General features: G+C 70.1%; 50 protein-coding genes and 7 pseudogenes. 35 read left to right on the top strand and 22 right to left on the bottom strand.

Going from position 1 to position 50,018, the window contains the following annotated elements; all coding sequences use genetic code 11:
* The 6 genes and pseudogenes from IE277_RS41535 to IE277_RS41510 all read left to right on the top strand — a co-directional run.
* Window positions 1-340 (top strand): annotated as a pseudogene (locus tag IE277_RS41535) (hypothetical protein); the annotation flags it as partial.
* 8 nt (window positions 341-348) lie between these two features.
* Window positions 349-2,124, top strand: a complete 1,776-nt coding sequence (locus IE277_RS41530; protein WP_189958905.1) for an FHA domain-containing protein — start codon at window positions 349-351, stop codon at window positions 2,122-2,124.
* Entirely contained in the window at window positions 2,121-3,725 is a 1,605-nt protein-coding gene (locus IE277_RS41525; protein WP_189958904.1) for a serine/threonine-protein kinase, read from the top strand. The genes IE277_RS41530 and IE277_RS41525 overlap by 4 nt, the downstream gene beginning before the upstream one ends.
* 127 nt (window positions 3,726-3,852) lie before the next feature.
* On the top strand, window positions 3,853-5,514 hold the full coding sequence (locus IE277_RS41520) for a hypothetical protein (protein WP_189958903.1): 1,662 nt from the start codon (window positions 3,853-3,855) through the stop codon (window positions 5,512-5,514).
* Between the two features lie 109 nt (window positions 5,515-5,623).
* On the top strand, window positions 5,624-6,196 hold the full coding sequence (locus IE277_RS41515) for a PadR family transcriptional regulator (RefSeq protein WP_189958902.1): 573 nt from the start codon (window positions 5,624-5,626) through the stop codon (window positions 6,194-6,196).
* Window positions 6,197-6,367: 171 nt separating this feature from the next.
* On the top strand, window positions 6,368-8,092 hold the full coding sequence (locus tag IE277_RS41510; protein ID WP_189958901.1) for an acyl-CoA dehydrogenase family protein: 1,725 nt from the start codon (window positions 6,368-6,370) through the stop codon (window positions 8,090-8,092).
* A 170-nt stretch (window positions 8,093-8,262) separates the two neighbouring features.
* On the opposite strand, the pseudogene IE277_RS41505 reads toward IE277_RS41510, so the two are convergent.
* Window positions 8,263-8,978, bottom strand: a pseudogene (locus tag IE277_RS41505) (SDR family NAD(P)-dependent oxidoreductase); the annotation flags it as partial.
* A 228-nt stretch (window positions 8,979-9,206) separates the two neighbouring features.
* Here IE277_RS41505 and IE277_RS41500 point away from each other — a divergent pair.
* The 3 genes from IE277_RS41500 (at window position 9,207) to IE277_RS41490 (ending at window position 11,838) form a co-directional block, all read left to right on the top strand.
* Window positions 9,207-10,412, top strand: a complete 1,206-nt coding sequence (locus tag IE277_RS41500; RefSeq protein WP_189958900.1) for a cytochrome P450 family protein — start codon at window positions 9,207-9,209, stop codon at window positions 10,410-10,412.
* Between the two features lie 130 nt (window positions 10,413-10,542).
* A complete protein-coding gene (locus tag IE277_RS41495) occupies window positions 10,543-11,199 on the top strand; it encodes a TetR/AcrR family transcriptional regulator (protein WP_189958899.1) in 657 nt (218 codons plus the stop codon).
* A 228-nt stretch (window positions 11,200-11,427) separates the two neighbouring features.
* Window positions 11,428-11,838 carry a hypothetical protein gene (locus tag IE277_RS41490; protein WP_189958898.1) on the top strand — a complete coding sequence of 137 codons (411 nt, stop codon included), beginning with the start codon at window positions 11,428-11,430 and terminating at the stop codon, window positions 11,836-11,838.
* 3 nt (window positions 11,839-11,841) lie between these two features.
* Here IE277_RS41490 and IE277_RS41485 read toward each other — a convergent pair.
* Window positions 11,842-12,513 (bottom strand): annotated as a pseudogene (locus IE277_RS41485) (polyprenyl synthetase family protein); the annotation flags it as partial.
* Between the two features lie 243 nt (window positions 12,514-12,756).
* Here IE277_RS41485 and IE277_RS41480 point away from each other — a divergent pair.
* A complete protein-coding gene (locus tag IE277_RS41480) occupies window positions 12,757-13,497 on the top strand; it encodes a class I SAM-dependent DNA methyltransferase (protein ID WP_189958897.1) in 741 nt (246 codons plus the stop codon).
* Window positions 13,498-13,830: 333 nt separating this feature from the next.
* On the opposite strand, the pseudogene IE277_RS49910 reads toward IE277_RS41480, so the two are convergent.
* Window positions 13,831-13,896: pseudogene (locus IE277_RS49910) on the bottom strand (hypothetical protein); the annotation flags it as partial.
* Complete coding sequence (sigJ, locus tag IE277_RS41470; protein WP_189958896.1) at window positions 13,883-14,869, bottom strand: RNA polymerase sigma factor SigJ; 987 nt, start codon at window positions 14,867-14,869, stop codon at window positions 13,883-13,885. The pseudogene IE277_RS49910 and the gene sigJ, both read right to left, overlap by 14 nt.
* Before the next feature lie 238 nt (window positions 14,870-15,107).
* Between sigJ and IE277_RS41465 the strand changes: the two genes are divergently transcribed.
* The 4 genes from IE277_RS41465 (at window position 15,108) to IE277_RS41450 (ending at window position 17,885) form a co-directional block, all read left to right on the top strand.
* Entirely contained in the window at window positions 15,108-15,488 is a 381-nt protein-coding gene (locus IE277_RS41465) for a nuclear transport factor 2 family protein (protein WP_229882394.1), read from the top strand.
* A gap of 62 nt (window positions 15,489-15,550) precedes the next feature.
* Window positions 15,551-16,096, top strand: a complete 546-nt coding sequence (locus tag IE277_RS41460) for a YceI family protein (protein WP_189958895.1) — start codon at window positions 15,551-15,553, stop codon at window positions 16,094-16,096.
* A 76-nt stretch (window positions 16,097-16,172) separates the two neighbouring features.
* Window positions 16,173-17,024 carry a menaquinone biosynthetic enzyme MqnA/MqnD family protein gene (locus IE277_RS41455; RefSeq protein ID WP_229882393.1) on the top strand — a complete coding sequence of 284 codons (852 nt, stop codon included), beginning with the start codon at window positions 16,173-16,175 and terminating at the stop codon, window positions 17,022-17,024.
* 408 nt (window positions 17,025-17,432) lie between these two features.
* Entirely contained in the window at window positions 17,433-17,885 is a 453-nt protein-coding gene (locus IE277_RS41450) for a hypothetical protein (protein WP_189958893.1), read from the top strand.
* 428 nt (window positions 17,886-18,313) lie between these two features.
* Here IE277_RS41450 and IE277_RS48255 read toward each other — a convergent pair whose 3' ends face one another.
* The 5 genes and pseudogenes from IE277_RS48255 to IE277_RS41425 form a co-directional block, all read right to left on the bottom strand.
* A complete protein-coding gene (locus tag IE277_RS48255) occupies window positions 18,314-18,994 on the bottom strand; it encodes an aminotransferase class I/II-fold pyridoxal phosphate-dependent enzyme (protein WP_229882392.1) in 681 nt (226 codons plus the stop codon).
* A gap of 270 nt (window positions 18,995-19,264) precedes the next feature.
* Complete coding sequence (locus tag IE277_RS41440) at window positions 19,265-19,468, bottom strand: hypothetical protein (protein WP_189958892.1); 204 nt, start codon at window positions 19,466-19,468, stop codon at window positions 19,265-19,267.
* The gene (locus IE277_RS41435) at window positions 19,455-19,736 is read right to left on the bottom strand and encodes an AMP-binding protein (protein WP_189958891.1); all 282 of its coding nucleotides are present in this window, start codon (window positions 19,734-19,736) and stop codon (window positions 19,455-19,457) included. Before IE277_RS41435 ends, IE277_RS41440 begins: the two co-directional genes overlap by 14 nt.
* A 22-nt stretch (window positions 19,737-19,758) precedes the next feature.
* Window positions 19,759-19,923, bottom strand: a pseudogene (locus tag IE277_RS48250) (glycine--tRNA ligase subunit beta); the annotation flags it as partial.
* 81 nt (window positions 19,924-20,004) lie between these two features.
* Complete coding sequence (locus tag IE277_RS41425; RefSeq protein WP_189958890.1) at window positions 20,005-20,697, bottom strand: haloacid dehalogenase type II; 693 nt, start codon at window positions 20,695-20,697, stop codon at window positions 20,005-20,007.
* 269 nt (window positions 20,698-20,966) lie between these two features.
* On the opposite strand from IE277_RS41425, the gene IE277_RS41420 reads away from it, so the two are divergent.
* Both IE277_RS41420 and infA read left to right on the top strand, forming a co-directional pair.
* Window positions 20,967-21,758, top strand: a complete 792-nt coding sequence (locus tag IE277_RS41420; RefSeq protein ID WP_189958889.1) for a GNAT family N-acetyltransferase — start codon at window positions 20,967-20,969, stop codon at window positions 21,756-21,758.
* Window positions 21,755-21,979, top strand: a complete 225-nt coding sequence (infA, locus tag IE277_RS41415; protein WP_189958888.1) for a translation initiation factor IF-1 — start codon at window positions 21,755-21,757, stop codon at window positions 21,977-21,979. The genes IE277_RS41420 and infA overlap by 4 nt, the downstream gene beginning before the upstream one ends.
* Window positions 21,980-22,021: 42 nt before the next feature.
* On the opposite strand, the gene IE277_RS41410 is transcribed toward infA, so the two are convergent.
* Entirely contained in the window at window positions 22,022-23,242 is a 1,221-nt protein-coding gene (locus IE277_RS41410) for an MFS transporter (RefSeq protein WP_189958887.1), read from the bottom strand.
* A 47-nt stretch (window positions 23,243-23,289) separates the two neighbouring features.
* Here IE277_RS41410 and pdxR point away from each other — a divergent pair, with 47 nt between their 5' ends.
* The 4 genes from pdxR (at window position 23,290) to IE277_RS41390 (ending at window position 27,529) form a co-directional block, all read left to right on the top strand.
* The gene (gene pdxR, locus IE277_RS41405) at window positions 23,290-24,699 is read left to right on the top strand and encodes a MocR-like pyridoxine biosynthesis transcription factor PdxR (protein ID WP_189958886.1); all 1,410 of its coding nucleotides are present in this window, start codon (window positions 23,290-23,292) and stop codon (window positions 24,697-24,699) included.
* A 240-nt stretch (window positions 24,700-24,939) separates the two neighbouring features.
* Window positions 24,940-26,196, top strand: a complete 1,257-nt coding sequence (locus IE277_RS41400; protein ID WP_229882391.1) for a serine hydrolase domain-containing protein — start codon at window positions 24,940-24,942, stop codon at window positions 26,194-26,196.
* Between the two features lie 4 nt (window positions 26,197-26,200).
* The gene (locus IE277_RS41395) at window positions 26,201-27,013 is read left to right on the top strand and encodes a MerR family transcriptional regulator (protein WP_189958885.1); all 813 of its coding nucleotides are present in this window, start codon (window positions 26,201-26,203) and stop codon (window positions 27,011-27,013) included.
* 15 nt (window positions 27,014-27,028) lie between these two features.
* Complete coding sequence (locus tag IE277_RS41390) at window positions 27,029-27,529, top strand: GNAT family N-acetyltransferase (RefSeq protein ID WP_189958884.1); 501 nt, start codon at window positions 27,029-27,031, stop codon at window positions 27,527-27,529.
* A 122-nt stretch (window positions 27,530-27,651) separates the two neighbouring features.
* On the opposite strand, the gene IE277_RS41385 is transcribed toward IE277_RS41390, so the two are convergent.
* Window positions 27,652-28,071, bottom strand: coding sequence for a winged helix-turn-helix transcriptional regulator (locus IE277_RS41385; protein ID WP_189958883.1), 420 nt, complete (start codon window positions 28,069-28,071; stop codon window positions 27,652-27,654).
* A gap of 87 nt (window positions 28,072-28,158) precedes the next feature.
* Here IE277_RS41385 and IE277_RS41380 point away from each other — a divergent pair, with 87 nt between their 5' ends.
* Window positions 28,159-28,980 (top strand): NAD(P)H-binding protein, encoded by an 822-nt coding sequence (locus IE277_RS41380; RefSeq protein ID WP_189958882.1) that lies wholly within the window; start codon window positions 28,159-28,161, stop codon window positions 28,978-28,980.
* A 9-nt stretch (window positions 28,981-28,989) separates the two neighbouring features.
* On the opposite strand, the gene IE277_RS41375 is transcribed toward IE277_RS41380, so the two are convergent.
* The 3 genes from IE277_RS41375 to IE277_RS41365 all read right to left on the bottom strand — a co-directional run bounded on the left by IE277_RS41375 (window position 28,990) and on the right by IE277_RS41365 (window position 31,018).
* The gene (locus IE277_RS41375; RefSeq protein WP_189958881.1) at window positions 28,990-29,982 is read right to left on the bottom strand and encodes a ligand-gated ion channel; all 993 of its coding nucleotides are present in this window, start codon (window positions 29,980-29,982) and stop codon (window positions 28,990-28,992) included.
* 181 nt (window positions 29,983-30,163) lie between these two features.
* Entirely contained in the window at window positions 30,164-30,382 is a 219-nt protein-coding gene (locus tag IE277_RS41370; protein ID WP_189958880.1) for a hypothetical protein, read from the bottom strand.
* A gap of 141 nt (window positions 30,383-30,523) precedes the next feature.
* Window positions 30,524-31,018, bottom strand: coding sequence for a hypothetical protein (locus IE277_RS41365; RefSeq protein WP_189958879.1), 495 nt, complete (start codon window positions 31,016-31,018; stop codon window positions 30,524-30,526).
* Window positions 31,019-31,148: 130 nt separating this feature from the next.
* On the opposite strand from IE277_RS41365, the gene IE277_RS41360 reads away from it, so the two are divergent.
* The 3 genes from IE277_RS41360 to IE277_RS41350 all read left to right on the top strand — a co-directional run bounded on the left by IE277_RS41360 (window position 31,149) and on the right by IE277_RS41350 (window position 34,646).
* The gene (locus IE277_RS41360; RefSeq protein ID WP_189958878.1) at window positions 31,149-32,576 is read left to right on the top strand and encodes an FtsW/RodA/SpoVE family cell cycle protein; all 1,428 of its coding nucleotides are present in this window, start codon (window positions 31,149-31,151) and stop codon (window positions 32,574-32,576) included.
* Window positions 32,577-32,900: 324 nt separating this feature from the next.
* On the top strand, window positions 32,901-33,749 hold the full coding sequence (locus IE277_RS41355) for a trypsin-like serine peptidase (protein ID WP_189958877.1): 849 nt from the start codon (window positions 32,901-32,903) through the stop codon (window positions 33,747-33,749).
* Between the two features lie 486 nt (window positions 33,750-34,235).
* On the top strand, window positions 34,236-34,646 hold the full coding sequence (locus IE277_RS41350) for a transposase (RefSeq protein ID WP_189958876.1): 411 nt from the start codon (window positions 34,236-34,238) through the stop codon (window positions 34,644-34,646).
* A gap of 47 nt (window positions 34,647-34,693) precedes the next feature.
* On the opposite strand, the gene IE277_RS41345 is transcribed toward IE277_RS41350, so the two are convergent.
* Window positions 34,694-35,188: a hypothetical protein gene (locus IE277_RS41345; protein ID WP_189958875.1), complete on the bottom strand. Its 495-nt coding sequence runs from the start codon at window positions 35,186-35,188 to the stop codon at window positions 34,694-34,696.
* Between the two features lie 50 nt (window positions 35,189-35,238).
* A complete protein-coding gene (locus tag IE277_RS41340; RefSeq protein ID WP_189958874.1) occupies window positions 35,239-35,382 on the bottom strand; it encodes a hypothetical protein in 144 nt (47 codons plus the stop codon).
* A gap of 211 nt (window positions 35,383-35,593) precedes the next feature.
* Between IE277_RS41340 and IE277_RS41335 the strand changes: the two are divergent.
* A pseudogene (locus IE277_RS41335) lies at window positions 35,594-35,952 on the top strand (transposase); the annotation flags it as partial.
* 104 nt (window positions 35,953-36,056) lie between these two features.
* On the opposite strand, the gene IE277_RS41330 reads toward IE277_RS41335, so the two are convergent.
* Both IE277_RS41330 and IE277_RS41325 read right to left on the bottom strand, forming a co-directional pair.
* Window positions 36,057-36,809, bottom strand: coding sequence for a phosphotransferase family protein (locus tag IE277_RS41330; RefSeq protein WP_189958872.1), 753 nt, complete (start codon window positions 36,807-36,809; stop codon window positions 36,057-36,059).
* Between the two features lie 165 nt (window positions 36,810-36,974).
* Window positions 36,975-37,904, bottom strand: coding sequence for an alpha/beta hydrolase (locus IE277_RS41325; protein WP_189958871.1), 930 nt, complete (start codon window positions 37,902-37,904; stop codon window positions 36,975-36,977).
* 108 nt (window positions 37,905-38,012) lie between these two features.
* Between IE277_RS41325 and IE277_RS41320 the strand changes: the two genes are divergently transcribed.
* Window positions 38,013-38,459, top strand: a complete 447-nt coding sequence (locus IE277_RS41320; RefSeq protein ID WP_189958870.1) for a MarR family winged helix-turn-helix transcriptional regulator — start codon at window positions 38,013-38,015, stop codon at window positions 38,457-38,459.
* Between the two features lie 122 nt (window positions 38,460-38,581).
* On the top strand, window positions 38,582-39,409 hold the full coding sequence (locus tag IE277_RS41315) for a nucleotidyltransferase domain-containing protein (protein ID WP_229882390.1): 828 nt from the start codon (window positions 38,582-38,584) through the stop codon (window positions 39,407-39,409).
* A 115-nt stretch (window positions 39,410-39,524) separates the two neighbouring features.
* Here IE277_RS41315 and IE277_RS41310 read toward each other — a convergent pair whose 3' ends face one another.
* Together IE277_RS41310 and IE277_RS41305 are read right to left on the bottom strand one after the other, a co-directional pair.
* A complete protein-coding gene (locus IE277_RS41310; protein WP_189958868.1) occupies window positions 39,525-39,965 on the bottom strand; it encodes a VOC family protein in 441 nt (146 codons plus the stop codon).
* Window positions 39,966-40,189: 224 nt separating this feature from the next.
* Complete coding sequence (locus tag IE277_RS41305; RefSeq protein WP_189958867.1) at window positions 40,190-40,642, bottom strand: MerR family transcriptional regulator; 453 nt, start codon at window positions 40,640-40,642, stop codon at window positions 40,190-40,192.
* Between the two features lie 28 nt (window positions 40,643-40,670).
* On the opposite strand from IE277_RS41305, the gene IE277_RS41300 reads away from it, so the two are divergent.
* The 6 genes from IE277_RS41300 (at window position 40,671) to IE277_RS41275 (ending at window position 46,642) form a co-directional block, all read left to right on the top strand.
* Window positions 40,671-41,441 carry a methyltransferase domain-containing protein gene (locus IE277_RS41300; RefSeq protein WP_189958866.1) on the top strand — a complete coding sequence of 257 codons (771 nt, stop codon included), beginning with the start codon at window positions 40,671-40,673 and terminating at the stop codon, window positions 41,439-41,441.
* Window positions 41,442-42,029: 588 nt separating this feature from the next.
* Complete coding sequence (locus IE277_RS41295) at window positions 42,030-43,955, top strand: RiPP maturation radical SAM C-methyltransferase (RefSeq protein ID WP_189958865.1); 1,926 nt, start codon at window positions 42,030-42,032, stop codon at window positions 43,953-43,955.
* Window positions 43,937-44,527, top strand: coding sequence for a DUF5825 family protein (locus tag IE277_RS41290; protein WP_189958864.1), 591 nt, complete (start codon window positions 43,937-43,939; stop codon window positions 44,525-44,527). Before IE277_RS41295 ends, IE277_RS41290 begins: the two co-directional genes overlap by 19 nt.
* Before the next feature lie 63 nt (window positions 44,528-44,590).
* A complete protein-coding gene (locus IE277_RS41285) occupies window positions 44,591-44,932 on the top strand; it encodes a hypothetical protein (protein ID WP_189958863.1) in 342 nt (113 codons plus the stop codon).
* The gene (locus IE277_RS41280; protein WP_189958862.1) at window positions 44,925-45,872 is read left to right on the top strand and encodes an HTTM domain-containing protein; all 948 of its coding nucleotides are present in this window, start codon (window positions 44,925-44,927) and stop codon (window positions 45,870-45,872) included. Before IE277_RS41285 ends, IE277_RS41280 begins: the two co-directional genes overlap by 8 nt.
* Window positions 45,869-46,642, top strand: a complete 774-nt coding sequence (locus tag IE277_RS41275; protein WP_189958861.1) for a class I SAM-dependent methyltransferase — start codon at window positions 45,869-45,871, stop codon at window positions 46,640-46,642. The genes IE277_RS41280 and IE277_RS41275 overlap by 4 nt, the downstream gene beginning before the upstream one ends.
* Before the next feature lie 27 nt (window positions 46,643-46,669).
* On the opposite strand, the gene IE277_RS41270 is transcribed toward IE277_RS41275, so the two are convergent.
* Window positions 46,670-47,983: an MFS transporter gene (locus IE277_RS41270; protein ID WP_189958860.1), complete on the bottom strand. Its 1,314-nt coding sequence runs from the start codon at window positions 47,981-47,983 to the stop codon at window positions 46,670-46,672.
* Window positions 47,984-48,161: 178 nt separating this feature from the next.
* Window positions 48,162-48,904 (bottom strand): annotated as a pseudogene (locus tag IE277_RS41265) (AraC family transcriptional regulator).
* A gap of 384 nt (window positions 48,905-49,288) precedes the next feature.
* Between IE277_RS41265 and IE277_RS41255 the strand changes: the two are divergent.
* Window positions 49,289-49,510, top strand: coding sequence for a hypothetical protein (locus IE277_RS41255; protein WP_189958906.1), 222 nt, complete (start codon window positions 49,289-49,291; stop codon window positions 49,508-49,510).
* Between the two features lie 53 nt (window positions 49,511-49,563).
* A partial coding sequence (locus IE277_RS41250; protein WP_189958859.1) for an IS701 family transposase occupies window positions 49,564-50,018 on the top strand: 455 nt, incomplete at its 3' end.

Raw genomic sequence — 50,018 nt, 5'->3', positions numbered from 1 at the left:
TGAGGGCGGTGGCGACCCGGAGAACACGGATCGCCCCAGCGGTGGTGGTGGTCATGGTGGCGGTGAAGGAGGCGGCGACGGCGGCGGCGGTGGCGGTGACCCGGAGAACAGCAATCGCCCCAGCGGCGGCGGTGAGGGTGGCGGCGACCCGGAGAACGGTAACCGCCCCAGCGGCGGCGGTGGCCGCGAAGGCACCCTCGGCCGTGCCGGGACGACCGTACGCGGCGGCATCGACGCACCCGGCATCGGTGACATCGCCACGCACCTGTCGCCCTCCGCGCCCGAGACGGACGGTGGCTTCAACGCCGGTACGTTCCTCAGCGGTTCCGGTGGAGGCTGAGCCACCGCATGCTCTGCCATGTCTGCCGCGTCCACGTGCGGCGCGACTTCCCGTACTGCCTGCACTGCGGCACCCCGCGCCGGGGTGCCGCACCGACCTCGTTCGCCGCACCCCAGCTGCGCGGCCTCGACGAACCCACGCTGCTCGTCGCGCTGACCGGCCCGGTCACCACGCTGGGCCGGGGCGAGGACAACGACGTAGTCCTGTCCGACACCAGCGTCTCGCGCCGCCACGCCCGCATCGTCCGCACCGCTGAGGGCTTCCGGATCGAGGACCTGGACTCCTTCAACGGCACCGCTGTCGGCGGCGTCGACCTGCACGGCGGCGCGGCCGGCCTCGCCGACGGCACCGAGCTGTCCGTCGGCGACGTACGCCTGGTGTTTGAGCAGCCCCGCGATATCCGGATCGGCTCGCGTACGATGGTCGTCGGCACCCAGCTGACCCAGCTGCCCACCGCCGGACAGGCCGAACAAGCCGGGCAGGAGGAGGCCCCCGAGGCGAACGGCCCGCTCACCGCGCGCCCCCGTCGCCGTTCCGGCTGGGCCCTCAAGCAGATCCCCTCCGAACGCGGCACACCCCGCTGGGTGCTCAGCAGCACCCGGACCGGCCGCTATCTGGAACTGGACGAGCGCCAGGTGTTCCTGTGGCACGCCGTCGACGGCGAGAACACCGTACGGGACCTGCTGTTCGCCTACGCCGACCGCTACGGCGAACTCGCCCTGCCCCGCATCGAGTCCGCGCTCGCCGCGTTCGCGGACGCCGGACTGCTGCGCGGTCTGCCCGGGCGGCCGGACGAGGAGCGGCCGAAGGGCTGGCGGCGGGTGGCGCGTGCCGTGTACCGGGCGCTGCTGAAGCTGGAGGTGTCCGTCCCCGGCCTCGACCGGCTGGTGACCCGCCTCTACCAAGCTTTCGGCTGGCGGCTGTTCACCCGGACCGGGATGCTGCTCGCCTGGCTGTCGGTGGCCGGCGGCCTTGTCGCGTTCTTCGCCGCGCAGGGCCGGCACCGTCTGCTGGACTTCGGCGGGGTGGACGTGTGGGGCCCGGTCCTGCTGGCCGCCGGATATGTGACGGCGCTGCTCGTTCACGAACTCACGCACGCGCTGGCCGTGAAGTCGTACGGCCGCAAGGTCAGGCGCGGCGGGTTCCTGCTGATGATGGGTATGCCGTTCGCGTTCGTGGACACCAGCGACATGTGGTTCGGCTCCCGCTGGTCACGGGTTGTGGTGGCCCTGTCCGGGCCGCTGTCCACGGCGGCGCTGGCCGGCTGGTGCGCCACGGGCACGGCCCTGCTGCCCGCGGGAGCCGCCTCGGCCGTCCTCTACCACCTGGCCTTCGGTCTCTACCTGAACACCCTCTACAACTTCAACCCGCTGATGCCGTTGGACGGTTACCAGGCGCTGACCGACGCCCTGCGAGTGCCCCGGCTGCGCGAGGAGGCGAGCGCCTACTTCCGTACGGGCCTGTGGCGGGACCTGCGCGCGGGCAACCGGCCCGGCCCCCGTCAGGCCGGCCTGGCCGCCTACGGCCTCGCGGTCGTCGTGGGCACCTACGGTTTCTTCGGCCTCGCCCTGCTGGCCTGGCGCTCCCGCATCGGCGACCTGCTAGAGGGCCGGCTACCCGAGCCGTGGACCACGGTGATCGAGGCGGCCGTGGTCGCCCTGGTCGCCTTCCCGGTGTGGTCCGCGCCCGTGCGCTGGCTGCTGCGCCGGGTACGGCGCCGGCGGGACGCGAAGGACGTACCGCAGGGCGCAGGGCTCCCCGCGCCGGTGGAGGGGACCGCATGACCCAGGACACGCACACCCCCGACGGCGGCTGGGCCGTCCCCGGCTACGCGGCCGTCCGCACGCTCGGAGAGGGAGCCGGCGGCCGGGTCGTCCTCGCCCGGCACACCGCGACCGGCGTACCCGTCGCCGTCAAGTATCTGAGCGAACGCCTGCGCGCGGACCGGGAGTTCCTGGCCCGCTTCCGCGCCGAGGCCCGGCTGCTCGGCGAGCTCCGGCACCCCTGCGTGGTGCGGCTGTACGAGTACGTCGAGGCACGCGCCGGTGCCGCGATCGTGATGGAGGCGGTGGACGGCATCAGCCTGCGCCAACTGCTGCGCCGGCACGGGGCGACCGGCCCCGAGGCCGCGCTCGTCCTGCTCAAGGGCTCCCTTCTGGGGCTGGGCGCGGCCCACACGGCCGGAGTGGTACACCGCGACTACAAACCGGAGAACGTCCTGGTCCTCGCCGACGGCACCAGCACGCTCGCCGACTTCGGCATCGCGGTGCGCAGCGGCCGGGAGACCGACGCCACGGGCACGCCCGCCTATATGGCGCCGGAGCAGTGGAACGGCGAGCCCGCCGGCCCGGCGGCCGACGTCTACGCGGCGTCCGTGGTGTTCTTCGAGTGCCTGACCGGCCGGCGGCCGTTCCCCGGCGACGACGTGACCGCGCTGCGCCTGCAGCACCTGCGCGCACCGGCCCCGCTGGACGACGTACCCGCGCCGGTGCGTGCGCTGCTGCGCGCGGGCCTGGCGAAAGACCCGGTGGACCGGCCCGGCATCGAGACGTTCCTCGCCGAGCTGGAACGGTCCGCCACGGAGGGCTACGGCGCCGGCTGGGAGGAGCGTGGCCGTCGCCGGCTGGCCGAACTCGCCGCGCTGCTCGCCCTGCTGTTCCCGTTCACCACGACCGCGACCCTTGAGGGCTCGGCCAGTGCGCTGACCCTGCTGGGCCGGCTGAAACGCGGGGGATGGAAGGTGGCGACCGGTGGGGTGGCCGCGCTGGTGGTCGTCGCGGGCGGAGCGACGTACGCGTCGGGCCGCCCGCACGAGACATCGACGACGGTGGCGAGTTCCACCCCTTCGCCGGTCAACTCGCCTACGGGGTCGGGCAGTTCACCGTCCGCATCCACCTCGCCGACCGTCGCCCCGTCGCCCACGGCCGACGTGCCGCCCTCCGTCACGCCCTCCGGCAGCCCGTCTTCCTCGCCGCCACCCCCGACCTCGCCGAGCCCGTCCACGGCGAGCCCGTCCGCAGCGACGACCCCGACTGCCGAGCCGCCGGCCACCGCGTCCCCGAGCGCGGCCACCCCCGGCACGGTCACCCTCACCATCGGCTCCTGGCAGCGTGGACAGAGACCCGGCACGCTCATCGCGGCGGTGACGGTCGAGACGACGGGCACCGGTCCGCTGACCGTCACCGCGAACTACTACGTCGACACACCCGCCGACGCGTACGGCTCCCAGTCCCAGCCCCTGTCCGGGAGCACGCGGTACGACCTGACCTTCGAGGCCGATTTCTCCAACCACCCGTGCCGGGGGACCTGGGACGTCACACTCAGCAGCGACCCGGCGGCAGCGAACGGTCCCCAGACGGCCTCCGTGGACGCACCGCCGTGCTGACCACGCTCCCGAGAGACCCGAGAGACCCGAGAGACCCGAGAGACCCGAGAGACCCGAGAGACCCGAGAGACCCGAGGGGCCTGAGGGACCCGAGAGCCACTCCCCGCCGCGACGAGAACGGATCGACATGACGACAGCCACCACAGTGGCCGGCCGGCCCCTGTCCGGCTGGTCACGGCACACACGCCACGGCACCTGGCACGCCCTGCTCCCCGCGCGGTCCGGCGAGCGCACCCTCGGCGCGCTGCGCGTCGACCGAGCCCTGCTGGCGCCCGAGGGCACACGCGAGCGCCTGGCGGCCGTGGTGCTCGCCACGGCGCGGCTCAGGCTGCCCGGACTGCTCGGCACGGTCGACCTCGTGGCCGAGACCGGTGAGGTGTGGCTGCTCACGGCCCGGCCACCGGCCCCCACCCTGGCCGACGTGCTGTCGTCGGCGAACGGTCCTCGCCCGGACGCGGGCAGCGTGGCCAGCATCCTCAACGAGACCGCGCAGACCCTCCTCGCCCTGCACACAGCAGGCCTGACCCACGGCTCACTCGGCCCCGACACCGTCGTGATCGCCCCGGACGGGGTCGCCCTACTGGCCGAGGCGGAGCTGGGCATGGTGCTGGGCGACGCGGCCGCCGTACCGGTGCCGGGCGACACGCCGCACGCCGACCGCCAGGCAGTCGCCACCACTGCCTGGGCCGCCCTGGCCCGCACCCTCGGCGCCGCCTGGACACAGCCCGGAACCCCCGCGGCGGACCTGTTCGCCCGCTGCTCCGACACCGCCGAGTCGGAGGGGCTGGCGGCGGCCCGAGCAGAACTGGTGGCCGGACGCGCGGCGCTTCCGGCGGACTTCCTGCGCCGCACGGCGCTCCGCGCGGCGACGGCCGCGGTGACCCCGGAGTTCGCGCCGCCGAAGACACCGCAACCGTCCGCCGCAGTGGCCCCCGGTCGCCAGGCTCCACGGACAGATTCTCACCAGGCGCTGACCACAACCGACCCTGCCCCACGCCCCACCGCCCCCGAAGACCCTGCTGCCGCACCCGACCGCTCGTCCCGGCCTTCAGCCACCGCCGGCCAACCCGCCACGGTGGCCCACGCCCACCGCTCCGCAGGCCCGGACCCACAAGCCCTCCTGGTCGCCCCCGGACCTCACCCACCAGCCATCGCCGACCAGCTCACCACGGTCGGCCGCGCTCGCCGTTCCACCGCCCCGGACACCCAGGCGACCGTCCTCGGCAAGCGCAACCGAGTCACCTTGCCGCCGGTGGCGGCAGGGGAGGACTCCGGCGGGATCCTGCTCCGGTTCGGGCCCGGGGTCCCTGTGGAGGAGCAGGACGTCCTGCGTGCCCGATGGCGGACCGAGGCATCGGTTCCCGCCTCCCCCCGCTCGCGGCGTGGACGACGGGGCTGGATCGTCACCACGGCCGTCACCACGGCCATCGTCGCGATCGCCGTCGTCCTGCTCTGGCTGCTGCTGCGCCCGGCCCCCGCTCCCGCGGTCGTCGCTGTCCGTGTCCAGGCCCCCGCCGGGCCGTTGCACTGCGGTCAGACGGCCGACCTGATCGGTGTCATCACCACCGACGGACACGGCGGCCCCGTCACCTACCGGTGGCTGCGCGCGGACGGTCAGGACTCGGGCGAGCTGGTCCGCACCGCCCACCGCGGTGAACGCCGGGTCAGGGTGCATCTGCGCTGGACGGTCCGCGGGCCGGGCCGCTTCCGGGGTACCGCCCGCCTGAGGATCGCGCACCGGCCGGCCCCGATGGAGGCGGAGGCAAGCTTCACCTACGTCTGTCCTTGAAGCGTCTGTCTTTCAGGCGTCCGCCCTTGGGATGGTGTCGGGGTGAGCCGCGTCGCATCGGAGCGGGCCAGGCTTGCTATGCAACGAGTTGCATAGCAGGATCGGCGGCATGGCGCTCGAACACGCGATCCTGGTGTCGCTTTTGGAGAAGCCGGGATCCGGCTACGAGCTGGCCCGGCGCTTCGAGCGGTCCATCGGCTACTTCTGGACCGCCACCCACCAGCAGATCTACCGCGTGCTCAAGCGCATGGAGAACGACGGTTGGGTCGTCGTCAGGGACGTCCCGCAGCAGGGGCGGCCGGACAAGAAGGAGTACTCCGTCGCCGACCTCGGCCGGGCCGCGCTGTCCTCCTGGCTGCAGGATCCGATCGAACCGGAGAGCGTCCGCCACGACCTGGCCGTGAAGATCCGCGGCGCCGCCTTCGACGACCCGGCCGCCCTGATCCGCGAGGTGGAGCGGCACCGCCAGGCGCACCGGGACCGGCTGGCGCACTATCTCGCAGGAGAGGCGCGCGACTTCATGGCACCCGGAGCGGACACGGCCGGTCCGAAGACGCCGCTCGACGCGGAGCGAGAGCTCCAGCACGTCGTCCTGCGCGGCGGCATCGCGTACGAGCGGATGATGATCGGCTGGCTGGACGACGTGCTCGCCACGCTGGCCCGGTTCGGTCCGGGCCGCTGATCGCCGCCGCATCCGCCGCCGGTCCGCACGATCCGGGCGTCCAGCCGTCAAGCCGCCCAGCTGTCAGGCCGTCCAGCCGTCCAGCTGTCAGGCCGTCCAGCCGTCCAGCCGTCCAGCTGTCAGGCCGGCCTCCCGTTTCCCACCCGCCCACCAGCCGAAAGGCGTCATCCCATGGCCGACCAGCTGCTGTTCAACCCGCGCACCTACGACCCCGCGCACTTCGACCACGAGACACGCCGCCTGCTGCGTGCCACCGTCGACTGGTTCGAGGAGCGCGGGAAGCGCCGGCTGATCGAGGACTACCGCACCCGCGCCTGGCTCGGCGACTTCCTCGCCTTCGCGGCCAAGGAGAACCTGTTCGCCACCTTCCTGACGCCGTCGTCCGCCGAGGGCGAGGGCGAACCGGACAAGCGGTGGGACACCGCCCGGATCGCCGCACTCAACGAGATCCTGGGCTTCTACGGCCTCGACTACTGGTACGCCTGGCAGGTCACCATCCTCGGCCTCGGCCCGGTCTGGCAGAGCGACAACGCCGCCGCCCGCGCCCGCGCCGCCGAACTCCTCACCCAGGGAGAGGTGTTCGCGTTCGGCCTCTCCGAGAAGACCCACGGCGCCGACATCTACTCCACCGACATGCTGCTCGAACCGGACGGCAACGGCGGCTTCCGCGCCACCGGCTCCAAGTACTACATCGGCAACGGCAACGCCGCCGGACTCGTCTCCGTCTTCGGCCGCCGCAGCGACGTCGAGGGCCCCGACGGCTACGTGTTCTTCGCCGCCGACAGCCGTCACCCGGCCTATCACCTGGTCAAGAACGTCGTCGACTCCTCGAAGTTCGTCAGCGAGTTCCGGCTTGAGGACTACCCCGTAGCGGCCGAGGACGTCCTGCACACCGGCCGCGCCGCCTTCGACGCCGCCCTCAACACCGTCAACGTCGGCAAGTTCAACCTGTGCACCGCCTCGATCGGCATCTGCGAGCACGCGATGTACGAGGCCGTCACCCACGCCCACAACCGCATCCTCTACGGCCGCCCCGTCACCGCCTTCCCGCACGTGCGGCGCGAGCTGACCGACGCGTACGTCAGGCTCGTCGGCATGAAGTCGTTCAGCGACCGCGCTGTGGACTACTTCCGCTCCGCCGGCCCGGACGACCGCCGCTACCTGCTCTTCAACCCGATGACGAAGATGAAGGTGACCACGGAGGGCGAGAAGGTCATCGACCTGATGTGGGACGTCATCGCCGCCAAGGGCTTCGAGAAGGACAACTACTTCGCCCAGGCGGCCGTGGAGATCCGTGGCCTGCCGAAGCTGGAGGGCACGGTCCACGTCAACCTGGCGCTGATCCTGAAGTTCATGCGCAGCCACCTCCTCGACCCGGCCGAGTACCCCGCCGTGCCGACCCGCCTCGACGCGGCCGACGACGACTTCCTGTTCCGGCAGGGGCCGGCCCGCGGCCTCGGCTCGGTGCGCTTCCACGACTGGCGACCCGCCTACGACGCGTACGCGCACCTTCCCAACGTGACCCGCTTCCGCGAACAGGCCGACGCACTCTGTGAGTTCGTCGCCACGGCCGCTCCCGACGCGGAGCAGAGCCGTGACCTCGACCTGGTCCTCGCGGTCGGTCAGCTCTTCGCCCTGGTCGTGCACGGGCAGCTCGTCCTGGAGCAGGCCGCCCTGACCGGCCTCGACGAGGACGTGCTGGACGAACTCTTCGCCGTCCTCGTGCGGGACTTCTCCGCGCACGCCGTCGAACTGCACGGCAAGGACTCGGCGACCGAACAGCAGCAGGAGTGGGCGCTGGGTTCGATCCGGCGGCCGGTCGTCGACGAGGCACGCACGGAGCGGGTCTGGCAGCTGGTCCAGTCGCTGTCCGGCGCGTACGAGATGGCCCCGTAGACGCGTCGTACGCATCACCGGTGGCCGGGCCGCGCGGGCACGGCCACCGGTCGGCAAGGGGTCAGCCCCGTGTGCCCCACGTGCCGCGACGGGTGTCGCCGGGTGTGCGGCGACGGCACGGCCGAGCATCTGAGAGGTGGAGTCGACGCTTCTGGGTGCGCCTTCCGCGCCTATCGGAAGCCGAGGTGCGGATCGGTGTCGATCAGCTCACCGCTGGCGGCCCAAAGTCGAGCGGCGACGGCCGGATCGGTCATATGAGAGCGGACGGGCTCGCGTCGTGGTGTGCCACGCAGACCCAAGACCCTCGGTCCCGACAGGCGCCCTCCCTGTACCTCCGGGCGGAGGGCGGCACGGACGGCGGGCCATGCTCCGGCGTCCTTGCCCTGCACCAAGAGCCCGGCGGGCTAGGGCGTGTTGCCGCTCGCTGCGGGTTGGCACGCGCTCCGGCGGGTGGGACGGGGTGAGGGAGTCCAGTGCGCCGCCGGGGTGGGCCACCACACTGACCACCGTGCTGCCGACCGCCCGCAGTTGGCGATCGAGTTCGAAGCCGAAGCACATCTGCGCCAGCTTCGATCGGCCGTAGGCGCGCTTGGGCCGGTAGTCCAGGGTGGACTGTGGATCCTCCAGGTCCAGTCGCTCGGACCGGACCGTGCCGCGAAGCTTCCCACTGTCACGATGCGGCCGGCCGGCGCCACGGACAGCAGAGGGGCAGCCACCGGGTGAGCGCGAAGTGGCCGAGGTGGTTGGTGCCGAACACCAGCTCGTGGCCGTCCCCGGTCTCCCGACGCGGCGGGTCGTCGAGCGCGACCCCTGCGTTGTAGACCACCGCGTCGAGATGATCGAGATCCAACCTGTCTACGGCGGTCCTCAGGGACGACAGGCCGGCAGCCCTCCGTGCCGGTGATCCGGTGGACGCCCCAGTCGGCCGCAGCCAACCGCGAGCGAGATGCGGGTCGGCTCCTGCGGGCGGGGCGGCGGGGTCGCACGGGTCGTTCGGCATCTGGGAGGGAGATTGCTCTCGAAGACCAAAACGAGGACCGTTCCCCGGTTCGTGTTAGGGTCACTCCCGACATCTAAACGGGGAACCGTCCCCACTTTTGTCCGGGAGTCGCCGATGCGCACACAGCACCCCACCGTCCAACTCGCCGACCTCACTGACGACTTCACCGCCGATCCCTACTCCGCCTTCACCGCGCTGCGCTCGCGCGGGCCTGTCCACTACGTGCGATTCCCCACCGGGGACGAGTCGTGGCTGGTGGTCGGGCACGAGGAGGTGCGCGCCGCGTTCGCCGACCCCAGGCTGCGCAATGACGTGCGGCACTCCGCCGACTTCGAGGACGACGGGCTGTACGCCGTGGGCCGCAACATGCTCCAGGTCGATCCGCCCGATCACACCCGCCTGCGGACACTGGTGGCGCGCGAGTTCACCGCGCGCCGCGTCCAGGCGCTGCGTCCCCGTGTCGAGGAGGCGGCCGGGGCACTCCTGGACGCCGTGGTCGCCGACGGCCGTGCCGATCTTGTGACCGCGTACGCCTATCCGCTGCCGCTCACGATCATCTGCGAGCTGCTCGGCGTGCCAGAGGCGGACCGGGCTGCCTTCCGAGCGTGGTCCACGAAGGTGGTCGTCCTCGACGACCCGGAGCAGTCCACCCGCGCCATGCAGGAGATGGCCGCGTACCTCGCCGGGTTGGCGGAGGAGAAACGGCGACTGCGGGACGCGGCGGAGAGCGATCTGCTGCATGCCCTGGTCCGCACCCACGACGGGGACGGCGCCGACCGGCTCACCCCGGAGGAACTGCTCGGCATGGCCTTCCTGCTGCTCGTCGCAGGGCACGAGACCACCGTCAACCTCATCGCCAACGCCGTCCACCTGCTGCTCGGCCATCCCGGGCAGCTCGCCGCTCTCCGCGCCGACCCCGAGTTGCTGAAGGGAGCCGTGGAGGAGACGCTCCGCTTCGAGTCGCCCGCACCGGCGGGCACCTACCGCTACACCGCCGAACCGATCACCCTCGGCGGCGCCCGGATACCGGCGGGCGCGCGTGTCGTGCTCTCCATCGCCGCCGCGAACCGCGACCCCGCGCGCTTCCCCGCCCCGGAGCGGTTCGACATCCGCCGCGATCCGGCCGCGACCCGCGCCCACCTCGCCTTCGGGCACGGTCTGCACCACTGCCTGGGCGCCCCGCTGGCCCGCCTGGAGGCGACCCTGGCGCTGCGCATCCTGCTGGACCGCTTCCCTCGCCTGGCCTTCGACGGTGACGGCACACCGCAGTGGCGCACCAGTCTCATGCGGAGCCTGCGAGGGCTGCCGGTGCGCTGGTAGACGTCGGTCCCGGCCTCGCCGAGCCCCGCGCCCACCCCGTCAGCAAGGTTCTGTGTCATCGATCGGCGGTAGCATCCGTACCGGGGAGCGCTCTCCGGTACGGGGGCAGGACGGCGAAGAAGGAGACACGATGGGCGGCCACGCGCCGACGGGGCGCCGCGACGCGTTGCGCAACCGGAAGCTGCTGACACAGACGGCCCGCGAGGTCTTCGCGGAACAAGGGCTGAACGCTCCGCTCGACGTCATCGCCCGGCGCGCGGGCGTGGGCAACGCGACCCTCTACCGTCACTTTCCGACCCGCGCCGCGCTCGTGGACGAGGTCTTCCGGGATGCTCTCACCGAGACCATGGCCGCTGGCGCGCGGGCACGCACCGCCGAGGACGCCTGGACAGGGCTGACGCAGTACCTGCACACCGTCTTCGCGACGCTTGCCGCAGACCGCGGCACCAACGACCTCATGACCACGAGCTTGGCAGGCGTGACCTCTCTGGAGGCCATCCACACCCATAATCGCGACACCATCGCGGACCTGCTCCGCCGCGGCCAGGCGCAGGGCACCGTCCGCCCGAACCTCACCACCGAGGACGTCCTCTTCGCGCTGGCGGCGCTGGGCCGGGTCGTGCCTGCGCTGAGCACCGTCGCCCCGGACGCCTGGACCCGCCCGCTTGCGTTGCTCCTCGACGGTTTCCGCGCCCACCCGGCCGTGCCCACCCTGCCCGGGCCGCCCCTGACCTCCGCCCAGCTCGGCCATGTGCTCCTCGAGCTCGGCCCGCACCGGCAGCGTTGACTGAGGCTGTGAGCGACATCGTCCCCTCGTGCAGCAGCACCTGACTTCACCAGTGATCACTAGATCGGGTGCCATCCACGCGGTTCGGACCGCGCCAAGAGCTCCTGCCTCAAGCTGAGGTTGCTCTGAGACAAGATCACAGAAGGGCTTCAGCCGTGACCACCACGCCGCAGGGCGTCATCACCAGCAAGCTCGAACGCGCATTTGAGACGTTGGGCGCCGACCACGATGGGCACCTGGGCTGGACGGACTACCAGAAGCCCGCCGCCCGCCACCCGATATATCGACGCTTACAAGCTCGACAAGGACGACCGCCAGGCCAGGGCACTCCACACCTCCCTCCAGCTCTACTGGCTGGAGCTGCTGCGTCACGCGGGCGTGGACGGGGACCGGCTCACGAAGGGCCAGTTCGTCACGGCCAACCGGTTCGCTGCCATCGACACCAGTCGGCTCAACGTGATGGAGGGCGTCGGCCATGTGCTGTTCGACGCGCATCCGGGAACCCCCGTGGAGGTGCACACCCTGCATCAGCCGGCCGAGCTGCGGCGGCTGAAGGAGGTGGACGCTGAGCTGTTCCGCCAGGGGCGCGCGCACATCATGGACGGGCCGGCTCCCTGGGCGGTCAGTGCACGCGGTTGACGATCACGTCGCACAGCGCCTCCAGTTCGGCGAGGGCCTCGGGCACGGTGGTGAGGCGGTGCAGGCGCTCACGTGCGGCGGCGTGGCGCGCGGCTCGATCGGCGGTCCAGCGCCGCCCGCCCGCTCGACCAGGCGGGCCAGGTCGGCCGGTTCGGTGTCGGGGCGGGCGTAACGGCGGATCAGTTCGCCTCCGGCCGGGGTCTCGGAGGACAGCGCGGCGACCACCGGTACCGACATCTTGCGGTTCCGTAGATCGTTGAAGACCGGCTTGCCCGTGACCGATGCGTCGCCCCAGATACCGAGCAGGTCGTCCACCAGCTGGAAGGCCATGCCGAGGTCGTGTCCGAACGCCGCCCACTCGTCCGTCGTCTGCGGCGCGGCGCCGCCGTACAAGGCGCCCAGCCGGCAGGCGCAGGCGAACAGCGACGCCGTCTTGCCCGAGACCATCTCCAGACACTCCTGCGGCGTCACCTCTGACCTGCCTTCGAAGGCCAGGTCCAGGCCCTCGCCGACGGCGAGTTGGATCAGTGCGTCCAACAGAGCGGTCGATGCCTCACCCGATACCGGGCCGTCTGCCGCGTCGGCGTCCGACAGCACCTCGAATGCGGTCAGCAGCAAGGCATCCGCCGATCGGGCAGCGGCCGACGGGCCGAAGACCTGCCAGGCGGCCGGCCGGTGCCGCCGCACGGCCAGAATCACGCCCTGTCGACGTGCTGGACGAAGCCGTCCAAGAATCGATGCGCTCGAAGTGGTGGTTGGTGCGGCAGCCCGGGTTCTTGACGCCGACCCTGACCGGTCGCTTGTCTGCGCGACCTCTTGGAACTCCTTGGGAAGTGATCTCCAAGAACCGTGGATTCGGAACCGGGGGACGGTAAATGCGTCGACAGCGCCGCTCGGCACCCGGCAGAGTGGCCGCCCGTGACGAGCAGTGAGCTGTGGACCCGTGCGACCGCCGACCGCTACGACGCCGAGGAGACCGAGATGTCCTCGGCCGCCGTTCTCGAACCGACTCTCGCCTTCCTCGCCGAGCTCGCCGGAGACGGCCGGGCACTGGAGTTCGCCATCGGAACCGGACGAGTGGGCGTCCCGCTCCGGGAACGCGGCGTGCCGGTAGTGGGCATCGAACTGTCCGAGCACATGGCAGCGGTCCTGCGGCGCAAGATCGACGAGGACACGCTCCCGGTGGCCATCGGGGACATGGCCACCACCGTCGTCCCCGGCGAGTTCACCCTGGTCTATCTCGTCTACAACACCATCACGAACCTGCTCTCGCAGGACGAGCAGGTCGAGTGCTTCCGCAACGCCGCACGTCATCTGGCGCCCGGCGGCCGGTTCGTCGTCGAGCTGGGCGTGCCGCCGCTGCGGTTCTTGCCGCCCGGCCAGGTCGCGGTGCCGTTCGACGTCTCCGAGCGGCATCTCGGCTTCGACACCTTCGACCTGGTCCAGCAGATTCTGATCTCGCACCACTTCACCCATGATGGTGACGACGGCCGCTACCGCCGCGGCAGCTCCCGGCACCGGTACGCCTGGCCGGCAGAGCTCGACCTGATGGCACGGATCGCTGGGCTTGAGCTGGAACGTCGCGTCGCGGACTGGGACGGGGCGCCGTTCACCCAGGACTCCACGAAACACATCTCCGTGTGGCGCAAGCCGACCTGAGGTCAGCCACCGGGGACGGGACGACCTGAGCAGCCATGAGGCATCAGCCGCCACACCGCGCGCGCCGCACCTCCATCCGCGCCGGCTGTGGCGTCCTCGCGGGAAAAGGCCGGCAGCGCCCGGGTCGGCACCTCCAGTCCGGCCCCGCTCAGTTCTGTCAGCATCCGCTGTCCGGCACCGTTGGGCAGGCGTTCCGGGGACCGGCGCGCACCCGGACTGGCGGCGTTCGCCCGGACCTCGTCCGTGACCCGCCCGGCCGCGTCGGCAATGGAGCGCGCCGCACTCGATGTGACCGAGGCCCTTGGTGTGCGCGTCGACGCAGAAGCCACAGCCGTTGATCTGGCCGACGCGCAGCTTCACCCGTTCAAGCGTCCGCTGTTGCCCGTCAAGACGACGCATCCGGCCGAGCTGTGACATGACCGAATGTGGAGTGCGTCTCCCGAGTCGTCCAGGGGCGGAGCTTCTCCGGGTTCCGGACCGCCCAGATGCGGGTGATCCGGCCACCCGCGACGTCTAACGCGAACACCGCCACGGTGACGCCGTCGAGCCGGGCGGTCAGACCGGGCTGGGCGTTGACGGTGTGCTCCAGGATCGTCAGACCGGAGGCCCTGACCAGGAGTTCGACCAGGTAGCGGGCGATCTGCTCGCTGCCTTCGACAGGGCGCGGTGCGGCGGCCACGAGCCCGCCGCCGTCGCCGATCGCGGTTGCGTCGGGGGCGAGCAGGCCGATGAGCGCGTCGATGTCCTTGGCTTCCCAGGCCTGTTTGAAGTCCCGGACGAGAGCGGCTCGTCGAGGCTCCCGAGTCACATTCACCCGTGAGGTGTCGACGCGCCGGCGGGCGGAGGAGGCCAGTTGGCGGCAGGCGGCCGGAGTGCGGCCGACGATCTCGGCCACCTCGGCGAAGGGGTAGCGGAAGACATCGTGCAGGATGAAGGCGACGCGCTCGGCCGGGGTCATCGAGTCGAGGATGACGAGGAAGGCCATGTTGACCGACTCGTCGAGGGTGACCCGGTCGGCCGGGTCGACCGGGCCGGCATCCGGGCGGGCGTCGATCCACTCCGCGTGTCCGGGCAGCGGCTCGGGGAGCCATTCGCCCACGTAGCTCTCGCGTCGGACCCGAGCCGAGCCGAGCACGTCGAGGCAGATGCGACTGGCGACCTTCGTCAGCCAGGCCCCAGGGGACTCGATGGCGTCCTGCTGCTGCGGGGTCATGGCGTACCAGCGCGCGTAAGTCTCCTGCACGACGTCCTCGGCATCGGCCAGCGAACCGAGGAGCCGGTATGCCACGCCGATCAGTTGACGCCGTTCGCTCATGATCGCGCTGAGGTACGGATCGGTGTGACCGGTTCCCGGCCCTGACGAGTTGCTCATGGTGCCCGACTCTCCCTGTCGCTCGTGCATCCCATCTGCGTGCACCGGTACGACGAACCAGTCCCTCGGAATGTGACCGTCCGCCCGGCCTCACATTCCGGCGCGCTGCTCCGTCGTATGTGGTGGGACCAACACCGACATCGGACAGGAAGGCACATGGACACCATGACCGACCTTCAGGGCCCTCGTCGATCGCATCGAGATCGAGGCCCTGCGCGGCGAGTTCACCGACGCGGGGATGATGCACGACTATGACCGCTTCGCGTCGCTGTTCACCGCCGACGGCGCGTGGCGGATGCCGGAGATCCCGCTTGAGTTCGTCGGCCGCGAGGAGATCCGCACCGCGGTCGAGCGGCTGCAGGGGAACTGGGAGTTCTTCGTGCAGACCGTGCACCCGGGCGCGGTCCGGATCGAGGGCGACACGGCGGCCGGCCGTGCCCACGTCGCGGAGTTCGGGCGTATGCGCGATGGCAGCTCGCACCTCAACTACGTCCTCTGCCACGATCGTTACCGGCGCACCCCGGACGGCTGGAGGTTCACCGAGCGGGTCTACGAGATCAGGTACGTCGACACCACCCCGCTGCCCGGAACGGCGCCCCGCCCCGTCGGCGCGTCGTGACCCTCCCCATACCGCAGGATTCCAGCGCCCTCTTTCGCCTCTCCGACAAGGAGTGACCCAGTATGTCCCCCCTCACCGCACTCGCCGAACTGACCGGCGACTACGTCTTCGACCTGGCCCGGACCCGGATCGGCTTCGTCGCTCGGCACGCCATGGGCACCAGGGTGCGCGGGCATTTTGCGGAGTTCGAGGGCGGCGCGCACCTCGACGGCTCCGACCCCTCGAAGTCCTCCGTCCGCCTCACGATCCCGGCCAACGGCATCCGCACCGGCAGCCGGCGCCGTGACGACCAGCTGTGCGATGTGTTTCTCGGCGTGCACGATCATCCGTCCCTCCGTTTCGTCTCGACCGGGGTGCAGCAGCGCTCCGCGTCCATGTTCGCGGTCGGCGGCGACCTGACCGTCCGCGGAGTGACCCGCCCGGTCACTCTGGCTCTCGAACTGTCCGGCGTCGAGAACGACTTGCTCCGCGGCTTCCGGGTCCGCTTCACGGGCGGCACCACCACTGACCGCAACGACTGGGGCGTGAACTGGAATGCCGCGACCAGGTTGATGGTCAGCCCCAAGGTGTTTCTGGAACTCGACGTTACGACGATCCGGAATGCTTGAGAGTATGGGACGCGTGGGATGTATGGGACGCATGGGACCTAGCCGCGACAGCGTTGGTGCACCGTGCCGTCCACGGTTGGGACACACCGGTTCCCTGGACTGCGTGCCGCTGTACTGGGGCCTCGCCCGCACCACGGCGCTCCTCGACGTCGACCTGGTGGCCGACACCCCGGACCGTCTCGCCCGACGCCTGCTCTCGGGCGATCTCGACATCGCCGCGGTGCCCGCCGTCACCTACCTGCGGCACAGCCGGACGCTGCTCGCGCTGCCCGGCATCGCGGCCGGGAGCGACGGGCCGATGATGTCGGCTGTCCTGGTCTGCGATGTGGGCCCGGACGAGCTGCACGAGCTGCACGGCCGGACCGTCGCGTTGACCCGGACCGGCCCGACCTCCAGCCGGCTGGCGCGGCTGCTGCTGGAGCAGCGTTACGGAGTGGCCGCCCGTTACGTTCCCGGGTCGTCCTCTCCGCCGTCCGTACGCCATGGAGCGGACGCCGAGGTGTTGTTCGGGAACACGGCGCTGGATGCCGTGGTCGCCCGGCAGCGGAAGGCGGACGGGCCGCGGATCCACGACCTCGCAGGACTCTGGCGCGACTGGACCGGCCTGCCGTTCGTCTTCGCGGTCTGGGCGGTCCGCCGCGAGTACGCCCGGCACCGACCGGACGCCGTGGAGGCCGCCCATCGAGGCCTCCTCGCCGCCCGAGACCTGGCCCGCACCGAGAACGCCGAGCTCGCCGCCCGTACCGCCCGCTGGGAGCCCTTCGAGGAGAGGACACTGGCGCATTATTTCGGCCACACCCTGGACTACTCCTTCGGCCCCCGCCAGATGGCCGGACTTGCGGAATTCGCCCGCCGCACCGGCCACCCTGTGCCGTCGGATGTGGAAAGGGCGACAAGTGTCAAACCTGAAGGAGAAGGGAGTCACTGAGCTGTTCGCGTTGTTGTCGGCTGTTGGGTAAGCGATGTACGCCCGCAGCGCCGCCGTGGTGCAGTCGGTGACCGTATCCCAGGCCGGGCACCGCTCGTACGCGTCGGGCCTGTGCGCGGTCACCACCGAGCTGCCCGATCAGCCGGTCAACGAGACATCCCCTGGCCCCACCCGGCGTACGGCCTTCCGCCCCCGGTCCTCCACGGAGACGGGCGGTCGGTATCTACGCCTGGGCGGTCTGCGTCTTCGCTTGGCACGCGACACGGCGCGCGGTGCACCCGGGCGGCGTTCGCAGAGGCAGCTGGTAAAGAGCGCGGTCGGCCCGCCTGCAGGAGCCTGTTACGTTTGCGGGCGTTCTGAAGACGCAAAGAGAGAACGGATGTTGTTGTGCGCAAGGCGCGATGGACAGTGGCCGCGACGCTTGCCGTGGTCGTGATGACCGCCGGGTGCGGCGGCAAGAGCGCGGGTGCGAAGACGGCAGGCGGCCCGGCAAATGCCACCACTGGCGTGACGAAAAAGCCGGCCGGGGCGGCTCCGTCTCACGGCACGCTCCTTGAGCGAGCGGCCGGCACCTGGAAATTCATCGCTACCCCCACTGATGATTCGTTGGACACGCTCGTCGTCAAGGACGGCAGAGCCACGGCCAAGGGCGCGAAGCTCTCGTGCACCGGCACCTTCGTGCCGACGAAGAAGGACGGCCGGGAATCCGCGACCATCACCTATAAGTGCCAGGGCGGCAAGGACGGCAGGCGCGGCCTGGGCCACCTGAAGGTGGACCCGGACGGGTCCTCGCTCGTGATCGACTTTGACGGTCCTCCCGGCGGCTGGGGCGGCCCGGTCGACAGCTACCGTCGGGCCTGAATTGCCGCATCTGAGCCGGGCATTACATGACAGTCCGAGGGGGCGGCGTTTGCCCAGCTCAGAATTCGAACGGGGTCCGAGGTTCGGGATGCGGCGAAGGCGGCGGAGAGGCGGTCGACGGCCGTGGCCAGTTCGGGTGGGGTCAGGGTCGCGAAGGACAGGCGCAGGTTGGCGCGAGCCGTCCCGGTCGATGCAGAAGGGGCCGCCTGGCACGATGGCGACCCTCTCGGCGAGCGCCGCACGCTCCAACCCGTCCGAGGTGACGCCAGGTTCGGTGATCGTGTACCAGAAGAAGAGGCCGCCGCGCGGGCGGCGGAACTCCAGCCAGGGCAGCCGCGTCTCGATCAGCTCGGACAGCAGGTCCGCCTTGTCCCGGTAGAAGTCCCGCAGCCCCGGGCAGAGGGTCTTGGAAAGGCTCATGAGCCGGATCACACGGTCGGTGTGCACATCGACCGAGGGGCCGCGCTCTCCGTCGAAGGCCAGATCGGCGTACGGGTCGTCCTCCACCACCAGAAAGCCGAACTCCTCGGCGAGTGCGGCCAGATGGCTCCGCCCGGGCGGCGGAGAGCAAAGCACCGGAGGGGGAAGTGCGGTACGACGTACCCCAGCTTGCGACGCTCACCGGCGGTCAGCCTGGCTGCGAGGACCTCGGTGTCCATGCCGTCCTCGTCGCTGGGCACCGGCAGCAGCCGGGCGCCTACGCGGCGGAAGGACTGGACGGCGCCGAGGTAGCTCGGGTCGTCGAGTGCGACAGCGTCGCCCTCCTCCAGGATGGCGCCCGCCACAAGGTCGATGCCCTGTTGACTGCCGCTGGTCACGAGCGTCTGGCCGGCGGTGGCCGCGGCACCGGTCATGGAGGCGAGGCGGGCGAGCGCCTCACGCATGGCCGGTACGCCCTCGGCGGGCGCGTACTGGAGGGCTGCGGCGGGGGACTCGGCGAGCACCCGCGCCACCAGCCCGGCGAGCTCCGCCGTGGGAAAGGTGTCCGGCGCGGGCAGGCCGCCCGCCATGGAGAGCACACCGGGGGCGGTGCCGGCGGCGAGGATGTCCCTGATCGCGTCGGACCGTGCGAACTGGCTTCTCCGGGCGAGCAGTTCGGTGTATGTCATCGGGGAAGACGGCATACGCACGCTTTCTCGAGTGGGTAGGAAGGCGGATGTGGCCGGGCGCGGTCACCGGCGGGGCGGGTCGCATACGGAGTCGTCGCGGCGGTCGCGCACCGACTCCAGGATCGTCGTCACCGCGCGGGCGCCGGGCAGATGGCGGCGCCGGAGCGGGCGGCGCCCTCGCCCTCCGGCAGCACGACGGCCTCCTGGACCTCGGGGTAGCGGCGCAGCCCCCGTTCCACCTTGCCGGCTCGACCCGGTAGCCGCGGATCTTCACCTGGTTGTCGGCGCGGCCGACGAACACCAGAACGCCGTCCGGACGCTGCCGCACCAGGTGCCGGTGCGGTACGCGCGTATGCCGCCGTCCTCGCCCGGCAGCGTCAGGAAGCGTTCGTCGGTCAGGTCCGGGCGGTCCTGGTAGCCGCGGGCCACACCGGAGCCGCTGACGAACAGCTCGCCGATCTCACCGGTGGCCACCGGTGGCCACCGGTTCGAGCTCCGGCGAGAGCACCCGCACGGACACCCCGTCCAGAGGCAGCCCGATCGGGATGACGTCGGACTGCGCGTGCTCGGCGGTCGCCTCGTGCGCGGTGCAGGCGGTAGTGATCTCGGCGGGGCCGTAGAGGTTGTAGAGGCTGCCCTTGAACTGCCCGTCCAGGAGCGCCCGGCAGGCCGACGGGAGGATCACGTCGCCGCCCGCCTGGAAGCCGTGACCGCAGGCCGCCAGCACCCGACGTCGTCTCACGATCCGAGACTGCGGGCGTGTACTCCTCGGGGGCCACCTTCAGGTCGGCACGCCAGAAGAAGGCGGCGTCCTTGTAACGGGACCGCAGTACCGCCTCGTTGCCCGCCCACACCACGTCCTCGTCGTCGCACGTGCCGTTGGCGAACGTGACGACGTTCGACGTGAGCGTGCCGTCGCTGTCGAGCACCGGAAGACAGCGACATCCCGCCTGACGCAGCTCGAAATCCCGGCCGACCGTGTGAGGGACAGCGGGGCTTTCTGCGCACCGCTACGACAGCAGCCGCGCGAGCGCCGGAACATCGGGGACCACGACGTCGACGCCGGCCGGAGGGGCGACGGCGGGCGCGTCAGGGCCCCATTCCGGGCGTGGAATGTAGGCAGTACGCAGACCGGCCCCGGCGGCGGCTTCGAGGTCGTCGGGGTGGCAAGCCACCATCAGCAGCCGCCCGGCACGGACACCGAGCAGCTCGGCAGCCATCAGATACGCCCTGGGGTCGGGCTTGTACGTCGCGGCCTGTTCGGTCGACAGGACGCAGTCGAACCGCAGCCCGGCACGCTTCGCCAGCCGGGTGAGAAGACCGACGGAGCCGTTGGAAAGCGTCGCCGTGATCAAGGGCGTTGCCTGCAGCGCGGCGAGCCCCGACGGCACGTCCGGCCAGGCCTGAAGACGGCTCCATGCCTGCACCAGGCCGGCACGGTCGCCCTCGATGAACGCGGTGAGGCCGAATGCGGCCAGGACCTCGTCCAGCATCAGCCGGTGCAGCTCGTCCAGGGTTCGACAGGGCAGCGTGCCGTCCAGCACCTTCAGCAGCGCGGGCCGATAAGCCCTGCGCCACGCCTCCGTCACCGCCGTCCAGTCGGCGTCCAGCCTCGCCCGGCCGGCTGTCTCGGCGAATTCAGCGGCGATGCTCGTCCGCCAGTCGGTCAACGTACCGAACACGTCGAACACCACGGCGTCCACAGCTGCGTCCTCGGCGGGAGGAGTCGGGCGGCACCCGGACGGGACTGCTGGCTGACATCCGCGCGAGGTGTTACGAGCTCATGGAAAAGGATTTGAGCGAGGCGGCGTCCCGCTCTACCTTCGTAGCGGATCGTGAAGTCGTCGTTTGGAGGTGAGCCCCGTGAACGCAGTTACCCGTGGGTGCTCCCTCAACCCGTCACGGTCCGGCGGCTGACGTTCGGTGTCGCCAGGAGCGCCTGAGATCGAGGCACTCCTGGAAGGAGACTCCGATGACTACAAAGCCTTTTACATCTGGACTGGGCAAGAACGCGGTGGTGATCACGCGCGTCGCCGATGGGCAGTGGCATGCACTGCATGACGACCTGGTGGTCGGCCGCGGGTACGCCGAGCACCGGCCGGACGCACGCCTGTTCGTCAGCATCGACGCCTGGCACGACACCACCTTCGACCGGCTCGCCGAGGCGATGCTGGCGGAACTGCCGGCGCCGCTGCACACGGTGGTCGACGAAGCCGACATACAGCTGACGGCCGGCTGGCGGCGGGCCGGTTTCACGATCCGGCGCCGCGAGTGGGAGTGCGTCGTGCCTACGGACCCGCGGGTCACCGGGCTGGACGAAGTCCTGCCGCCGTCGGGCGTGACGATCGTGCCCGCCGGCCAGGCGGACGAGGGCCTGCTGCGGGCGGTGGACCGCGCGATCCGTGACGAGGTCGAGGCGGCCGTCGGGTGGCAGTCGATGCCCGCGGAGGTGATATGCCGACCCGAAGGCGACACCATCGTCGACCCGTCGAAGTACGCGGTGGCCGCGGCGCCGGACCGCTACCTGGGCCTGATCCGGGTGGTGACGGTGAAACGGCCGCGCATCGGGCTGGTCGCGGTCCGGGCCGACGAGCAGCGCCGCGGCATCGCGCGGGCGCTGCTGGCCCACGCGCTGGGGACGCTGCACCGCTCCGGGTTCGCCGAGGCCTGGACCGAGGTCCACGAGTCCAACCGAGCAGCCTCGGCGCTGTTCGAGGGCATCGGCGCCCGGCAGATGAGCAGCAACCTGGAGCTGGTGCGATGACGAAGAACAAGAATGTCATCGAAGTCGAGGGCAGGGTCGTCGAGTGCCTGCGCAGTGCCATGTTCACCGTGGAGCTTGAGAACGGCCACCGGGTGCTCGCGCACATCAGCGGGAAGATCCGCAAGAACTACATCAAAATCATGCTGGAGGACCGGGTGCTGGTGGAACTCCCGCCGTATGACCTGACACGCGGCCGGATCGTGTTCCGATACCGGAACTAGCGACGGTCGCCACTTTCCGCGATAGCTGATCCAGAGCCTCGGTCACGGCGTTTCCGTGACCGGGGTCTCTAGGGCAGGCCTGACGGTGCGGCGATCGCGCCAGGCCGGGGCGAGGGCGGTGAGCATTGCGGCGCCGGTCAGGGCGAAGGCCCAGCGGTAGCCGGTTCCCGCCGAGAACCAGCCGAAGGCGATGGCGCCGACGCCCATGCCGGCGTCGTAGGCGAGGTTCCACAGCGCGCTGACGGTGTCGTAGCCGGCGGCTGGGACGCGGGCGTACATCAGCGTCAGTGTGGCGTTCTGGGTGACCCCGAATCCGAATCCGAACACGCCGACGGCGATGACGACGGCGACCGGGCTGCTGGTCAGTGCCATCAGCAGCGTGCCGGAGGCCGACAACAGCAGGCCGGGAAGGACCAGACCGGCGGGACCGCGCCGGTCGCCGTGCCGCCCCGCGAGCCAGCGGGCCAGTGTGGCCGTCGCGGGCTGGACGAACAGCGCCACGGTGACCAGGCCCGTGGCCGAGGCCGGCACCGCGAGCGGCAGGAAGGTGACGACGATCCCGGCGGCCATGGCAACGGCCGCGAAGACCACGGCAGGACAGGTCAGTTGGGCTGTGCGAAGGCCCTCGGTGATGCCGATGGCACGGCCGGAGACGCGGACGCGGTCGGGCAGGCCAGGCACCGAGACGATCGCCGCGAGGGCGGCCACCGCCCCCATCGTGCAGACCACCCCGTAGCCGGTGTGCGCGGCCAGCCACACCCCCAGCGGCAGGGCAGCCAACGAGGGCACCCCGCTCACTATGCCGACCAGCGCCAGCCCTTCCCCGCGACGCTCGGCCGGGATGAGGGACGCGGTCAGCGCGCCGCCCGCGACCACCGTGAAAGCGAAGCCCAGCCCACGCAGCAGGCAGACCGCGACGATCCACCACAGGTCCCGGGAGAGCGTCAGGACCAGGGCCGGAGCACCCAGCAGGACCAGCCCGGCGCCCAGGACGAGGCGGTAGCCGAAGCGGTCGACCAGGCGGGGCGTCACGAACTCGCCGACGACGGTCGCCAGCATCAGCGCGCCGGTCGCCAGCCCGGCAGCGCCGCCTGCCCCGGCTCCCGCGCCGCCGGTCGAGGCGTAGTGGGGGACCACCGACAGCAGCAGGTAGAAGCTGGTCGATGCGCCGAGGATGGAAACGAAGCGCAACAGCAACAGCCGTGTCAGCAGAGGCGGTCGCGGCGCGAAAGACGAGGAAGCGGAGTCGAGGGTCTCGGGCATGGCAGGACGCTAAACGGCCGACTGGATCTCCCGTAAGATCCAGTTCCATGCCACTGGAGTGGGCCGGTTCCTCGCCCGAGCTGCTGCTGGTTCTCGACCGCACCGGTGGCCTGCCCCTGCGCGCGCAACTGGAGTGCCGGCTGCGGGACGCGATCCGCACCGGGCGGCTGCAGGCCGGCGAAAGGCTCCCGTCCTCCCGCGAACTCGCCCGCACACTCGGGCTCTCACGCGGCCTGGTGCAGGAGTGCTACGCCCAACTGCAGGCCGAGGGCTACCTGGTGACCCGTGGGGGTTCCGCCACCAGGGTCGCGGCGGGGGCGGTGGCAGTGCCGGCCCTGGCGTGCCCGTCCGCGCAGGCACCGCGGCTGGTCGCCGACTTCCGCTGGGGCGTGCCGGACCTGGGCTCCTTCCCGGTCGACGACTGGCTCTGGGCGACGCGTGAGGCCGCCCGGGCCATGCCGACCGCGGCGCTCGACTACGGCGACCCGCGCGGCAGTGCCGCACTGCGCGAGGTCCTGGCCGGTTACCTGCGCCGGGTGCGGGCCGCCGCGGCCGACCCGGAACGCATCGTCGTCTGCAACGGCTACGCCCAGGGGCTCGGCCTCGCACTGCGCGCCCTCGCGGACGACGGCGTGCGCAGCGTCGCCTTCGAGGACCCCGGCTCACCGGCCACCACTGCCGCGGCCGCCGCGGCGGCGGGCCTCTCCGCAGTGCCGGTGCCGGTCGACGAGCACGGCGTCGACGTGCGTGCGCTCGCGGCGACGGGGGCTCGCGCGGTCGTGGTCACCCCCGCGCACCAGTGGCCGACCGGCGTGGTCCTCGCCCCCGAGCGGCGGCTCGCTCTCATCGAGTGGGCCCGCCGCCGCGACGCGTTCGTCATCGAGGACGACTACGACGCCGAGTTCCGGTACGACCGTGAACCGGTCGGCGCCCTCCAGGGCCTCGCGCCCGACCGGGTGATCTCCATCGGCACGGTCAGCAAGTCACTCGCCCCCGCCCTGCGCATCGGCTGGCTGCTGTGCCCACCCCCTCTCGCCGAACCAGTCGCCCAGCAGAAGCAGTTGAGCGACCGCGGCTCGCCCACGCTGGACCAGTTGGCCCTGGCCCGGCTGATCGAGTCCGGACGCTTCGACCGGCACCTGCGCCGCAGTCGGGCCACCTACGCGGCACGCCGGGCCGCGCTGCTCGACGCGCTGGCCGCGCACGCCCCGGGGGTGACGGTCACCGGACTCGCGGCCGGCTTCCACGCTGTCGCCCACCTGCATACCGGGGCCGACGAGCACCGCCTCAGCACCGCCGCCCGCGAGCGGTCGGTCGGTCTCTACGGCATGAACCGCTGCCGCGCCTCACACGTCGACGCGCCCGCCCAACTCGTCCTCGGCTTCGGCAACGTGGGGGAACGGGCCATCACCGAGGGCATTGCGGCGGTCGGCGATCTGCTCGCCGGTCGGTCGTAGAGTGGCGGTCCGTCACCGACACCACTGACTGCGCCGCGTGGGGGCCTCGCTCTTCTCCTCGACGCGGTGCGTGGCTCGGCAGCGCGCCTCGCCGGAAAGGCCGGCGTGGGTTGACCCTGACCTTGGGGCAGGGCCCAGACTCGTGGCAGGGCCGCCTCGAAGGGGCTGGTGGCCGCCGGGGCAGCCGTTGCGCTTTCGAGCTGCGCCGAATCCGTACCGTCGTGAGATGAGGGAATGACCATGGGGGAGTCCGTTCACACCGTCAGAAGCAACAGGGCCCGGATGCCGCTGGTCTCCCTGCGACTGGGGGGCGCGGCGGTGGCGGTCACGCTGCTGGCCGGGGTGGCCGCATGCGGGGTGGCCCCCCGGGACGGTGGCGTGACCGTGCCGAAGGCCGCTGCCCGGCAGGAACACCCGGAATTACAGAAGGCCATCCAGGAGATCGTCGCTTCCGGTTTCGCCGGGGTGCAGCTGCGCGTGCACGATGAACGGGGCGAGTGGGTCGGCAGCGCCGGGGTGCGCAAACTGGGCGAGGCCGCGAAGCCGCCGACGGACGGGCGGTTCTGGATAGGCAGCACCACCAAGACCTTCACGGCGACCCTGGTGCTGCAACTGGTGGCCGAGGGCAAGATCGGGCTGGACGCCCCGGTGGCCGGCTACCTGCCCGAGCTCGGGCTGGACCGTCGGATCACGGTGCGGATGCTGCTGCAGCACACCAGCGGGTTGTTCAACTACGCGGGCGGTGAGCGCTACGACGACGGGACGTTCGTACCGGGGATCCCCGCGGCGGGCAAGGAGTGGATGGACAACCGGTTCCGCACCTACCGGCCGGCGGAGCTCGTGCGGTTCGCGTTGTCCAAGCGGGCGCCGTTCGCGCCGGGGACGGACCAGCGCTACTCCAACACCAACTACACGCTGGCGCTGCTGCTGGTCGAGAAGGTCACCGGCCGCTCGTACGCCGAGGAGATGCGGCGTCGGATCCTGCGGCCGCTCGGGCTGCGGGACACCAGCGTGCCGGGCAGCCGGACGGAGCTCCCCGGGCCGCACGCCCACGGCTACTACCGCTACCAGGACGCCGGTCAGTGGAAGGTGGTCGACGTCGCCCGCCAGAACCTCTCCCTCCTGGCTGGCGCCGGTGACATGATCTCGACCACCCAGGATCTCCACACGTTCGTCTCCGCACTGCTGGGCGGCAAGCTCCTGCCGGCCAAGCTGCTGGCCGAGATGCGCACGCCGCATGGCAAGCTCGGCTACGGCTTCGGACTGTGGGTGCAGGACGTCGGCCCGGGCTGCGGCGGCACCCTCGTCCACCACAATGGAGGCGCCCCGGGAGGTTATGGGGCGCTGATGATCAGCACGCCCGACGGACGTAAGACCCTGACCGCCTCGATCACCGCCGGGGACGCCGCGATCGACACGGCCAAGGAGTTCGGGCAGGCGACGCAGAAGCTCATCAAGGAGGTGTTCTGCGGCACGCACGCTCGCGGCGTCCGCTGACGACATGACAAACGGCAGCACAGACGGCATCACTGACGGCATTACCATCGGCCAAGCTGCGGCATTCGCCGGCGTCACGGTGAAGACCATCCGGCACTATCACCGGTACGGCCTGATCGACGAACCCCGCCGCGACAGCTCCGGCTACCGACGCTACGGGTCGACTGACCTGCTGCGGCTGGTCCAGGTCCGGACGCTGGCCGGCGCAGGCGTACCGCTGGCCGAGATCGCGGCCATACTGGACGCCGATCCGGACCGGTTCGCCGCCGCGCTCATCGACGTCGAACAGCAACTCACCGGCCGGATCGACGAACTGATCGCACGGCGCGACATGCTGCAGCGGCTCGCGGGCGGCGACCGGGCCCTGCTGCCCGACCGCGCCTGCGCGCTCCTGGACCGGATGCCCGGCCTCGGATTCACCGCGGACGACGTGACCACGGTCCGCGAGGCCCTGGTGCTCGTCAGGGCGCTGGTACCCGAAGGCTTCGACAACTATCTCGCCCAGATCGAGCGCGGCCTCGGCGATCCCCGGTACGTCTCCTTGATCCAGCGCTGCTGGCGCGCCGGCGACTGGGAACCCGACGACCCCCGGATCGACGAACTCGCCGCAGCCCTGGCCGACCACTTCCTCACCGATCCGTCGCTGCTGCCGGTCCTGACCGGACTCCAGGACCGCGACGACGGCGCGATCCGGTACGAGCTGCTCACCCACCACGGAGAGGATCAGAAACCGGCCTGGGCCCGACTGACCGTGCTGATCGAGGCACACCTTTGCTCGGCGGGCATCGACATCACGTACCAGACACCAGCTGACTGAGCGAGAGGGAACGACATGCCCGAACTGCGCCAGGCCCGCGTCTCCGATCACAGCACGATCGTCGCATGCGTGCATCAGTGGTGGGGGGACTCGCGGACCCCCGCGCAGGCCCGCGAGCTCTCCCTGCTGCTGCCCAAGCTGTTCCTGCAGTTCTTCGCCGGCACGAGTCTGGTCCTGGAGGACGCATCCGGCATCAGGGCGTTCCTCGTCGGTTTTCATTCCGCCGACAACGACGAAGAGGCATACATCCACTTCGTGGGAGTGGACCCGAATCTCCGTGGGCAGGGGGCAGCCCGCCACCTGTACACGACCTTCTTCCGGCGTGCCGCCGACGCAGGCCGCACCGAAGTGCGTGCGATCACCTCGCCAGGAAACACCGGATCCATCGCCTTTCACCGCGCCATGGGGTTCGCTCTCGAAAGCGGGGACCGAGTGGTCGACGGTCTGCCCCTGCACAGCGACTACGACGGTCCTGGTCAGGACCGGGTGTGCTTCTACAAGAAGATCGCCCGCTGACCCGCGAACACCTCCCCACCGAAGGAGGCAGCCCTGCAGCGAGGACGTGGCCGCCCTGGAGACCCGCGAGGCCGCCCCGCGTCCGTGGCAGACAACCGGCGTGTGGTCACTGTGCCTTCTCGTCAGCGGATGTCGTGGTCGGGGTGGGTCTGGTCGTATGCGTGCCGTGCCTTGGCGATGAGGGCACGGTGGGCGAGTGACCAGTCGGCGAGGGCCTTGACCAGGTGGGTCAGGTCGGCTCCGGTCTCGGTCAGGCGGTAGTCGACCTGGGCCGGGACGGTCGGGTACACGGTGCGCAGCACCAGGCCGTCGCGTTCGAGCCTGCGGACGGTAAGGGTGAGCATGCGCTGGGAGATGCCGTCGATGGCGCGCTGCAGTTCGCGGAAGCGGCGCGGCCCGCCCGCAAGCTCAACGATCACGAGCACCGACCATTTGTCGCCGATGCGGTCCAGGACGTCGCGGATGCCGCAGTCGGGGTGGTCTTCGCGGCCGCAGGGGTCGAGGTCGGCGGGGGCGGTTACCCCGGTGTGCGTGAGTGACATCAAACTGCCTTCTTGTGGCCGGTGTGCGTGCGATCAAGGATCAAGCGTAGTTACCGATGAGAACCACGACGGAAGACGGCGATTGACATGATCTTGGTGACGGGAGCAAACGGGAGCCTCGGCTCGGCCACCCTTGCGGCATTGCGTGCCGGCGGCGCCGCTGTGACGGGCGGCAGCCGCACGCCGGGCGAGGGGACGCGGCACCTCGACTTCGACGACCACGCGAGCCTGGACCTCACCGGGGTGTCCACCCTGGTGCTGATTTCCGCCGGTTATGCCGAGGACGACCAGGTCGTCGGGCGGCACGCCGCGGTCCTGGACGCCGCCATGCGCGACGGAGTTGACCACGTCGTCTACACGAGCCTGACCACGGCCGGCGACCATCTCGGTTTCGCGCTGGCGCACCGGGCCACCGAACGCCTGGTGCGAGCAAGCGGACTGCCATGGACGATCCTGCGGAACGGCTTGTACGCCGAACTCTTCGGCGGCCTGCTGATATGGGCTGGCGACGGTCTGGAGTCCGCGTTCGGGGACGGTGCCCTGGCGGCGGTCGCGCGGGAGGATCTCGCCGATGCCGCGGCGGCCGTCGCGGGGAACCCGGCCCGACACAGCGGGCGGGTCTATGACCTTGTCGGTACGCCGGTCACGGCGGGTCAGGTGGCCGACAGGCTCGGGGTTCCGCACCGCACCATCGGGCTGGGCGAGTACCGGCGCAGGCTCCTCGACGACACACCTGGGCTCCTGCCGTTCCAGCCGCCCATGCTCGCTTCGATCGCCACGGGCATCCGGCATGGCTTCCTGGCCGGCACCACTGCCGACCTCACGGACCTTCTCGGCCGCCCGGCGCGCGATCCATTGCCTGTGGCCGTTGCAGCCGCGTCCGCCGCTTCTCGTCCGGGGAGGGGGTGAGGCGTGGAGTCATTGCAGCGCGAGTGTGATGGCGATTCCCGTCGTCGCCAGGTACAGCGATGTCGCGCTGACGGCCACGACCTGGTTGACCCGGCGGGCTCGCGCCTGGCCGCCGGTCCGGATCGAGACACGCCAGGCGTAGGTGGTGGTCGCGACCCCGATGAACACATACACCAGTGAGTACAGGTGGATCTGGTCGACGAGCGTCATGCCGTGCATGATGCCGAGGGACTGGCCGGCGGCGCGCATGTTGACCACGATGGCGAAAAGCGCCGCGCCCAGCAGGCCCAGGCGCGCGCCCAGCAGGGGGGTCTCCTCCTCGGACCAGAGGAAGAAGGAGACGAGGGAGATCAGGAACGCGACGTAGACCGGCAAGGTCTCCTTCACGAAGCCGCTGGCGTCGTTCCTTGCTACGCGCATCTGGATGATGAACTGGTGATAGGCGGAGCCGGATCTGGGCCGTACGTCCGGGTTGCCGAAGGCCATCGTGTAGCGATGGTCCCGGACGAGTGTGCGAAAGTCGGTGATCTCGAAGCTGCTCAGCCGGGTGCCGTGGTTGTAGGTCGAGCCGACTGTGTCGGGCGTGTAGACGAACTGCGATGTGTCCCGGGTGTCCTCCACGACGAAGTTCACGGTCTGCCGGTCGAAGGGGTAGTCGCTCAGGTTGAAGTTCTCACGATAGGTTCCGACGACCTTCTGGTAGGTCCAGTACAACCCGTGCTCCGTGACGCTCACCTGATCGGCCTGCCTGGTCGACGAGGCGTTGATGAACTCGAAGCGTTTGATCGGCTCCAGGTCCGGTCTCGGACACACACTCCAGAACCAGATGTCGGCGTCGATGGTCCGCGTCGTGGTGTCGAGGGCATACAGGTCGGCGACGTATGCACCGAGACGGCAGGTGTCCACCGCCACCGCGGGTGTGGCCGCACCCATCGTCACGCCCATCGCGCCGACGCAGACGAGCAACCATCGGATCCCCCGAAGGGCCGTTGAGACATCCACCTTGGCACGCTAGCGGCCGATCCGGCGAGCACGATCCCGCCTTGGGTGCGGCGCCCGGAACGCCATCCCCTATTCCCCCGCCCGGACCACGCGTTCTCCCCGGCACCAGCCATGATGCCGGCCTCCAGGTTTGGGCGAATCAACTTCGGGACCTTCTGGGCACCCCGCTGCCCGTTGTGTCCTACGGCGGTTCGTTCATGACCATTACCGCGACCGTCGAGGTCTCCCCGGACGCGGGCGCAGGCGCGGTCGCGGAGGTGCGGGTCCAGCCCTGGTCCGACTTGGCGCTGCTCCACTGGCGGCCTGCGAATGCCACGGACGTGGCGTGCAGCGCGGTGGCGTGGCAGACCAGCCAGAGGGCCAGGGACCAGGCTGTCGCGGGCTCGTCGACGGGGTACATGACACCGCCGCGCACGGAAATGGGAGCCGCCGGCACCCGGCCGAACTCCCGCCGGACTGCGGCCGTGACACCGGTGCCTCTCCCGGCTGGGGCGCCCGCGGCGCCGCCCGCCCCGGCCGCCTCGACGCCCGTCGCATCCGCTCAGGTCGGGGCTGCGGCGACCTCTGCCCCTGCCACCGTGCAGCTCAGCGAGGGCCCCTCCCGCCCGGTCAGCACCGCGGCGAGCGTCGCCGCCATGCCCTCATGCTGTGCGTAGGCCTCCGGGTAGCCGCTGTGCTTGACCTGCTGCGCGGCTTCGGTGACAGGCAGGTTCAGGTAGTCCGGCACCTTCACCAGCGCGTCGAAGAACCTGCCCACCGCGTAGACGGGGTCGCTGATCTGCGCCGGGGTGCCCCAGCCCTGGGACGGGCGTTGCTGGAACAGACCGAGGGAATCGCGGTCGCCGTAGGAGAGATTGCGGAGTTTGGACTTCTGGATCGCGGTCGCCAGGGCGATGGTGACGGCCTGCTCCGGCAGGCCGCGCGCGTGGGCCACGGCGGCGATGGTCGCGGCGTGGGACGCCTGGTCCAGGTCGAGCGTGACGGTCGTACCGTCCGGGTCGTGTGCCGTGCACTCGTCGGGAGAAGTCGCCCCCACGCCGACCCTCCTCTTACCCACCCTCGGCTACAGTTTATTTGCGTTATTGCGCAACCATATAACTCTGACGGCTGTCTCTCTGAGCGGGTTGCACAGCGGTCGATCCGAACGAGGACCGAGAGGGGAAGGCATGACTGGTCGGCGTGGACCGGCGAAACCGGCCGTACGGGCGGGCCGACCGGGGCGCCTGAGCGACCGGGGGCTGGAGCTGGTCCTGCTGATCGGCGCCATCCTCATCTGCGTCTACGGCTATGCCGAGACGGCCCTCGCCCTCACCGGGAAGCTGCCGTCCGGCATGGCGACGACGTGCGCGGCCACGGCCGCGCTGCCGCTGCTGTGCCACGTCGCCGTATGCCGGTTCGCGCGGCACGCCGATCCGCTGATCCTGCCGCTGGCCACCCTGCTCAGCGGCCTGGGCCTCGTGCTCATCCACCGCCTCGACATCGCCTACGGGACGCACTACCGCCACTCGGCGCCTGCGGCCTCGGGGCAGCTGATGTGGTGCGGCGTCGCGGTGGCGGTGTTCGCCGGGGCGGTGGTGCTGTTGAAGCATCACCGAAGGCTGCAGCGCTATCCGTACGTCACGATCGCCGTGGGCATGGTCCTGCTGATGGCGCCGGCGTTCTACCCGGGTGACGTCTACGGCGCCAAGCGGTGGATCTTCATCGGGCCGCTGTCCTTCCAGCCCGGCGAGTTCGTGAAGATAGTCATCGTGGTGTTCTTCGCCGGGTATCTGACGATGCGCCGGGACGCCCTGGCGCTCGCCGGACGGCGGCTGTTGGGCATGTATCTGCCGCGCGGGCGGCAGCTCGGCCCGGTCGCGGCCGTGTGGATCCTCAGCCTGCTCGTCCTGATCTTCGAACGGGACCTCGGCACCTCGCTCATCTTCTTCGGCCTGTTCGTGATCATGCTGTACGTCGCCACCGAGCGCACCAGCTGGGTGGTGTTCGGCGTCGTCATGTTCGCCGTCGGCGCCTTCGTCGTCGGCTCCTTCGAACCGCACGTCCACGGCCGTGTCGTCGCCTGGCTGCACCCCATGGACATCTTCCTGCCGCCCGACAAGCGCCCGCCGGGGCTGGTCTCGGACCAGGCTGCCCAGGCCCTGTTCAGCTTCGGCTCGGGCGGCATCCTCGGCACCGGCCTCGGCGAGGGCCATCCGGAACTCATCGGCTTCGCCGGACGCAGCGACTTCATCCTCACCACGGTCGGCGAGGAACTCGGCCTGACCGGCGTGACACTCGTCATCCTGCTCTACGCGCTGCTTGCCGAGCGCGGCCTGTGCACGGCCCTGACCGTCACCGACCCCTTCGGTAAGCTGCTCGCCGCCGGCCTGGCCTCGGCGCTCGTCCTCCAGGTCTTCGTCGTCGTAGGCGGTGTCACGGGGCTCATCCCGCTCACCGGCAAGGCATTGCCGTTTCTCGCCCAGGGTGGTTCGTCCATGGTCGCCAACTGGCTGCTGGTCGCCGTTCTGATCAAGGTCAGCGACACGGCCCGCCGGCCCCCACCGGCCCCGGCCACCGACGTCAGCGCCGCCGAGACCCAGTTCGTCCGGCCCTGACCCCGACCTCTTTCACGACAACCGCAGCGAGGAGCGCCAGATGTACTTGGACATCATTCCCCTGGGCTTGCTCACCCCGGCGGTCCTCCGAGGGAGCCAGTTCATCGGAGACGCGAAGCATCGAAGCAGACTCCGCTACGGTCACGCACCCGCGACGCCGGACACGGCCGGTGCGAGATCCGGCGGATCAAGTCGTGCACGGTGGGTGAACAACCCGCCCTGCTCAGGGGCCCGCCGAGCCGCCCGTACGGGAACCGACTGCCGCACAAGCGTCATCGGCTGCGCCCCGTGGGGTCGGCATGGACACCTGCCCCCGGCGCGCTGATGGGGCGCATCTCACGCATCCCGGTCGGCTCGCGTCCCGCGTTGCTCGCCGCCGTGGTGATGCTCGCCCTGACCTCGGCGTCCGCGCCGGCGCCGTGGGCTGGAGCCCATGGCCTTCCCGGTCGCGGAGACGGCCCGCATGCTCGACAGCCACAGGAACATCCTCGGGCCGCCAAGAACGGGCCGGGGCCCTTCGGGGTCACCGCCGACGTTGCCGCGAACCGGCAGACGGTCCGGGTCGGCGCGCTGTTCGGCGCGGACCGCTCCGACGACCTGTCCGGCGGGCACTTCTGCACGGCCTCGGTCGTGCACAGCCCCCACGGCGACCTCATCGCCACCGCCGCGCACTGTGTGAGCGACCCCGACAGCGACCTGGTGTTCGTGCCGGGCTACCGGGACGGGAAGGCGCCGTACGGGGTGTGGAAACTGGGGCACCGCTATCTGCCCGACGGGTGGTCCAAGGACGAGGACGAGGACAGCGATCTGGCGTTCGCCACCGTCGACGACCAGGGCGGCAAGGCGATCGAGGACGTCGTCGGAGCCAACCGGTTCACGCCCGGCACGACCACCGGTGCCACCGCCGTGACCGTCATCGGCTACCCCGACTCCCGCGAGAGGCCCATCAGCTGCACCAACAAGCCGACCGCGCACAGCAGCACCCAGCAGCGCATCGACTGCCCCGCCTTCACCCACGGCACCAGCGGTAGCCCCTGGATCAACAGTGAGGGCCAGGTCGTCGGCGTCCTCGGCGGCTATGACGAGGGCGGCGACACCGACGACGTGTCCTACAGCGTGACGCTGGGCAGCCTGGCGGCCGCACTGTACAAGGACGCGACCAGCGATCCGTGATCCGCGATCCGCGATCCGTCCGATAACCCGGACCTCCCGCCCGTAGCCTTTCCCGGTCCTCAAAGACCACGCTCGCCTTGGCCGGTGCGGACGGGCATCGGGCCGCCTGGCTCAGCGAGGATCTCGCCCCACCGGCCGTGTCCTCACGCGCCCGGGGGTGCAGCGGGTCGAGTTGGAGTGGCTTGTCGTCCTCCAGGTGCATCTCGACGCCGATGGCGGTGCCTCCAGGGTCGCCCAGTTGGCCCAGCTCGCCGTGATGGCGACCGCCGAGAAGGGGCGCCCTGCTGTTGGTCTCCGGGGACTTCCGCCTCGCCCCTCGCCCCGCGGACGGCCTGTTCGGTGAGGAGACCGGTGACCAGTGCCATCACCACCGAGGCAGAACGGCAGGTTCTGCAGCAGCTGATGTAGGTCGCGGGCCTCGTCGACACCACGGCCGCAGGACGGCGTCGGCGGGCTGCGCGGCGCACGAGGTACCCGTCAAGGGCGGTGGTCGTTCTTCAGTCAGCAGGCGATGTTGCGCCGGACGACGACGGCTGCCACTGGGACTCCACCCCGCACGACCCCGTCACCCGTGTTGGCCTGCAAGGCGTCGGACACATCAAGGTCCACCGGCACCGGCAGGTTGCCGGCAACGTCAAGTCGTTTGGCGTGAAGTGGGAGGTGCGGCGCTGGTATGTCATCCTGACCGCCGAGCAGGTGCGGCCGGAGCCGCCGGCGTCGACCGGCTCGGTGGTCGGCATCGACCTGGGCACAGCCGACTTCCCCGCCACTTCCAACGGCGGAGTCGTGCCCAACCCCCGCCACGAAGCGCCGCTGCAAGGCGGTCGAGATCGTGGCCTGGTTACACCGCACGGTGCGCCGCCAACGCCTGGACCTCGCACACAAGACGGCTCTTGATCTCGTCCGTAAAACTCCGAGCCGATGCCGTTGTGGTCAAGCCGCTGTCAGTCGCGGTCCTGGTAACGGTAGTTGTAGTAGTCCTGGCCGCCCACCAGGACAGAGGTGACGAACTTCGGCAGACCGTCGGAGTTCCGCTCGACTTCCTGTGAGGTCTGCCGGGTGAAGCCCAGCGACACCCCGGGGATCACCGGGTACTCGGGCTGTGACCTGTCGATGGTCCAGCCCCGCTCGGCGGCACGCCGGAACAGGTGCTCGGCAGGGGTGGTGAACACCTCGTCTCCCTCGAGCAGGACGCGCGTGCTGGACGTGCGACCCTCACCAGGCCACCACAGCTCGATCGCGGTGACGTGGGTCCCGCCCTCGGCCAGGGCCTGTACACCGACGTGGTCGAGGGTCCAGGACGCCTGCGCCGAGTTCTGGCTCGCGCGCCTCAGTACTCGGGGCTCGCCCCAGTCGGGCACAGCGGCGAGCGCCTCGTCGAGCGTCATGTCCAGCAGGATCGGCGCGACTCCGCGCGGCGGGTCGAGTACCAGATCCACTGCCTCATCCCTCAATCTTTCACGGCGTCGTCATGTCAGGGTGTCGTAGTTTATCGTCCAACCCTTTTCGTCAGGATGTCCTGGAACTTCCTGTTGTTCTTCAGGCTGTCGACCATGTTCTTGATGTGGGAGTCGTACTTGTCGCCGTGCAGGTCGCGGACCTCGTCGATGTCCTCTGCATGGCCTGGTCCCAAGGTCGGCGTCGATCAGCTTCCGCTGTTTCGCGCGCCATTGCTCGCTTTCCTTGCTGGAGCCCGTGCTCGTCAGCTCGCGGTGGTCCTCGGCGTCCATGCAATCGCGGGCCCCATGCCGGCGTGTCCCGAACCGGCGCGACTTTCATACGCCCGGCTTCGGGGACGGCAACGCCCCCGAATGGCCGCCGTATGCCCCGAGCCGCCCTGCTGTCCGTCCCCGGTGGACCGGGGCAGGGCCGGCAGCGAGCACCACCTGATCGTCGAGGTGCACGGCATCCCGCTCGCGGCATTACTACTGGCGGCGACCGCAAGGACGTCACCCGACTGATCCCGCTGATCCAGGCCGTCCCGCCGATCCGCGGCAAGCGCGGCCGGCCACTGCGCCGCCCCAAGCACCTGTACGCCGACCGCGGTCATGACCACGAGGTCTACCGGGACAAGGTCCGCCGGTTCCAGATCACCCCGCACCTCGCCCAGCGTGGCACCGGGCACGGCTCCGGCCTGGGCGGGTACCGCTGGGTCGTGGAAGGAACGATCGCGCTGCCGCACTGGTTCCGCCGCCTGCGCACCGCACTCTGTCGAGAGTAAGCGCAGGCGATGTGCCCCAGGGGATGGCCTACTCGATGCGTCAGAACGCGTCAGAACGCATACGTGGCAGTCAGGGCCGCGCAGCCTCACATCCGGGATCTCAGCACGTCGACCTCACAGCCCGGTGCGAAGGGGTCGAAGCCGTGCTCGATCAGCCAGCGAACCGCCAGCAGGCTTCGCAACGACCACCACGCGTGGATCACGTCGAGGTCGATGTCGATGTCGGTGCCGTAGCCGGCGATGACGTCGTCGAGGTGCTCCTGGTGTCCGAGCGTGAAGGTGGCGAGGTCGTACAGGGCATCACCCTGGCCCGCCTCGGACCAGTCGATGATGCCCGTGACCTCGTCGCCGTCGACGAAGACGTGCGCGATCTGCAGGTCGCCGTGCGTGAACGCCGGAGTCCACGGCCGGAGTGCGGCCTCGGCGACCCGGCGGTTGCGGGTGACCAGGTCGGCGGGCAGGACGCCGTTCGTCACGAGCAACTCGCACTCGTCGTCGAGTTCCGCCGCCAGCGCGACGATGCTCCGGCCGGCCCGCCCCGGCCGGGACGGCAGCGGCGCGTCGTGCAGCTTCCGGATGGCGGCGCCCGCCGCGGCCCACGCCGCCGGTGACCCGGTCGACGGCCCACCGAGGCGCCCGAGCGTCGTCCCCGGAAGTGCGGCGATCGCGAGCACGGGCGGCTTGCGCCACAGGACCTCCGGGGTCGGGACCGGCGCCAGGGACATCGCCTCGACCTCGACGTCGATGCGCGCCTGATCGGCGTCCACCTTCAGGAACACGTCACCGACGCGCAGAGTCGCACGCTCGGAATGGGCGACGACGACTTGGACCTCATCCATGGGCGACCAGTATCCCGGGGGTGATCGCCGACGTCACCGGGTTTTCGCCTGCGATCACGCGGCTGACCGCGTCCCGTTACTGAAATTGAACCCGTGATGTCGGTGATGGTGTTCCTGCGGCCGTCGCCGACATCACGTGGAGGCCGTCGGGCGTCGGGGTCGGTGTCAGCGGACCGGTTCGAGACGGTCGGCGTCCGGGCGCCCGGCGCTCAGGTGGGCGGTGAGGAAGCGGGCGGCGCGGTCGAGTGCGGCGTCCGCCTCGTCGAGGCGGCCGTAGTGGTGTTGGAAGACGTGGGGGAGGCCGGGCCCGACTTCGAGCGTGACCTCGACGCCGTCGGCGCCCGCGCGGCCGGCCAGCCGGACCGCGTCGTCGAGGAGCACCTCGTTCGCCCCGACCTGCACGAGGAGTGGGGGCAGTCCGGTGAGGTCGGCGAACACCGGACTGGCCAGGGGATGCGCCCTGTCGCCTGCGCCGACGTAGAGATCGGCGTAGGCGCGCACGTCGGCCTCTGTGAAAATGGGGTCGGCGCTCTCCTTGGAACGGATGCTTCCTCCGGCGAGGGTGAGGTCGATCCAGGGGGAGAAGACGACCACGGCGGCTGGTTGCGGCAGCCCGGCCTCTCGGGCGGCGAGCAGCGTGGCGATGCTCAATCCGCCACCGGCGGAGTCACCGGCCATGACGAGGTCCCGTGGGTCGGTGCCCGACGCCAGCAGCTCGCGGTAGGCCGCGAGCCCGTCGTCGACAGCCGCGGGGAAGGGGTGCTCGGGCGCCAGCCGGTAATCCACCGATGTCGCGCGCAGCCCGGCGCGGCGGGCCAGTTCACCGACCAGCCCTACGTGGGTGTCCGGTGAGCCGATGACGTAGCCGCCGCCGTGCAGGTAGAGCAGTCGGCCGCGGCCGGAGGCTTCGGCCGGCTCCAGCTCCAGGGTCGGCCGCCCGCCCAGGACGGTCCTGCGGGTGACCACGCCCTCCGGCGCGGGGCGGGTGACAGCCGCGGCGAAACCGCTGCGCTGCTCTTCGGGGGTGGGCCGTATCTCGGTGCGAGGGGCGGAACGGAGTATGGCGTCCAGGGCGTCGCGCTGCTGTCGGGACATGCGGGGCCTCCATGGGTCGGGGTGCGAGGATGGATTCCTGGGAATCCATCTGCCTGACCCCAACCGGATTCCAAGGAAGATGATTCCTGGGAATCTACTGGAGCTAATGTGAGCCACACCACCCCGACCTTCATCGATCTGGTCCGCGTCGAGACCCGGCTCTACAACGCGGTGAGCGCCCGGTTGCGCGTCGCACAAGGGCTGAGGCTGGGACAGTTCGAGCTTCTGGAGATCATCGACCGCGTGCCGGAGTGCCGCGTGCTCGACATCGTCGGCGAGCTGGCGATCACCGTGGGGGCCGTCAGCAAGGCGGTCGACCGGCTGGTGGCCGCGGGCTGGTGCCTGCGGGTCGCGCATCCCCAGGACCGCCGCTCGTCCGTCCTCCGCCTCACACCCGCGGGTGAGAAGCAGTTGTCCGCTTCCCGCCCCATTGTCGAAAGCGAGCTCATCTCCCTGACCTCGGCGGTTCCCCCTGACGACCTGGCCCGCATCGCCTCAACCCTGGCCGCCCTGCGCGCAACCCTTGAGGCGGGCACCCACGGCCGGCCGGGATGAGGGGACATGACCCGCGAACGGAATCCGCCCGGCAGCGAACTGCGGCGCCGCCGCGGCCCTGGCGCGAGCCGTCACCGATAATCCAGTCGCCAGGACCGGCCCGGCTCGGCAGACTTCACCCAGTGGACCAGGTAACGAAGATCGCGAACCGGCTGGCCGACGTCGGCGGCGTCGTCGCGGTCTGCCTCGGTGGCAGCCGCGCGCGCGGCACACATGAGCCTGACTCTGACTTCGATCTTGGCCTCTACTACCGCCCCCCGCTGGACACCGCCGCCCTGCGCCTGCTCGCCACCGAACTGACCGGCGCCGCGGTCGAGGTGACCGAACCGGGTGGGTGGGGTCCCTGGGTCGACGGCGGTGGCTGGCTGACCGTCGAGGGAGTGCACATCGACTGGATCTACCGCGACCTGGACCGCGTGCATCGGATCTGGCAGCAGTGTCAGGCTGGGCGCTTCGAAACAGGCGCCCAGGCAGGCCACCCGCTCGGGGTCTACTCGCACGCCTACGCCGGTGAGGTGGCCCTGGGACGCGTCCTTGCCGACCCCACCGGCGAACTCGCTGCTTTGCAGGCGCAGATCCGGACCTCGTACCCGCAGCCCCTACGCGAGTCGCTGGTCGCCAACGCACGATGGGAAGTGCCGTTCACCTTGTCCATCGCCCGCAAAGGCGTGGCCCGGGGCGACGCCTTCTACATCGGTGGCTGCCTGTTCCGCGTGGTGGGACTCCTCGTGCACGCCCTGCACGCGCAGGCCGGATGCTGGGTGCTCAACGAGAAGGGAGCCGTCCAGGCGGCAGGACAGCTCCCAGCCTCTCCCGCCCACTTCTCCGCACGCGCCCACGCCCTGTTCGGCGCACTCAGCGGCACCCCGGACGAGCTCACCAAGGCGATCGACGAGGCGGACCGGCTGGCGGCCGATGTCCTGGACAACCTTTCACCCTCACCGGGGTGACGGGGCAAGCTGTCACGGACGCGACCGCAAGGGTTCTTCCTGCGCGAACACGGCGCGTTCACCCGTTTGCCCCGGATATGCCTTGACTCCGGTGCTGATCGTCGAGCCATACTCCTCAGCCGATCCGTTCGGCCAGAGCGACGATGATTCCCGAGGGGCCGCGGAGGTAGCAGAGTCGGTAGATGTTCTCGTACTGCGCCACCTCGCCGAGGAGTTCGGCGCCATGGCGGCGCAGGCGGGTGATCGTGTCGTCGATGTCGTCGACGGCGAACATGACACGGTGCAGGCCCAGAGTGTTGGGTGGCGGGTTGAGCGGTCCGGCAGTGATCGACGCGGGGGTGTGGAACGTCGTCAGCTCCAGCTTGCCGTGGCCGTCCGGGGTGCGCATCATCGCGATGGAGCTGCGGACCCCGTCGAGGCCGACAGTCTGGTCTGCCCAGATTCCCTCGATCTGCGCGTCGCCTTCCAGCTCCATGCCGAGCTCGGTGAAGAAGGCGATGGCGGCCTCCAGGTCGTCGACGACGATGCCTACGTTGTCCATCCGCTGAATCGTCACGGGGTGCTCCTTCTTCGTCGCGCAGTCCGTTCTGGCTACTGGTACCCCTGGGACGGGGCCGGTGCCGCATTCTCGACGTCCGGAAGTCTCGATGTTCTGAGTGCGCCACCTTGCCGACGACCTACGGCTCGCGATCGCCCACGAGGCCGCACTCCACCTCGCGAGCATCCTCATCTGGACCCGACGCTGACCAGAGAGCGGCCGCCCCCTCGGAGACTCCCTGATCAGACGGGAACGTGGACGGGGGCATCGCGGCCGATGCGGTCGGTCACCATCTGCCGGAAGTGCGGGCACCGAGTGAAGTCCTCGTGGTCGCAGTTGAGCGCGCACTCGATGAGTTCCAGGGACGCCTGCGCCGCCGCGATGCGGGAGCGCAGCGCCTCCGCCTCTTCGCGCAGGATGTCGCGCCGTTCCGCGGGATCGACCTCGGCTGACAGGGAGCGGATCGTGTCCAGGGAGAGTCCGGCCTCCTTGGCGCGCAGGATGACGGCGACTCGGGTGACATGGGCTGGGCCGTAGCGGCGGCGGCCGGCGGAGTCTCGTGAGGGGGTCAGGAGACCCATCGTCTCCCAGTGACGCAGGACGTGTGTGGCCAGACCGAAGCGTTCCGCCAGGGAGCCGATGCCGATCAGTTCGTCCCCGCCGCCGTCGGGTGTCCGGTTCTCGCTCGACTTCATGCCGACATTAAGTCGCAGCCTGGCACACATGACCAAGAACACGGGACGGACACTTTCGGCGACGGACGAACTCATCGCGCTGCTTGATGCGGCCGACCGGCTGCCGGGCGCAGAGGGGCTCAGGGCGCGTACTTACGGCTTGCTCGGTGCCGGGCCCGACACGGCCGTGGTGGACGTCGGCTGCGGAGCCGGTCGCGGCGTGGCAGAGCTCGCCGAGCGGGGCGTGAAGGCCGTCGGGGTGGACCCGGACGAACAGATGATCGCCGTTGCCCGCGGCCGGTGGCCCGGAGCCGACTTCCGGGTCGCCGCTGCGTATGAGTTGCCGCTGGCGGACCACTCGATGGACGGCTACCGGGCCGACAAGGTGTTTCATGAACTGGCTGAGCCGGAGCAGGCGTTGGCGGAGGCCCACCGGGTTCTCGTGCCCGGCGGCCGGGTCGTGTTGACCGGGCAGGACTGGGACACCTTCGTCATCGACTCCGGACAGCCGGCACTCACCCGATCGATCGTGCACGCCCGCACCGACCTGATCGCAGCCCCGCGCGCCGCTCGCCGATACCGCAATCTGCTGTTGGACGCAGACTTCGAGGATGTGACCCTCGACGTGCACACCGGCGTATTCACCGGGCCGACCATGCTGCCGTTGCTGGCCGGACTGGCCGAGGGCGCCTGTTCCTCGGGCGCCGTCACGCGCGAGCAGACGGACGGCTGGCTCGCCGAGCAGCGGACGCGCGCCGAGGCTGACCGGCTCTTCCTGGCCCTGCCGATGTTCGTGGCCGCGGCCACCGCACCACGCTGAGACAGCGGCAGTCTGGTCGGGCCCGTGCCGGAACTCGCCGCCTGCCTGCTCTGTCTCGGCGACAGTCACCGCAGCCGCCGGCACGCCCGGGCGGCGGGCGCCCACCAGCCCGACGCAGGCGGTTCGGGGCCTCCGGTCCGCTGAGCGGAACGAGGCACGACAGGCTTTTCCGCGCCGACTACTCTTTCGGAGAGTTACGACGCGCCGGCGCTGCTTTCGCACCTTTCGCGTGCCGGTTCCTTCGAACGGTGGAGGGGAGGGAACCTCATGGAGAAGACCGTCGTGGAGAACGACCCGCAGATCGACGATCCGGATTCGGCTCTGGTCTCAGTGGGAGTCAGCGTCAGCTTCTGACGTTTTCCCAAGGGATCCCGACCGGATTCCCTGGGTCTTGGAGACGCTTTCGGTGCGACCGGAGGCTCCGGTCGCACCGAAAGCGTTCAAGGATCACCGGCATGGCATGGTCCCCTCGCCGGGTGAGCCGAATGTCATCCCCGCCCCGTCACCTTCTGACCAGCGCGGCCTCGCTTCCAAGCCTCGCTCTGTGCCTCCCGCGCCCGGGAGACACGGGCTCACGCCGGAGGGCATATGAAGATCACACTGGTCTGCATGCCGTGGGCCACGACAGCAACTCCTTCGCTCGCACTCGGAATTCTTTCGCGAAGAATCGCGGAGACCTTCCCAGAAATCGAGACGAAGACGGTCTACGCCAACATCGATTTCGCCGACTGGATGGACCGGCAAGGCGGACTCGGCTCCCCGGAATTCAGTTTCTTCTCCCTGCACAGCTATTTCCTGGGATGCGGCGACTGGGTGTTCTCTTCCGCCCTCTACGACGACACTTCGTGGCGGGTGGACGAGTTCACCGCCGGATTGAAGGGGAAGATCACGGACAACCAGCTGGAGACATGTCTTCGGCTTCACCGGATCGTTCCAGAATTCATAGAAGCCACGGCACGGCAGATAGTCGCCGACGGTCCCGATCTCGTGGGTGCGACCTCGACGTTCCAGCAGAACGTGGCGTCACTCGCACTGCTGCGCCGGATCAAGGAGTTGGCCCCCGGCATCAGGACCGTCATGGGTGGCGCCAACTGCGACGGCCCGCAAGGGGAGGCGCTGCACCGCAATTTCGGCTTCGTCGACTACGTCGTACGCGGCGAGGCGGAGCGGGCGTTCCCCCAACTCGTCGAGGCCCTTCTCGCCGACGGCGAGCCGGACACCTCGCACATACCCGGCCTGTGCCGGCGCGACGGCGACACCAGCATGAGCAATCCGGCGACCGAGCGGCTCCTGGCGCCCTCCGAGATCCCGGCACCCGACTTCGACGCCTACTTCGAGCGTCTCAGGCGCTCCCGGGCGCAGTCCTGGTACGAGCCGGTGCTCGTGGTCGAGGGCGCGCGCGGCTGCTGGTGGGGCGAGAAGCACCACTGCACGTTCTGCGGACTCAACGGTTCGGCGATGACCTTCCGCAGCAAGAGCCCGCACACCTACCTGCAGGAGATCCTCACGCTCGCCGAGCGGCACCACGTGCTGGACTTCTACGCCGTGGACAACATCCTGGAGATGTCCTACCTCGACTCCGTCCTGGACAAGCTCGCCGATGCCCCCTTCGACCTGCGCATCCAGTACGAGGTCAAGTCGAACATGAAGCTGTCGCAGATCGCCCGGATGCGTGCGGCGGGCGTGGTCAGCGTCCAGCCAGGCATCGAGAGCCTCAGTAGCCGCGTACTGCAGATCATGGACAAAGGTGTGAGCGGCACCCACAACATCCGCTTCCTCCGGGACGCCGAGACCCACGGGCTGTCGGTGGCGTGGAACTACCTGTACGGGTTCCCGGGTGAGACCCAGGACGACTACCTGCCCCTCATCGAGCAGTTTCCGGCCCTGCACCACCTCCACCCCAGCACCGGAGCGAACAGGATTGCGCTCGAGCGGTTCAGCCCCTACTTCGACCGCCCCGAACTGGGCTTCGCCGACCGGCGCCCCAACTCGCAGTACCGGATCATCTATGACCTCCCGGAAGCCGAACTGGCCGACCTCGCCTACCTGTTCGATACCCCGGACCGGGGTATCGACCGCAAGCTCGCCGAACGGCTCGCCGAAGCCCTGCAGGAGTGGTCCGACAACTACATCCGCAGCAGCCTGTCCTACGTCGACCTCGGCGACCGTATCGCGCTCTCCAACTCCAGGCCGGGCTTCTCCTGGCGGTCCATGACCCTGGAGGACCCCGTCGAGGCCGAGCTGTTCCGCGCCTTGCACGACCCCAGGTCCGTCGATCAACTGGCGCGCCGCGCCGTCCACGGCGGTCGCGCCTGGGAGAAGACCCGCGTGGAGGTGCTGCTGGCCGACTGGCGACGACTGGGGCTGATCTTCGTCGAGGCCGACCGCGCCGTACACCTCGCCACCGAGGACGAGAACCAGTTGGTGTGCCGCATCCGGCGCGACTCGCAGAGCGGCGGACCCGAGCTGGCCCTGGAACTGGCCGAGGAGCCCACATGCGTGACGATCTCCTGACCCCGCCGACCACCGCCACGAACCGCTCGGTCGCCGGCCGTCAAGTGCACGACCTGTACGGGCGAGGCGTGCGGTACGCCGAACTCGACGAGCCCGTCTCCCTGAGCTCGCCCACACCCCGTGATCTGCACGCCCTCGACTTCGTCCGGGTCGCCACCGCGCGGGGCCTGCTGGTGCGCTGGCAGCTGCGAGCGGGCCGGCGAGCCGATCCGGCCCTGACCGCCCGCGACCTGACACACCTTCAGCCGCCGGTCTCCCTCGACGGCGCCCGGTCGGCCGAGCGCCTTTCCGAGTGGTGGAACCGGTTCTACATCGGCCGCTGCGTCTGGCGCCGAGGCCCCGGCTTCGTACAGATCCGCGACCGGCGGGAGGGAGTGCTGCAACGGTTCAACCTGCTCCAGCCCGCATACGTACAAGCAGTGGACCTGCTGGAACAACAACAGGTAAGCGGTGTCGATCCCGATGTCCTCGCGGCGCTGCGCGCCGAGCACCTTGTGCTGGACTTCGGCGGCCTCGACTGGTGGGCTCCCTGCCTCATCGACCGGTGGCCCGTCCCGTCCATGGTCCTGTGACCGGCGCCCCACCTCCCGGCCGAACCTCCCGAAGGACCGACCGAACTTCCCGAAGGAGTAGACATGGTCAATGCCGTCGCGGCCGCGGTCCTCGCCTGCGGGGCCGTGACCTGGCTGGTGTGGCGTGGGTTCTTCACCGCACCGGGGTCCTTCGGCTCCTGGGCGATGTTCTCCCACATCGGCGGCTACCGCGCCCGGCTCTACGACGTACGCGACGGGCGGCCCGTCTGCCCCTGGGAGTACGAACTGCGCCAGGACCACTTCGGCTCCCCGGACGCGCTCGCCTCACTGGTGCGCTACCTCGACGAGGAACACGGTCTGTCGGTGGTCGGGGACGGGGTGCTCCTGGTGCCTTTCGGCCACATCAGGATCGCGGTCAGAAACGGCAGGGTCGTGCGTGCGTGATCTGCTGCCGACCGCGTTCCCGGTCCACGGCACGGCGGCCGGGCCGGCACTGTGCTGCTTCCGCCTGATCCTGGCAGTCGCCCTGCTGTGGAAGATCACCGCCGACCACGTCTACGGCATGGCGCGGTTCTTCGACCTCCACCCCAAGTCACTGGTGCGCTGGCGGTACGAGCGCGACGACATGGCCGTCAAGGTGCTGCTGAGCCCGACGGCCTTCAAGGTCTTCTACGTCGTCCGGGCGGTGGCGGTGCTGTGCCTGCTGGCGGGGGTACTCACCCCGCTCGCCGCGGGAGTCGTCGCCGCATGGTGCATGTTCGAGTTCACCTTCGACCGCAAGTTCAACATCCTGTTCCTGGGCATGATGTGTGTCCCGTTCGTCTTCGCCTCCGGGACCGACGCCTATCTGAGCCTGCAGACGCTGCTGGACGCTCCGTCCCTGACCGCGTTCCTCGATCCCGCGCGGGCGGCCGGGCCGGGAGGACCCTCCTGGCCCCAGGCCGTCGCGGTCGTGCTGATGTTCCAGGTGTATTGGAGCAGCGCCTGGTTCAAGGCCGCCTCCCGCCAGTTCACCAGCGGGGACACCCTGCAGAAGATGTTCGAGCAACTGGCCTCCCTGCGCGACGAACTGCCTCCGGGGCGGCGCGAATACTATTTCCCGGACTGGTTCACACGTCGTTTCGCCACCGCCGACCCGTCGCTCGTCGCCCGCCGTTGGCTCCTGCCCTCACTGGCGACGATCGCCGTGGAGGCCGCGCTCCCGCTCCTGCTGATCTTCCCGGCCACCTGGCCGGCGGGCGCACTCCTCGGCCTGCTCACGCACGCCGCCTTCACCACGCTGCTGCCCAAACGCCTCGTGCCCTTCGGCCTCGCCTCGGTCGGCACCTATGTGCTCTTCCTGCCGCAACACGCGTTCGTGACCCTGATCGGAGGACTGCTGTGACAGACCGAGCGGGGTGGGCACCCACCAGTTTCGGCGCCCGTGCGCACGACTACGACCGGCTGCGCCCCGGCTACCCCCTCCAAGCCCTCACCGAGGCCCTCGCCGGCGGCCCACCGGGCACCGCGCTCGACATCGGATGCGGAACCGGCAAACTCGCGACCGCGCTGGCGGCGCTGGGCCACGAGGTCACCGGGGTCGAGCCGGACACGCGGATGGCGGAGGTCGCCTCGGCCAACGGGCTGGCGGTCGAGGTCGGCGCGTTCGAGACATGGGAGTCGGGCGGCAGGCGGTTCGACCTGGTGGCCTGCGGCCAGGCCTGGCACTGGCTGCGCCCCGGGGAACGGACGGAGAAGGCATTGCGCTGTCTCGGCCCGGCCGGCCGGATCCTGCTCGCCTGGAACTTCGGCGCCTACGCGCTGCGCGACGCGGCCCGCCTCAACGCCGTCTACGCCTCCGTCCTCCCGGACGGCCTGCCTGCCGGGTCGGGCGGCCGGGTCTCCCTGTCGGAGTCCGACCTCGACGGCTACGCCGAGGAACTGCGGTCCCACGGATTTCAGCACGTGACCAGGACCGCCGTGCCCTGGCAGACCCGTCTCACGTCCCGGCAGTTCTGTGAACTGCTGGCCACCGAGAGCCGTCACCTCGCCCTGCCCGAGGCGGTGCGGCGACGTCTGCTCGGTGAGGTGGCCGCCTTCCTCGACGCCGAGGCGGACGGGGGGATCGGCGTGAACTACACGTGTCTGGTCGTGGGAGCATCCGCCGCCGGATGACGTCGCCGTGCCCCGGCCGGCCGTATCTCACAAGACGGTCCGCTCGTCCGGATCGGTGCGGGGCTCCGACTCCCTGCTGCTCTCCGGCGGTTCCCCCAACTGGCGGACGACCGGGACGACATGGTTGGCGGCCGCCAGCAGGGCCAGGCCGACCGCGATGGCGATCAGGGGGACTTCGACTCCGAGACCGTCCGCCAGCGCGCCGCACACCACCGGGGCGAGCCAGCCGCAAGACTGCGAGGCCATGTTCGCCGACGTCATGACGCGCGCGATCATCGCGTCCGGAACCATCGCCACCATGCCGCTGGCGAACACGACGTTCAGCGGAGTCACGAAGACGATGCTCGCGCCCAGACACAGGGCCGCCAGCCATGGCCGAGACGCCAGCACCATGATCCCGCCCACGCCCGCGGCGACCATCCAGGAGACGAACAGGATGATCCGGTAGCCGGAGAGGCGTCGCACGACCCATCCGGCGGCGAGCGCTCCACCGAAGCCGCACGCCGTCGCGATCGACTCGGCCGTGCCGATCTGCGAGGGCGACGCGCCGTGACGCCGCAACGTGACGATGAACATGAAACCGATCCCGGTGAAGAACAGGTTCATCAGCGCCATCCACAGCAGCGCGTACCGCAGGAACGCGCTGCCCCGGATGAAGGCCAGCCCCGCGCCCAGGTCGCGGCGCAGCGGAGGACGTTCGGCCGGCCGGTCGGCGGCGTCGGGTCCCAGCGGGGTGCGCAGGAACAGGCAGGCGAGGGCGACGGCCCCGAAAGAGAGAGCGTCCAGGAGGAACGGTGCCCAGCGAGCCCACGAAAACAGTGCCCCGCCGATCGGCGCGCCGGCCAACTGGGCGCCGTAATCGCGTGCCTCGACCCGGGCGAAGGCGGTCCTGACCTGAGACTCGGGGACGATGCGTTTCACCAGTGGTGCCGCCGCGCCGGCGAACGCCGCCGACGCCAGGCCCTGCACCAGCGCCAGAACGGCGATCAGCGACAGCCACAGGTGCCCGGCGGCCACGATCCAGAAGACGATGCCCATGGAGGCGAGTTGGACCAGTGAGGACCCGACGAGCAGAGCACGTCTCGGATAACGATCAGCAGCCGCCCCCGCGGGCAACAGACCGGCCACCAGACCGACACTCTCGCATGTGCCGACGACCCCGGCAGCGGCGGCGGACCCGGTGGAAGCCAGCACCAGCAGCGGGAACGCCAAGGTGGAAACACTGGTGCCCAACTTCGACATGGCCACCCCGGACCACCAGATATTGTAGTCCCGGTTACGCCACAGCGGGGTGGACTCCGGCCCTTGTGGATCGGCCTTCCGTCCGTCTTCTCGGGCCATGTTTCAACGTATCGCCGCCCACCGAAGCGTGTCGACCCGTGAGCGGACGAGAACGCGCCAACTCGCCCAGGTGAAGGAGCAGTTGGCCGCGACCTCCGGCATCAGCGGTCGCAGAATGCGGCCCCCGGCGCCAGACACCCGTCGAGTAACCAGCGTCGGGCTCTCCCACTCCATTCAGTTACCGGGAGTGTGTACCTGGCGTATGACCGAACGCACGGCGGAAAACACATCGATGAAGGCGCTGGTGGACGACCACCCACACTGGTTCGCGACGTTGGTCACAGGGGTCTTTTCGGCCAACAGGACCAGTGCGTGGTGGAGTCGGAGTTGGGTGCGCCACTGAGGGAACGTCATGCCGAGGTCGTTGCTGAACAACCGGGAGAGCGTGCGGGCGCTCGCCCCGACCTCTCGCCCGAGTTGGGCGAGTGTGCGGTTGTCCGACGGGTCGGACTGCAGGAGGTCGCAGACCGTGCGCAGCAGGGGGCTGTGGGGTGTGGGCAGATGCAGGGGCTGTTGTGCCGAGATCCGCAGCTGGTCGAGGAGCACTGCACGCAAGCGCATCCGCTCCGGGCTGTCGTCGTCCTCGATGCGGGTGTAGGTGATGATCAACTCGCGCAGTAGAGGACTCACCGCGAGCACAGCAGGGGCATCCAGGCTCAGGGGGTTCTCCCACGCGGGCAGCCCCATCAGATGCAGGTCGAGATCGCCGTACGCCTGGTGGGCGTGGACGGTGCCGGCCGGGACCCAGTTGGCGCGGGTCGCCGGAGCGACCCAGGTGCTGGTGCTGGTGGTGACGGACAGGACGCCCCGGCCCGCGTACACGATCTGATGCTCGTCGTGCCGGTGAGCTTCGATCTCCGCGCGGGACGCCAGTCGCCGGGTGCGGGTGGGCGCTATGGGCTCGTGGCGGACTTCCACCATTGTCGGGCAGTTTTTCGGAAGCGCGACCTGGCGGAGAGCGCCGACGATGACGAGGTGCGAAGAAACTCCTCGGTCACACTGCTGTCCGTCGGTCATGCCTGCGTCGATGTCTACCAGGGCGCCGTGGCCTCCCTCGTGCCGTACTTCGTTGCCGAACGTGCCTATGGTTACGCCGACGTATCGGGCCTCGTGCTCGCGGCCTCCCTGCTCTCATCGGTGGTGCAACCGGTGTTCAGTGTGCTGACTGACCGCTGGGCCATGCCGTGGCTCCTGCCTATCGGCACCCTGCCGGCAGGCTTAGGGCCTGTCCGGCGGATCATGCGCTGGACCGCACTGGCCAAATTCGGTATCGGCGTATCAGCACGACCGCCTAACATCCCGGCCATGCCTAGACCCTTCGGTTTCACCTGTGACCAACGCCCTGACGGCACCGTGACAATCACCCATCAGGGCCGTTCGGCTGGCACGTTGCGTGGTGCACGTGCCGAGAAGTTCCTTGCGGAGGTCGAGTCGGGTGACGCCCAACTGGTGATGGCCCGCTGGACAGGTGCGTACAAGCACGGCAATGAGCGTATGGCACGTAATCACTCGCGCAACCGACACTAGTAGGACTCCGTTAGGTCTGTCTGCCCTGCAGTGTTCAGGGGCATGAGGACTGTATGGACGCACATGAAGTCAATCGTGTTCGGGCGACGTTGGCGTTATTCGTGGCGGACGTGTTCGCCTCGATACCGCGCAAGGACCAGCGGGCCAAGGGCGACTGCTATCTGTGGGGACTGATGATGGACGGTCGCCGAAAGTCCATCCAGGCCATGGCCTCGCGGCTGCCGGACGGCAACGAGCAGAACCTGCAGCAGTTCGTGAACCAGTCCACCTGGGATCCGGTTCCGGTGCGGCGACGTATCGCTGAGCGGCTGGTGCCGCGGATCGGCCCGGATGCCTGGGCGGTCGATGACGTGTCGTTTCCCAAGGACGGAAGAATGTCGGTCGGTGCCGCTCCCCAGTACTGCGGTGCGCTGGGCAAGCAGGCTGACTGTCAGGTCGCCGTCAGCGCGCACGCCGTCTCGGACACGGCCTCGTGCCCGCTGAACTGGCGGCTGTTCCTGCCCCGGGA

Origin of the sequence: Streptomyces alanosinicus (assembly GCF_014650595.1) — a bacterium.
Lineage (GTDB): Bacteria > Actinomycetota > Actinomycetes > Streptomycetales > Streptomycetaceae > Streptomyces > Streptomyces alanosinicus.
This window is presented reverse-complemented; position numbering and strand designations above follow the sequence as displayed.

Excerpts from the sequence above, each read along its gene's own strand:
- IE277_RS41270 (WP_189958860.1), bottom strand. The coding sequence starts at position 47,983 with ATGGCCCGAGAAGACGGACGGAAGGCCGATCCACAAGGGCCGGAGTCC.
- IE277_RS41410 (WP_189958887.1), bottom strand. The coding sequence starts at position 23,242 with ATGCCCGAGACCCTCGACTCCGCTTCCTCGTCTTTCGCGCCGCGACCG.
- pdxR (WP_189958886.1), top strand. The coding sequence starts at position 23,290 with ATGCCACTGGAGTGGGCCGGTTCCTCGCCCGAGCTGCTGCTGGTTCTC.
- IE277_RS41500 (WP_189958900.1), top strand. The coding sequence starts at position 9,207 with ATGCGCACACAGCACCCCACCGTCCAACTCGCCGACCTCACTGACGAC.
- IE277_RS41330 (WP_189958872.1), bottom strand. The coding sequence starts at position 36,809 with ATGGATGAGGTCCAAGTCGTCGTCGCCCATTCCGAGCGTGCGACTCTG.
- IE277_RS48255 (WP_229882392.1), bottom strand. The coding sequence starts at position 18,994 with ATGACATACACCGAACTGCTCGCCCGGAGAAGCCAGTTCGCACGGTCC.
- IE277_RS41400 (WP_229882391.1), top strand. The coding sequence starts at position 24,940 with ATGGGGGAGTCCGTTCACACCGTCAGAAGCAACAGGGCCCGGATGCCG.
- infA (WP_189958888.1), top strand. The coding sequence starts at position 21,755 with ATGACGAAGAACAAGAATGTCATCGAAGTCGAGGGCAGGGTCGTCGAG.
- IE277_RS41300 (WP_189958866.1), top strand. The coding sequence starts at position 40,671 with ATGACCAAGAACACGGGACGGACACTTTCGGCGACGGACGAACTCATC.
- IE277_RS41395 (WP_189958885.1), top strand. The coding sequence starts at position 26,201 with ATGACAAACGGCAGCACAGACGGCATCACTGACGGCATTACCATCGGC.
- IE277_RS41385 (WP_189958883.1), bottom strand. The coding sequence starts at position 28,071 with ATGTCACTCACGCACACCGGGGTAACCGCCCCCGCCGACCTCGACCCC.
- IE277_RS41380 (WP_189958882.1), top strand. The coding sequence starts at position 28,159 with ATGATCTTGGTGACGGGAGCAAACGGGAGCCTCGGCTCGGCCACCCTT.
- IE277_RS41510 (WP_189958901.1), top strand. The coding sequence starts at position 6,368 with ATGGCCGACCAGCTGCTGTTCAACCCGCGCACCTACGACCCCGCGCAC.
- IE277_RS41285 (WP_189958863.1), top strand. The coding sequence starts at position 44,591 with ATGGTCAATGCCGTCGCGGCCGCGGTCCTCGCCTGCGGGGCCGTGACC.
- IE277_RS41515 (WP_189958902.1), top strand. The coding sequence starts at position 5,624 with ATGGCGCTCGAACACGCGATCCTGGTGTCGCTTTTGGAGAAGCCGGGA.
- IE277_RS41325 (WP_189958871.1), bottom strand. The coding sequence starts at position 37,904 with ATGTCCCGACAGCAGCGCGACGCCCTGGACGCCATACTCCGTTCCGCC.
- IE277_RS41255 (WP_189958906.1), top strand. The coding sequence starts at position 49,289 with ATGCCTAGACCCTTCGGTTTCACCTGTGACCAACGCCCTGACGGCACC.
- IE277_RS41390 (WP_189958884.1), top strand. The coding sequence starts at position 27,029 with ATGCCCGAACTGCGCCAGGCCCGCGTCTCCGATCACAGCACGATCGTC.
- IE277_RS41490 (WP_189958898.1), top strand. The coding sequence starts at position 11,428 with ATGGGCACCTGGGCTGGACGGACTACCAGAAGCCCGCCGCCCGCCACC.
- IE277_RS41290 (WP_189958864.1), top strand. The coding sequence starts at position 43,937 with ATGCGTGACGATCTCCTGACCCCGCCGACCACCGCCACGAACCGCTCG.
- IE277_RS41420 (WP_189958889.1), top strand. The coding sequence starts at position 20,967 with ATGACTACAAAGCCTTTTACATCTGGACTGGGCAAGAACGCGGTGGTG.
- IE277_RS41465 (WP_229882394.1), top strand. The coding sequence starts at position 15,108 with ATGATGCACGACTATGACCGCTTCGCGTCGCTGTTCACCGCCGACGGC.
- sigJ (WP_189958896.1), bottom strand. The coding sequence starts at position 14,869 with ATGAGCAACTCGTCAGGGCCGGGAACCGGTCACACCGATCCGTACCTC.
- IE277_RS41360 (WP_189958878.1), top strand. The coding sequence starts at position 31,149 with ATGACTGGTCGGCGTGGACCGGCGAAACCGGCCGTACGGGCGGGCCGA.
- IE277_RS41495 (WP_189958899.1), top strand. The coding sequence starts at position 10,543 with ATGGGCGGCCACGCGCCGACGGGGCGCCGCGACGCGTTGCGCAACCGG.
- IE277_RS41305 (WP_189958867.1), bottom strand. The coding sequence starts at position 40,642 with ATGAAGTCGAGCGAGAACCGGACACCCGACGGCGGCGGGGACGAACTG.
- IE277_RS41525 (WP_189958904.1), top strand. The coding sequence starts at position 2,121 with ATGACCCAGGACACGCACACCCCCGACGGCGGCTGGGCCGTCCCCGGC.
- IE277_RS41355 (WP_189958877.1), top strand. The coding sequence starts at position 32,901 with ATGGGGCGCATCTCACGCATCCCGGTCGGCTCGCGTCCCGCGTTGCTC.
- IE277_RS41520 (WP_189958903.1), top strand. The coding sequence starts at position 3,853 with ATGACGACAGCCACCACAGTGGCCGGCCGGCCCCTGTCCGGCTGGTCA.
- IE277_RS41295 (WP_189958865.1), top strand. The coding sequence starts at position 42,030 with ATGAAGATCACACTGGTCTGCATGCCGTGGGCCACGACAGCAACTCCT.
- IE277_RS41460 (WP_189958895.1), top strand. The coding sequence starts at position 15,551 with ATGTCCCCCCTCACCGCACTCGCCGAACTGACCGGCGACTACGTCTTC.
- IE277_RS41530 (WP_189958905.1), top strand. The coding sequence starts at position 349 with ATGCTCTGCCATGTCTGCCGCGTCCACGTGCGGCGCGACTTCCCGTAC.
- IE277_RS41370 (WP_189958880.1), bottom strand. The coding sequence starts at position 30,382 with ATGTACCCCGTCGACGAGCCCGCGACAGCCTGGTCCCTGGCCCTCTGG.